This window comes from Marinobacter suaedae (assembly GCF_030519635.1).
GTDB lineage: Bacteria > Pseudomonadota > Gammaproteobacteria > Pseudomonadales > Oleiphilaceae > Marinobacter > Marinobacter suaedae.
The window spans coordinates 1,503,633-1,560,429 of the sequence record NZ_JAUMIS010000001.1; the positions used below are offsets into that span (position 1 = coordinate 1,503,633).

Sequence of the window (56,797 nt, forward strand, 5' to 3'; positions counted from 1 at the left end):
GAACAGGACGGATCCCTGCTGGTGTTTCTCCCCGGTGCCGGCGAAATCCGACGGGTGGAACAACAACTCCGGGGTCGGTTACCTGAGGGCGTCTTACTGGCACCTCTGTACGGTAACCTGAAAGCCGAAGAACAGGATCAGGCCATCGCACCGGCTTCCCCCGGCACCCGGAAAGTGGTGCTGGCTACGGCGATTGCCGAGACCAGCCTGACCATTGACGGCGTTCGGGTGGTGATCGATGCCGGCCAGCAGCGTCGTGCGGTGTTTGATCCCAACAGTGGCATGACCCGGCTGGTGACCGGGCGGGTATCCAGGGCATCGGCGGAGCAGCGCAAGGGGCGGGCTGGCCGGATAGAGCCGGGTGTGTGTTACCGGCTGTGGAGCGAATCCGAGCACTTCGGACTGGCGGACTTCACGCCCCCGGAAATCCAGCAAGCGGATCTGGCCCCATTGGTGCTGGAACTGGCCCAGTGGGGTGCCCGTTCGCCCGACCAGATGACCTGGATTGATGCGCCGCCCCCGGCCCACTGGCACCAGGCGGTGGAACTGTTGCAGTGGCTGGACTTGCTGGACGCAGACGGGGCGATCACCGACCACGGCAAGACGGCCAGAGGACTGGGTATTCATCCTCGTCTGGCCCATATGGTGATACATGGCGGCCGACTGGGTCTTGGTACCCTGGCGACCGAATTGGCGGCCTTGCTGGAAGAGAGGGATCTCGCGGGGCCGGGAGCCGGTGCCGATCTCCACCTGAGAGTCCGTCTGCTTCGCGGCGAGCAGGGGCATACACGGTCAGATCCAGCCCGATTGAAGGCGGTTCGTCAAGCGGCCAGGCGACTGGCCGGGAAAGCCTCTGTCGATTCCTCCGACAACCATCGTGATGTCTCGGACACCGACATCGGTCGGCTTCTTGCCCTCGCCTATCCGGACCGAATCGGTCGCCGGCGTTCCGGCTCCGCGCCCCGCTATCAGCTAAGCAATGGCCGGGGTGCTGTGTTGCCAGAGGACGATCCCCTGGCCCGGGAAGAGTGGCTGGTGGCCGCGGATCTGGATGGACAGGCCCGGGAAGCGAGGATCTATCTGGCGGCACCCGTCCAGCTCGTGGATGTTGAGCGGGATCTGGCATCTCATATCCAGGAAGGGGAAGACGCCGGCTGGGACGAACAACGCGGTACCGTGGTGGCACGTTATGTTCGCCGGCTTGGCAAATTGATCCTGTCTGAAAAAATGCTGACCAGGCTCGATCCGGAACAGGTCCAGCAGGGGCTGCTGGATGCCGTGCGTCGCAAGGGGCTGGCCAGCCTGCCCTGGACCCCGGAGGCCCGGCAGTGGGTAGCCCGCGTTCGGTTGTTGAGCCAGTGTTATCCGGACCAATGGCCAGATACCAGCGATCGGGCATTACTGGATACCCTTGAGGACTGGTTGGGCCCATATCTGGCCGGTATGCAGAAGTGGTCGGATGTAGGGAAGCTGAACCTCTCGCAGGCTTTAACCGGTGTGCTGGCTTATCCCCAACAGCAAGCGCTTCAGGAACTGGCCCCGCCAGCGTTGACCATTCCCACCGGCCAGAAAGTGACCCTGGACTACACCCCCGACCATGGCCCGGTCCTGGCTGCCAAACTGCAGGCACTGTTTGGCTGGACCGAGACGCCCAGGGTAGCCGGTGGTCAGGTACCGGTGGTCATCCATCTGCTGTCACCCGCGCAGCGTCCCCTTGCGGTGACCTCCGATCTCGCCAGCTTCTGGCGCAATGCCTACCCGGAGGTGCGCAAGGACATGCGGGGCCGCTACCCCAAACATCCGTGGCCAGAAGACCCGTTTACCGCGCCAGCCCAGCAGGGAACCAAGAAACGCCCTGCTCGCTGACCCGCCCGGTGATCAGCCTTTCCGGCACGGTTTCAAAGTAGACGTTGCGAACCCGAATGTGTTCGCCCTTGGGGCCGCGGATTTCATCCGGCGATAATTCCTCAAGGGTGACCGACTCGCGGGTATCCGGGCTGTCTTTAAAGGTATCGGCCAGAACCCAGCAGGGTATGCCCACATCTCTGGCCGCCAGTGTTAACAGATAGGTACCGCTTTTGTTCACGAAGTGGTGGTCGGCCAGCCAGGTATCGCAACCGACCACCGCCAGGCTGGCCTCGGGCACAAACAGGCCCAGCTGGGCGTCGGTAATCAGTGTCACCTCCACTCCCAGCTGATCGAGTTCCTTTGCCAGGGTAAAGCCCTCGTTTCCCGGGCTGCTCTGGGTACAGATCACCGAAAACGGGCGCTGACAGGCCACGAGTTGGCGGAATAACGCCAGAACCTGGGAGCTGCGACTGTGGGTCAGGACCGTGGCTTCTGCCGGAACCAGGTCGGCGCCGTGGCGGGCCACCTGCTCGGTGGCTTCAGCCAGCTCGGACAGGACCCTGGTCACCACCGACGCGGCATGGGCGGAGACGTTACCGGCATCCGGCCAGAGACCGAACCGGCTTCGACAGCGGGTTATGGCGTTGGCCATGGGCACCATGCTGGGTCGCGCGTTCTGCAAGTCGTCCAGTGCCGTTTCCAGCTCTCGGGCCGAGACATTATTCCGTTCCAGCCAGCGCCCCAGCCCTTCCAGTCCCTTCATTGCCAACTGTGAAGCGCCGGAGGTCTGATCGCTGCGGAGGGTGTCGATCAGTTCGTTCGGGTAGTGTCTGGGCCGGTTCACGGGCCGCTCCTTGTAAGGTCAGCGGATACCTGAAGCCTAGCAGTGGTCGGGCGGCTTGATGCAGGGCCTCGGTGGTGATTGAAAACGCTTGCCAGATTCCCGGTTCCGGATAAAATCCGCGCTAACTTTGGCTGATGTGTGCGTCTCCATGCGGCTCGTTTCATTTGACGTTTTCCGAACCCTGGGTTTTCCCGACACGACCGTGCTCAAGCCAGAGCACTTCCTTCGTCACAAATCTTTGCTGCAGGACGCCGACTGGGTTCTGTTTCCGGAATACTGGCAACTCAATGCCCTGGTGCATGGTCTCAAGTGCCGGGTCTTTCCAAGTATTGCCAGCTATCGAATCGGTCACGACAAGGTCGAAATGACCCGCGCATTCCAGTGTGTTGCGCCCGAGCACACGCCCTTCACCCTGATAGAGGCCAATGGGCCCCGGGAACGGGAGATGATCTGGGACACCATGTCGTTGCCGTTTGTTGCCAAGCTCCCCAAGGCCAGTATGGGCGAGGGTGTGTGGCTGATCGAATCCCGGCAGGACTGGCAACGTTACTGTGAGAGCACCCAGGTACTCTATGTCCAGGAATACCTGCCCATCGACCGGGATGCCCGGGTCGTGGTGATTGGAGACCAGGTCCTGACAGCCTACTGGCGGGTCCAGTCCGACCAGGGGTTCTATAACAACCTCTCCCGGGGTGGGCGTATTGATGACACCCCGGTGCCGGAGGTGATGACAGCCCTGGCGCTGCGGCTGGCGCGCATGCTGGAAGTGGATCACGCCGGCTTTGATATCGCGCTGGTTGCCGGTTATCCCTACGTACTGGAGTTCAATCGCTTGTTTGGCAACCAGGGGCTGGCGCAAGGCCGGGACCTGCAGCAGGCCATCCTCAGTTATCTCCAGCAGAAGCATGAGCCCCGCGACCCGGATGGACCCACGGACCCGGGCAGGTTCTTGCCCACGGCGGTCTGACTGGTTTTGTGATCAGCGGCGAGCCTGAAGGTTGAGCATCAGGGTCAGAGGCAGGGCCAGCAGGCCATACCCCAGTATCACCAGCACCGCGTGCCGGGCATCGCCGGTTGCATCGGCCAGCAGCCCGCCGGCCATGGGGACCGAGAAGGCCACGGTGTAGCCCACCAGAAAATTGCCCGCGGAAAGGCGGCCGGTTTCGCCGGCCCTGGCCACCAGGGGTGGCAGAGCGATCAGAAGAATCAGCAGGAGGCCGGCAATGAAACTGGCCAGGGTGACGCAGGTAATAAAAGTCCAGCCTTCCAGCAGCAGGCTGCCGGCGGTTCCCAGGATGCACAGAAACGCGCAGGTAATGATGATTCCTTTCTGGCCCACCCAGCGCCGGGCCATTTTCAGCATGACCAGGGAGGCGGCCACCTGGGCGGCGTTGTACCAGAACAGGGCATCGGGGAGCAGGTCCAGCCTGTTCTGCTGGGCCAGAAGGTTGCTCATGTAGGCGTTCAACCCGAAAAACACCGAGCCGGACATACCCAGTACCAGGCCGATCTGCAGGGTCAGCGGGTTGCGCCAGTCGGGCAGCCAATTGCCCCGTGTAATCGGGCCGGTGGTGCCCCGGCGTGGCAGATACAAGGCCCCGGCCACGAGTAGCGCCGGCAACGACCAGGCCAGTAGTGTGGCGCGCCAGCTCTGATCGAACAGTGGCATCAGCACCGGCAGGGTCAGGCCTGCGCCTATAAACTCGCCCATCAGCATGCCGTTCATGTAGATGGCGGTGCCCAGGGCCAGGTGATGGGCCTCAAGCCAGCGAGGTAACAGGGCCGGTAACGCCGGCTGCATCATGGCCACACCCAGTCCCATGAATGCGCTGGCCACCATCAGACTGCTGGCGTCCGGTGCCAGCGCCCGGGCGGACGAGCCCAGTGCCATAACGGCCATGGCCAGTGCCAGAGTGCTGCGGGGGCCCAGCCGGCTGATGGCCAGGGAGCCGGGCATGGCACCTACGGCGAGCATCAGGATGGGCAGGGTGGTCAGGGCGCCGGTCAGCGCCTGGGACAGCGCCAGTTCGTCACTGATGAACGGCGCCAGGGGGGGCGCAACGAGAATCGGTACACGGAGGTAGAGTCCGGCCAGCCAAAGCAGAACCGCCACCGGCAGCAGGCGCGCTGGCGGTGGCGGTGTGTGTGCGGCTGTTAGGTCAGCCACCAGAGACGAAATCAGTCTTCGCCGGTATCTGGCAGGTAGGCACCGTCTTCGTCATGCACTTCGCGGCCGGTGACCGGCGGGTTGAAGGCACAGATAAGGCGCATGTCTTCGGTGCCGCCGCGCAGGGTATGCTGGTCGTGCTTGTCCAGAGCGTACAGGGTCCCATCGGTGATTTCATGGGTCTCACCCGTGGCTTTATCGGTGATAGAGCCGTTACCGGCAACGCAGTACACCGCTTCCAGGTGGTGCTTGTACCACAGGTTCAGTTCAGCACCGGCCGGGATGATGGTTTCGTGAAAAGAGAACCCCATGCCGTCCTTTTTCAGCAGCATGCGGCGGCTGGTCCAGCCTGGGCCTGTCACTTCGCGCTCGGTACCGATGATGTCTTGAACTCGTACAATTTTCATAGGCGTTCCCCGGTTATGGTTGGAAAAGCTCTTTAGTATAAACATCTCTCTCAGGGGCGATTCAACCGCCAATCGTCGTAGGTGACCATGCTTTGCTCCACAGCGGCGATGAAATTCTGTTGCTGACGCTCGTCCATCGACTGTTGTTTCCGGCATTTGTCGAAGGCTAGCTGGATGGCCCGCCGGGACGACTTGTCCAGGCTTTCAAGCCAGTGGTGATCCGCCGGTTCCAGATCCAGCAGGTCTCGCCCGGCGTGGTTGCGATGGCTGATGTGCCACCAGTGATCAACCGCACGCCCAAGGATCACGTAACCAAACTGGCTGTCCTGGACCGGTCCGAAGGTGGCCGTCTTGAAACCGTCCTTAAGCACGCCGATGTTCAGGGCCGGCAGCATCAGCCGGTCGCCGTAAAAGTAAGTGCCCGCTGCCCCGATAAGTCCGCCCACCAGAGCACCGGCCCCCAGCGAATGCCCCAGGGTGATGGCATCGATACTTGCGCCGCTGACTGCGCCGGCACCGAAGCCGGCCGTTGCCAGGTAACGCCTGCTTACGGCCCAGGTGCTGCGGCTGTCCTCGGAGAACAGGTCGTGCTCATTGTGCCAGGCCAGCTCCGCTTCCTGTCGCTGGATGCGCTGATGGTGATAGAGGTGCTCGATGTCCATGCGCAGGGTCTGTTCACGCTGGCGTTGGTGGCGATACCAGCGCTCCCGCAATTGTCCGGCCAGCTGTTCGTCGCTCATTCCCGAGGCCTGGGCCGAGGTAAGGGTCCGTTTTTCCCGATAGGCCATCATTTCTTTGAGCGCCCTGGCGACGAGGCCTGCGGACTGACTCCGGCATTTGCGCCGATGTTCGGACAAAAACCCGGTCGCTTCTTCCAGCGGCTGTTCCCAGGCCGGCTCGAGCTGGCCAAAGGCGCGTAATAGACTCAAATGCTGTTCGAACGGTGCGCGCACGGCATCGAACTTGCGGACAACCTGAAAAAACTGGCCCAGTGCGGACTGCCAGGTATCGCTGTAATCCTCGCTGCCAATGCTGTTGATCAGCGCCAGGCTTGGCCGGCCCGTCCAGCGCAGGATGGTCATCTCCGCTTCGTGCTCGGCACTGTAGGGTACCGATCCATCGACCACATAAATGATTCCGGCACCATCGATCAGCGGCGTCAGTAACTCGCATTCGTCGGTAAAGCGCCCATCGCCCTGGTGCTGGGTGACGAACGCTTTGACCGTTTCTGCCCGGTCCGAGGCCGACACACTGTGGGCTTCCAGCCATTCCAGCACCCGACGGGGGCGCTGAAAGCCGGGCGTGTCTACCAGAACGTACAGCGTGCGGCCGTCGACGGTCATCGGATAGGACTGGCGCTTGCGGGTGGTGCCGGGCTCCATGGCAATGGCGATGGCATCGTTCTGAGACAGCGTGGCGACCACGCTGGACTTACCTTTGTTCGGGTGGCCGACCACGGCAAACACGGGCGGCTGGCTCATCGCGTGCCCTCCTGTTCAATGAAGGCATCCCGGGGCGTGCCCGGCAGGATGCTCACTCCGACCGCCTCTCCATCGGCCCGATGGGCAAACCGCAACCATTGCCTGAGCTGGTTATCATCGGGTGGCTGGTTCGGGTTGGGGGCGAGGGGAACCAGATGGACCGATGTGTGTTGCGGCCAGCTGTCGAGGGCGGTTTCCAGAAAATCCTGCAGCTCGCCGGTGGGTGGTTCCCAGCAGCGGGTCACCACCAGCACCGTGGCACCAGGCTGGTCTGCCAGCCGTTCGCCGATCCCGGCAATGGCGTCGTGATCCTCGGCCAGGCTCGCCCGGCCGCCGGCTCTGAAGATTCGGGTGTCTGGCCCGGTCAGCGATTGCGGCAGTTCGGGATCACCGGCCCCGGCCCAGGCCAGCAGCAGGGAACTGTCCGGCAACGGTGACAGGCCGGTAGGGGTCTGGGTGTCCGGCATGTCTGCGGCGTCGTTGTGTTCGTTGCCGGTATCGATGGTGGGGGTTTCCATACGGTACAGGAGCGCATTCATACCGGGGTGGGCCGCAAGCAGCCGTCGCGCCTTGCTTCGGATGATTTGCCCGGACAAAAGGCTCAGCAATAGCCTCGGCAGCAGAACCCAGAATCCCCAGAGTGCCACCACGAAGGGCCACCACTGGCCCCACTGCGCCGGATTCAGCGCACTATCCGGGTTCCCGGCCCGGAAAAACCGGGTGGCTTCCACCAGCGACAGGTCGGGCACTGCCGCCGGCCATAGCCAGCCCCAGGGTGTGGATACCGTCTGCAACATCCGATGGTAGCTGTCGGCCGCGGTATTGAGTGTGGTGCTCCAGCCAAAGGCCAGATCCTGCACCACCACCATCACCAGCAAGGTCAGCAGTCCGGTGACGGCAAAACTGAGCCCGCCCAGATGCGAGGCCCTTGCCATCAGGGCGGGCTGGATCCGGTGTACGGTGTCGCTGGCATTACCCCGGTTCAGGCGCCTGGTCAGCCAGCGCCAGGGTTGCCAGCCCACGATCGACTGAACGGTGGTAAACAGTGCCAGTAGGAGCTGCAGTAAGACAAAGGCCAGAAAGGCGGTAATGTTGATGCGCTGGCCACCATCGTAGAACAGCAGGCCGAGCATGGTCAGAATGCCGAAGACCCCCCCTGCCAGAATGAAACCCGCATTGGTCCGGCGCCAGAGTCGCAGGGTCTTGTCGGCAGAAGCAGGGGATGCCCCCGGGCCACTCAGCCGCGCCATGTGGTCCAGCCAGCGGCGGGCGTCCGGGGTGTGCCCCTCTTGCTCACAGGTCAGGGCAAATTTACGATCCCGCCGGTGCAGGAATGCGGGTGGCTGGTTGTGATCCCGTTGGCTGAGGGCATCGAACTCCAGTAGCAGGCGCAATGGTGCGTCGGTCATGCAGTATCCCGGCAGTGAAATCGGTACGTCATCCTTTGATGTTAGAATATCGGCTATTGCACTGCCGAATAAGCACCCATCCCGAACCCAACACAGAGTGTGACATGCCCCACCACCTGATGAATCTGCGCCATGTGCCTGATGACGAGGCGGATGAAATCCGCGCCCTGTTCGAAGAGCACGAGGTGAACTACTACGAAACGCCTCCCAGCTTCTGGGGCATCAGTATGGGGGGCTTCTGGGTGCACGATGACGATGAGGCGGAGCGCGCCCGCCAGCTGCTTGATGAGTATCAGCGTCAGCGCCTCCAGCGCCAGCGGCAAGCCTATGAACGAGGCCTCGCTACAGGTGAGGTTGGTGGCGTCTGGAACCTGTTCCGCCGGCATCCGGTGCGGGCTCTGGCGGCCATCTTGGCGATTGCTGTTATTGCCGGCATCAGTCTGCTGCCGTTTATCCGCATAGGCTAGTCAGGTTCTGATCAGCTGTCCGGCATCTCCTCCTGAATACCTCCCAGGAACTACCGGATCAGTCTGACTTAAGCGAACGCGGCCAGATCAGACGGCAGCCCTCCAGCCACCACCTTGAACCACGAGCACCACCGGTCGGCCTGAGTGTCCGGCTTTCCATACATTGTCTGTTTTTCCGGACAACCCGGTTTGAATGCGCTTGGATAGCGATCTGGCCGTTTTTTAGGTGCATCGGTTGTCCGGGATTCCGGATTTTTGTACGGGGACAATCTCTTTTTTGATAATAAAGCTCAATAAATCAATGAAATAGGATTTTGGCACAGGATACGCATGGCAGATCGGCAGAGCCTGGCTGTTCACCTGGCCTGTTCGCGTACAACAACAAGTAAGGAACGACCATGAAACGTATAATGCTCTGCGCCGCCATCGGCGCCAGTGTGGCGACCCTCACCGCCTGCAACGATAACGACAATCCCCCGTTGAACTCCGTACCTGGCTTTGTGCAGGGTGAGATACAGCAAACCAGTTACGATGGTGTGACCGACGACCTGCTGACCGCGGGCCTGGGCGCCAGTGGCCTGGCCGGGGCAGCGCCTGCGTTCGACGATCCGCTTAATCCCACCCCGGCCGAACTCCGTCGGCTGGCGATTTACAACAACTACCGGGCCCTGGTAGATACATCAGCGGGCGGTGGTTATGGCACTTTCTTTGGTCCGCAGGTCGGCGCCGAGGATGATGGCCTGATTGCCGGTGACGAATTCATCGCCTACATGACCCTACCCGGTACCGACGTACCTTTCACCGTTATGGCCCAGGTGCCCGACAGCTTTGATCCCGAGCGGCCCTGTATGGTCACCGCGCCTTCCTCCGGCTCCCGGGGCATTTACGGCGCCATTGGTACCGCCGGTGAGTGGGGTTTGAAGAAAGGCTGTGCCGTGGTCTACACCGACAAGGGCACCGGCACCGGTTCCCACAACCTGGAGACCAACACCGCGCAACGCATTGATGGCACCCTGACCGATGCCGACGAGGCGGTCCAGTTCCGCGCCGACCTGACCGACGAACAGCGGGCCGAATTCAACAGCAACTGGCCTGATCGCTTTGCCTGGAAACACGCGCACTCCAAAGCCAACCCGGAGGCAGACTGGGGCCAGCATGTTCTGCAATCGATCGAGTTCGGCTTCTACGTGCTGAATGAGAAGTTTGGGGACCCGGTGGGCACGGTTGCCGTTCGGCCAACCATCACGCCGGAAAATACCCTGGTCATCGCCTCCAGCATTTCCAACGGCGGTGGTTCGTCGGTGCGCGCCGCAGAGCAGGACACCGACGGGCTCATTGACGGCGTTGCTGTTTCCGAACCGAATGTGAACCCGAAAGTGGATCGCAGCTTCACCATCGTCCAAGGTGACGGTCCGGTGATTACCGAACACAGCCGCAGCCTGCTGGATTACACCACTGCGCTGGCGGTGTATCAGGGTTGTGCCAACCAGGCATCGGTCAATGCTACGGCGCCTCTCAATTTCTTAAACGACGCGACTGTTGGAGCAAGCATCTGTGCTGCCCTGGCGGACAAGAATCTGTTGGCTGTTGAGCCCGGGGCTACCCTCGAGGAACAGGCCACGGATGCCCTGCGCATTCTGAACGAAGAGTTCGGCATCCAGCCGGAGCAGAATCCGCTGGCGCCGGTCCATTTCTTCTCGCGGATTCCGCAAAGCATCTCCATGACTTACGCCAACGCCTACGGCCGCGCTGGTGTTGAAGACCGGGTCTGCAGCCTGAGTCTGGCGGCTACCGACGGGGAAAACCTGGATGCGGTGACACAGCTTTCGGCAACGGCTGAAGCGGCGCTGTTCGCAACCAGCAACGGCATTCCGCCGACGGGCGGAGTGAACATCGTCTACGATGACGCTGTGGGGCAGCCCACGAATCTGGAATTCAGTACATCTCCGGGGGCGGCTGGAGAGGATTATGGCCTGGAGGCCCTGCTTTGCCTGCGCAGTCTTGCTCAGGGTACCGATGCGGTGACCGGCGCAGCTCTGGAGGGCGAGCAGGCCGAACTGGCAGCAGCCATTGCCGAGGGAATTGAGGAAGTTCGTGCTTCGGGGAATCTGCAGGGCAAGCCAACGGTGTTCGTCACCGGTCGGGCCGACGCCATCCTGCCCATCAACCATACCTCCCGTCCCTACTTTGGTCTGAACCAGACGGTGGAAGGCGAGAACAGCAACCTGCGGTACTACGAGGTGCTCAACGCCCACCACCTGGATATCCTGAACGGTCCTCAATTTGGGCCGGGACTGGCTGATAGCTATGTGCCGCTGCACCACTATTACTTCCAGGCCCTGGATCTGGTGTGGGCCAACCTGACCGAAAACCAGCCGCTGCCGCCTAGCCAGGTGGTCCGGACAGTACCCCGTGGCGATGTTGCCAATCCGCTGTCCAGCGACAATCTGCCGGACATTGCCGCTGAGCCGGCTCCGGAAGATCGCATCCTTTTCGAGGAAAATCAGGTGGTTATCCCGGACTGAGTGTCAGTTCACACGCCCCGGCTTTGTCGGGGCGTTGTGTTTGCCCATTCCCTAACGTTCTTATACTCTGTATTTCGTGTCCGGAAAACCGGACAGGCGAGCGATTCCTATGAAGCATTCTCAAGCAGTTGCTGGTACGGGATACATGACAAAGCTGTTCAATGACAAAAACAAAAGCGGGCTGACCCGGGATCTTATCGAAGCACTGTTTCCCATGTTCGAGGAAGCCAGTGCAGGCGCTATTGCCGTTGACCAGGACGGTTGCATCACCTGGATCAATCACAGCTACGGCCGTTTGCTGGGGCTGACCGATCTTGAAGGTGCCCTGGGTAAACCGGTCCGTCAGGTTATACCACATACCCGAATGCCCGAAGTGGTCAGCAGCGGCAAGCCGTTGTTGCTGGACATCATGGAGCATGACCATCAGCAGCTGGTGGTCACGCGGGTTCCCTTCTTTGACGATACAGGCACGGTACAGGGTGCGGTCGCCTTTGTTCTCTACGACGATCTTCAACCGCTAACGCCGCTGGTGGCCAAGTACCGCCGTCTGCATCAGGACCTGGCAGCAGCACGCAAGGCGCTGGCCAAGAAAGCCCGGGGCACTCGTTACAGCCTGGGGGATTTCGTCGGCGCCAGCCCTCCCGCGCTGGAGGTCAAGCGTCGGGCCCGACTGGCAGCCGGGCGTGATATGCCTGTGTTGTTGCTGGGCGAAACTGGCACCGGGAAGGAAGTACTGGCCCAGGCGATTCATTCGGTTTCCGCGAGGGCCGACAAGCCTTTTGTCGGTGTCAACGTCGCCGCCATTCCGGACAACCTGCTGGAAGCAGAGTTCTTCGGGGTTGCCCCGGGAGCCTATACCGGCGCGGATCGGCGTAACCGGGAGGGGAAGTTCCAGCTGGCCAACGGCGGTACCCTGTTCCTGGACGAGGTGGGCGATATGCCGCTGCCCCTTCAGGCCAAACTTTTGCGCGCGCTGCAGGAGGGGGAAGTCGAGCCTCTCGGTTCCAACAAGGTGGATCAGGTGGATGTCCGGGTAATCGCGGCGACCAGTCGCAATCTGGAGGCGATGATTGAAGACGGCGGTTTCCGATCCGATCTGTACTACCGCCTGAACGTGCTGGAAATACCGATTCCACCCCTGCGGGAGCGTCTGGCAGATCTCGGCGTACTGTGTGAGGCCATTCTGGGCGAAATCTGTGAAAGTCTCGGCATGCACGCCGAGATTACCGATGCCGGGGTGTCGGCCCTGGGCAGTTACGATTGGCCGGGCAATATCCGGGAGCTGCGGAATGTGCTGGAGCGAGCCCTGACCATGAGTGAGGAAGGGGGGCTGCTGGATGCTGATGCCGTGTTCAAGGTATTGCCCAAGGGGCGAAGACGATCCCATTCTTCTCTCGCCCCGCAGCCCATACGGCCTCTGGCCAGGACCCTCGCGGACGCCGAGGCCCAGGCCATAGAGGAGGCCCTCGTGGCCAGCCGGGGCAATCGCACCCGAGCGGCGAAGCTGCTGGGCATTTCCCGATCCGTTCTTTACGAGAAACTGGCTAAGATGTCCTGATTTGTGGACAGATGTCCGGAAAAGCGGACAGCTTAATTAGACGGATGTCTTAAGCTGTCCGGAGATCCAGACAATTTAGCCTCGGTAAGCCGGCCCGAAAAAACAATAAGCTATTGAAAATTAGAGTAAAAACTTTATTGGCATAGTGTCTGCTTTTATCACGCTGCAGGACGTCAGAATAACGCAGACAATAAGACTGACGCCTTTCAGTTGGACCCCCTCCCTTTGGATAAGTCCGTCTTCATTGTCTGCGTTACCTGACTATACTCAGACTCGGTTCGCCGGTTTGTGCGGCGTACCAGACACAATAACAATGTTAGGAGACTTGCCAATGAAACTTCTGAAGGCCCTCACCGGTGTGGCCGGTGCGATCGCCCTGACCACGGGTTCCGCCTTCGCAGATGATCTGCGTTGGAAAATGCCTGTCGCTTTCGCCACCAATCTGCCAGGCCTGGGTTCCCCTGCCGCATGGGTTGCGGACAACCTGACGACGGCTTCTGATGGCAGCATCCAGGTCCGGGTCTACGAGCCGGGTAAGCTGGTTCCCCCGTTCGACATCCTGCAATCCGTGTCCGACGGCAAGGTATCTGCCGGCTACACCTGGATCGGTTACGACCAGGGTAAAGTGCCTGCGGTGCCGCTGTTTGCTGCCGTACCTTTCGGCATGAAGCCATGGGCCTACATCGGCTGGTACTACTTCGGTGGTGGCCACGAGCTGCTGCAGGAAACCTACGCCAACAAGGGCTTCAAGGTGCATGCGCAGTTGTGCGGCATCATCGGGCCTGAGACCGCCGGCTGGTACGCCAACAAGATCGAGAGCCTGGATGATTACAAGGGCATGAAGATCCGCTTCGCGGGCCTTGGCGGCAAGGTTCTGGAGAAGCTGGGCGCGTCTGTCACTATGATGCCGGGCGGCGAGCTGTACCAGGCGCTGGAGAAGGGCACCATCGATGCCACTGAATTCTCCATGCCGGCCATTGACCAGATTCTTGGTTTTGATCAGATCGTTAAATACAACCTGTTCCCGGGCTGGCACCAGCAGTTCACGGCTCAGTACATGCTGATCAACAAGGACGAGTGGGACGGTGCATCCGATGCCCAGAAAGCCCTGGTTGAGGCGTCCTGTACAGCAGCGACCACCCGCGGCCTGGCCGAAGGTGAGTACAAGAACGGTGCCGTTCTGGCCGGCTTCCAGGACAAAGGTGTCCAGGCTGACCAGATTCCCCGCGAAGTACTGGAAGAGTTGAAGGCCGTGACCCAGGAGGTTCTGAAAGAAGAAGCCTCCAAGGATGAGGACTTCAAGCGTGTCTACGAGAGCCAGCAAGCGTTCATGGAGTCCTACAAAGTGTGGGATGAGCGCGCCTACCTGCCGGCCGATCTGTAAGAACGGCCTGAGCCACCAAAAAGTACCGGTCCACTGGCCGGTACTTTTTTCCGGTGGATGGCCTCTCCGGCCATCCATTTTCAAAGTAATTGCCTTCCAAGTGAGGTGATCACCTATGACGGTGTCTGATCAGGGCCCGCAGCCTAACCGGCGTGTGTCCGTAAGTGGTGCAGACGAGCTGATTCACCACCACACTGAATTGCCCACCACCCGCATCAGTCAGTGGATCGATTCTGTTCTGACGGCCATTGGCAAAACCGCCTCCTGGCTTTGGCTGGTAGTGACGGGCGTCATTATCTGGGCGGTGGTTGGCCGCTATGTGTTTGGCCAGGGATCGGTCCTTCTGGAAGAGGTCCAGTGGCACCTGGCGGGCGCAGGCTGGCTTCTTGGCCTGGCCTACACCCTGGTGGTGGACGACCACGTACGGGTCGATGTCATTCACGAACGTCTGTCGCTGCGAACCCAGGGCTGGATTGAATTCTTTGGATTACTGCTTCTGCTGCTGCCGTTTCTTGCGCTGGCGGTGTACGAGATGTTCCCCTACGCCATCCGTTCATGGGAGATCGGTGAGACCAGTCAGGCCCCGGCCGGTCTGTCCAATCGCTGGGTGCTCAAGTCGGTTCTTGCCCTTTCCTTTGCACTGATTTTGATCGCCGCGGTATCTCGCCTGTTAAAGGTAACCGCCCTGTTGTTTGGCTTCCCCCGCCCGATCCGGGTTGATGCCGGGAATAAAAAGAAAGAGGACGCCAGCTGATGGAGCTTGAAACCCTATTTGTAATTGGCATGTTCCTGACTTTCGGGGTCCTGTTGATGACCGGGTACCCCGTGGCCTGGGTACTTGCCGGAACGGCTGTGATCTGGACTGTGGTCGGAGTCGTGGCTGTCGAAAACTTTGGCGCCAACCTGTGGTTCGATTATCCCTCGTCCATGGGACTGGTGCCCGAACGGATATGGGGCATTGTCGAGAGTGAGACGCTTGTGGCCCTGCCCATGTTCATCTTCATGGGCATCATGCTGGACCAGTCCGGCGTTGCCGAGCGCCTGATGAACAGCATGGTGAAGCTGTTCGGTAATGTCCGGGGCGGCTTTGCCGTCACGGTAATCGTGATTGGCGTGCTGCTGGCGGCTACCACCGGCATCATTGGTGCCTCGGTGGTTCTGCTGGGGATGCTCTCCCTGCCGGTCATGATGGAGAATAAATACGACAAGGGCTTTGCCGTGGGCACCGCCTGTGCCACCGGGACCCTGGGTATCCTGATTCCACCCTCGATCATGCTGGTGTTGATGGCCGATCGCCTGGCGGTGCCGGAGGCGTCGGTTGGTGATCTGTTCATGGGTGCCTTCCTGCCCGGCTTGTTGCTTGGCGCCATGTATGTGGGTTACGCCATGCTGCGACCATTGTTCCAGCCAAATATCGCTCCGGTCCCCGAGGGGCTGGAAAAGGTCAGCTGGGGCGTGGTCTGGGAAGTAGCCAAGGCAGTACTGCCGACAGCGGCGCTGATTCTGGGGGTGCTGGGGTCCATCTTCGCCGGCATTGCCACGCCCACCGAGGCATCTGGTGTCGGTGCCCTGGGTGCGCTGCTGCTGGCCCTGATGGCGGGACGTCTGAATCTGAAGGTGCTGAATTCCTCCATGCAGCAGACCACCCGCACAGCGGCGTTTATCTTCGCCATCTTTCTGGGCGCCACCGCGTTTTCGGTGGTCCTGCGGGGGCTGGGCGGTGACGCGGTTATCGAAGATGCCCTGCTGAGTCTGCCCTTCGGGCCTTACGGTATTGTCCTGACCATCCTGTTTGCCGTTTTCCTGCTGGGCTTCTTCCTGGACTGGGTGGAAATAACCCTCATCATCCTGCCACTGGTGGCACCGGTGGTGCAGCAACTGGGCTTCGACCTGGTGTGGTTCACCATCCTGTTTGCCATGTGTCTGCAGACGTCCTTCCTGACCCCGCCGGTCGGCTTTGCCCTGTTCTACATCAAGGGTGTGGCGCCGCCGGAGATCAAGGTGACCGACATTTATCGCGGCGTGGTGCCGTTCATCATCATTCAGCTGGTAGCCCTGGCCATCGTGTTCCTGGTTCCGGAAATTGCGACCTGGCTGCCCAGCGTGGCTTATGACTGAGGAGACCTGAAGCATGCGTCTTGAAAACCGGATTGCACTGATTACCGGTGCCGGACGAGGCATCGGCCGGGCCATCGCGGAACAATACGGCCGGGAGGGTGCCAAAGTCGCGGTGGCCGACCTGACCCTCGAAGGAGCGAAGGAAGCCGCTGAAGCCATCGAGAAAGCGGGCGGCACCGCCATCGCGCTGGCGATGGACGTTACCAACGAACAGGCCGTCGATGAGGGCGTTGCTGCCATTGTCGAACGCTGGGGTGGGCTGGATATTGCCCTCGCCAACGCAGGTATCCAGCACATCGATGCGGTGCACAAGCTGGCCTTCGCCGACTGGAGCAAAGTGATGAGTGTGCACCTGGACGGGGCCTTCCTGGTGACCCGGGCGGCCCTCAAGCAGATGTACGAAAGTGGCGGTGGCACCATGTTGTACATGGGGTCCGTGCACTCCCTCGAAGCGTCACCGCTGAAGGCGCCTTATGTGGCCGCCAAACACGGCATGCTGGGCTTGTGCCGGGCGGTAGCCAAAGAGGGCGCCGAGCACGGCGTACGCAGCAACATCATCTGTCCGGGCTTTGTTCGCACCCCGCTGGTGGACAAGCAGATTCCGGAGCAGGCCAAAGAACTGGGCATCTCCGAACAGGATGTGATCAGCAAGGTGATGCTGAAAAACACCGTCGATGGTGAGTTCACCACCCTTGAGGATGTGGCGGAAGTCGCGGTCCATCTGGCGGCCTTCCCGTCTGCCGCCTTGACCGGTCAGTCTATCGTGGTCAGCCACGGCTGGCACATGCAGTAATTGTCAGGAGCGTCAGATGAGTAACACAGAACAGTCACCGGTGGTCTGGTCTCCGTCGGAAGACACCCTTCGGAACTCCCGCATGGGCCAGTTCAAAACCTGGCTGGAAGCGCAGGGCTATGGCCCTTTTGAGGACTATCACGCGCTGCATCAGTGGTCGATTGATCAGCTGGACACCTTCTGGGCCAAGGTCTGGGACTATTGCGGCCTGGTCTGCGATACCCCGGCCCAACAAGTGCTGGGCAGCCGGGACATGCCGGGAGCCGAATGGTTCCCGGGCATGACACTGAATTTCGCGGCCAATTTGCTGCGACTGGCGGACGGTGAACACGCCGATCGGGAAGCCATTGTCGCCTACTGTGAAACCCGGCCCGTGCTGCGCCGGACTTACGGCGAACTGAAAGCGGACGTTGGCGCGTTCGAAGCCTTCCTCAGAAGCAAGGGCATCGTGGCCGGAGATCGGGTGGCCGGTGTGGTTACCAACGGCTATGAAGCCATGGTTGGCATGCTGGCGGCCACCAGCCTGGGGGCCATCTGGAGCTCGGCTTCGCCCGATTTCGGTTCCGGGGCGATCCTCGACCGCTTTGGCCAGATCGAGCCTTCGGCGCTCATTGCGGTGAATGGCTATGGCTACGGCGGCAAGGTGTTTGCGCGCCAGGAAGAGTTTGCCGGGCTGGTCGCCGGACTGCCGTCCCTGAAATGCGTTATCAGTGTGCAGCAGTTACCGGGTGAGGCGCCCATCGCCGGTGATCTGGTGACTACCTGGGAAGAGGCCATTGCCTTCGGCGCTGGTCAGGCGCCCAGCTTTACGCCACAGAAACCGGATCACCCGGTTTACATCCTGTACTCCTCGGGTACCACCGGTAAGCCCAAGTGCATCGTGCACGGTAACGCCGGCCTGCTGGTCAATCACGCTAAAGAGCTGATGCTGCACGGCGATGTGGGGCCGGAAGACCGCTTCCTGTACTTCACTACCTGCGGCTGGATGATGTGGAACTGGCAAGCGTCTGCGCTGATGACCGGCGCTGCGGTTATCACTGTGGATGGTTCGCCCGGTTACCCGACCCTGAACAGCCTGTGGGAAACCGTGGCCACTGAAAAGGTCACCCATTACGGTACCAGCGCTCGCTTTATTGCCGGATGTCGTAAGGCGGAACTGAGGCCGGCCAAAGATCTGGATCTGAGTGCCCTGCGGGTGCTCTTCTCCACCGGTTCACCGCTGTTGCCCGAGGATTACGACTGGGTGTACGAAGACGGCGCACCGGGTGTTCTGCTTGGCTCCATAGCCGGTGGCACCGATATCTGTGGTTGCTTTGTCGGAGCTACCCCGCTGCTCCCGGTGCGCCGGGGTGAAATCCAGTGTCGCTTCCTCGGTGTCGACGCCGTGGCTTACGGGGATGACGGGCAGCCGGTCAGCGAAGGCCGGGGTGAGCTGGTGTGCCGGCAGCCCTTGCCGTCCATGCCGGTGTCGTTTTGGGATGATGCGGACGGTGCCCGTTATCGCTCCGCCTATTTCGAAACCTTCCCCGGCGTTTGGGCCCACGGCGATTTCATTGAGTTCACCGAGCACGGCGGCGCCATTATCTATGGCCGTTCCGACGCCACCCTGAACCCGGGTGGTGTGCGCATCGGTACGGCGGAAATCTACCGCCAGGTGGAAACGGTGGCCGAAGTGAAGGACAGCCTGGTAGTAGGACGCCAGATCGATGGCGATGTGGAAGTGGTTCTTCTGGTGGTACCGGCCCAGGGCCAGGCCTTAACCGAGGGCCTTGAGAAAACTCTGAAAACCCGCATCCGTGAAGGAGCCAGTCCACGCCACGTGCCCCGACACATCGTCGAGGTGCCGGATATTCCGTACACCCGCAGTGGTAAGAAAGTGGAACTGGCCGTCGCCCGTCTAATCAACGGGTCCGCCAAGGCGGATAACCGCGATGCGCTGGCCAATCCCGAAGCGCTGGACCAGATTCGTGAACGCTTCCGGCAGGCTGAGTTGCTGCCCGCCTGATCCTGCCGGACGGGGCCTCCACGGGCCCCGTCCGTGCTCCGGCGCCTCGTGGTCGGACATCCCTCCCGTTAACCATCGGAATGTATGAAAGTTTCGTAAATTAGCAGTGCATCGGCGTCTGTTTATCGCTTTTTGAGCTTGGATACTCCGTTTTTATACTAAGATCGTAACGCTGATTTCCGAAAAAATGTTATCTTAAGAGACTTATCAAAAGTTTCTGATCAGTCATTGCTCGTGTCTCGCGTTCACAAGACGCATGACTGTGCCGTGACCGTCCTGAACCCACCCATTTGCCTGAGGACGAAAATGACATCATCCAAAGCCAAGATCGTCTATACCCTGACTGACGAGGCACCTGCTCTCGCCACCCGGTCACTGCTTCCCATCCTGGAAACCTATGCCAAGCCGGCTGGTATTGAATTTGAAACCAGTGATATCTCCCTTGCGGCGCGTATCCTGGCGAACTTCCCGGACTACCTTGAGGAAGACCAGCGGGTTCCGGATGCCCTGGCTGAATTGGGCGAGTACACCAAGGACCCGGATGCGAACATCATCAAGCTGCCGAACATTTCTGCTTCGATCCCGCAGCTGCGTGCGGCCATCAACGAGCTGAACGAGCAGGGTTACAAGGTTCCGGAATACAAGGAACACCCTGAGACTGAGGAAGAAGAGCAGATCAAGGCCCGTTACGCCAAAGTGCTAGGTAGTGCGGTCAACCCGGTGCTGCGTGAAGGTAACTCCGATCGTCGTGCGCCTACCGCGGTGAAGGCGTTTGCCCGCAAATATCCCCACTCCATGGGTGAGTGGAGCCCGGCTTCCCGCACTCACGTTGCCCACATGCGTGGCGGCGACTTCTACTCCAGCGAGCAGTCCTTGACCCTGGACCGGGCCACCGATGCCAAGATCGTGTTTGAAAACACCAAGGGTGAGCAAACCATCATGAAGGACAGCCTGCCGCTGCAGGAAGGCGAAGTCCTCGATGCCATGTTCATGAGCAAGAAAGCCCTGTGCAAATTCTTCGAGGACGTGATCGCCGACTGCGAAAAGACCGGCGTCATGTTCTCCCTGCACGTGAAGGCGACCATGATGAAAATCTCTCACCCGATCGTGTTCGGACACGCGGTGAAGATTTACTACAAGGACCTCTTTGACAAGTACGGTGACCTGTTCGACGAGTTGGGTGTGAACCCGAACAACGGTCTGTCCAGCGTGGTCGAGAAGATCAAGGAGCTGCCGGAATCCAAGCAGGAAGAAATCCAGGAAGAGCTGCACAAGTGCTACGAGCACCGCCCGGAAATCGCCATGGTCGATTCCGTCAAGGGCATCACCAACCTGCACGTACCGAGCGACGTGATTGTTGATGCCTCCATGCCTGCGATGATCCGTAATTCCGGCAAGATGTGGGCCCGTGATGGCAAGCTGAAGGACACCAAGGCGGTTATGCCGGAGTCCACCTACGCCACCATCTACCAGGAAGTGATCAACTTCTGTAAGACCCATGGTGCGTTTGATCCCACCACGATGGGTACGGTACCGAACGTTGGTCTGATGGCGCAGAAGGCTGAAGAGTACGGTTCCCACGACAAGACCTTCGAAATGCAGGAAGACGGCATCATGCGCATCGTTGATGCCGACGGCCGCGTTCTGACCGAGCACAAGGTTGAAGAAGGTGACATCTGGCGTGCCTGTCAGACCAAGGATCTGCCGATCCGAGACTGGGTGAAGCTGGCGGTGAACCGTGGTCGCTCCTCCGGTATGCCGGTTCTGTTCTGGCTGGACGACGAGCGTCCCCACGATGCCCAGCTGATCCAGAAGGTCGAGAAGTACCTGGCCGAGATGGACACCGAAGGTGTGGAAATCCTGATCAAGAGCCCGGTTCGCGCCATCCGCTGGACCATGGAGCGCCTGATCCGTGGCCTGGATACCATTTCGGTCACCGGTAACGTACTACGCGACTACCTCACCGACCTGTTCCCGATCCTGGAGCTGGGCACCAGCGCCAAGATGCTGTCCATTGTTCCGTTGCTGAACGGTGGTGGCCTGTACGAAACCGGCGCCGGCGGTTCCGCGCCCAAGCACGTACAGCAGCTGATTCAGGAAAATCACCTGCGCTGGGATTCCCTCGGGGAGTTCCTGGCCATTGCCGTGTCGCTGGATGAGCTGGGTGAAAAGCAGTCCAACGACCGCGCCCGTCTGTTGGGTCAGACTCTGGACAAGGCCACTGAGCGCCTGCTGGAAAACAACCAATCGCCCTCTCGCGTAACCGGTGAGCTGGACAACCGTGGCAGCCACTTCCACCTGGCCCGTTACTGGGCTGAGGAACTGAGCAAGCAGGACGACGATCCGCAGCTGAAGGAATTCTTCAGCAAGCTGTCCGCACAGCTCGAAGAGAACAAGGACAAGATCCTTGAGGAAATGACCGTGATCCAGGGCCATCCGGCCGATATCGGTGGTTACTACCACGCACCGAAGGACATGGTCTGCGAGGTGATGCAGCCGAGCGAAACCCTGAACAAGATCCTTTCCGATGCCCGCGCGTCGGTGAGCTGATCTCCGGTCCTGCGGTAAGCAGGATGGTCAGGAACAAGGAAAACCGGGGAGTCCGCAGGGGCTCTCCGGTTTTTTTATGGGGTTTTGCGCTTGTGGCCCCGGTGCCGGCGAATTTCGCCTGCCTGCTTGAGCTGGTGCATGGTGACCGGCGGGCCAATGAGTTCGAACAACACGGTGGAAGCAATAACCAGGGGGACCAGGTAGGTGAGTTCAGGAATGCGATCTGAGGCGACCAGTGCCAGCCCCATGGCCACCCCCGCCTGGGGCAGCAGGCACGCGCCGGAATGAAAGCGGACCCTCGGGTCTGAGCCGGCCAGCACCCCACCCGCAAAGCCACCCGCCACGCGTCCGATGATTCGCACGATGATATACGCCATGCCAATGCCGCCCACGGTTGGCAGCACAGACCAATCCAGCCGGAAGCCGGCAAGAAAGAAAAACATGGCAAGGAAGGGCTCGATGATGCCCTCGATCGAGCGAAACGGGCGTACATGGTGGCTGGCCACATTCGCCACTGTGACCCCCAGTGTCATGCAGGTCAGCAGGTAGGACACTTCCAGGGCGCCGGCCAGGCCGGCGGCAAGAAATACGAAACCCGCGGATTCCAGCAACATGGGCTCGCCGGGTTTGAGTCGGCCGGTTAACCACCCCATGGGCAGACCCAGAATGGCACCCAGAATAATCGCGCCCGCCACTTCGTACAATCCGTGCAGCGCCGTTCCGGTCACGTCTGCGCCGTTGCCGGAAACCAGCATGGCGAACACCAGCAATACGCTGAACAGCAGTGCCCCCCAGGCATCATCAATGGCCACCACCTGGGTGACCAGGCGAGTGAGCGGCCCCCTGGCCCGGGTTTGTCGAACCACATCCAGGGTTGCTGCGGGATCGGTGGCGGTGGCAATGGCGGCCAGGATCAGTGCGGCCAGAAGCTCACCGGTGACGGCCCAGATCGCGACAAAGATCAGCCCCGCGGTGACCAGCGTGACCGCGAGGCTGACAATAATGGCTTCCCGGCCCTGCTTCAGATCCCGGACCGACATCCGTTCGCCGAGCAGGAAGCCCACCATGGCCAGGGTGAGTTCGGTCACCAGAGGGAAGTTGTCGCTGATCGACGCTGGCACCAGATCCAGCACTTCCGGGCCGGCCAGCGCGCCGACCAGGATCAGCAGCGTGACCCTGGGAACATGCAGTCGCTGGCCGAGGGTGTGGGCGCCCAGAGCCAGCAACATGATGCCCCCGATCAGGAGCAGGTCCTGGGTGTGTTCCACGGTTTACTCCTGCTGCAACGGGACGAAGGCTGCGTTCAGGAGTGCGCCCAGATCCTGTGGTGACAATTCAATTTCCAGTCCCCGGCGCCCTGCACTGACAAAGATGGTCTCGAAGCTTTCGGCCGACTGATCGATAAACGTTTTCAGGGGGCGTTTCTGGCCGAGAGGGCTTACCCCACCGAGTATATAGCCGGTGCTTCGTTCTACCGCCTTTGGATCCGCCATGGTGGCTTTTTTTCCCGACGTCGCCTTCGCTATCTGTTTCAAGCTGAGTTGGGCCTTTACCGGCACGATGCCAACGGCCATCGACTTTCCGTCAACCAGAACCACCAGGGTTTTGAATACACGGGCAGGCTCCACGTTCATCTTTTGGGCGGCTTCAAGGCCATAACTCTGGCTGTCGGGATCATGTTCGTATTCATGCACCCTGAAGGCCACACCTGCCTTCTTGAGCGCGTTGATGCCGGGGGTCATGGTGAGTTCCTTGTCCTTTTTGTTCTTGAATGCCTAAAACTTAACACAGTCCGCAGCCACAGCAGACCGTTTCGCTAGTCTCTGGTACCGAAAGGTGTGTCTGTTCATAATGGCTACCTATGGTCGTCAGGTGTTGGACTGGCTGACAGCCACAGTACCTGCCTGTGGCCAATGACCCTCACGGGCTCAGTGACGACACTGGGCCCAACGTATGCTTGAAGAAGGTTTATCGGATGAATCGAATTGCTCGCCATGTCCTGCACAGCAGCCGGATACCCAAGGACCTGTCCTCCGTCACCGTTCGTGATGTGGCGGGTGAAAAGCCGGAAGCCGTAGGTGTCAGCAGTGAAACGGCGGAAGCAATCTGGCACAGCGTGGAATGCCTCTACCGCACCGGCGTCCATCCCGGCATGCAGCTGTCCCTGCGCCACAAAGGCGAGCAAATCCTTCATCGGGCCATCGGGCACGCCCATGGCAATGGCCCCCATGACCCGGCCAACGGACCCACGGTACCGATGACTACCGAGACACCGGTCTGCTTCTTTTCTGCCTCCAAGGCGGTGACGGCTCTACTGATGCACATATTGGCCGAACAGGGTCTGGTGAACCTGATGGACCCGGTGTCTTACTACTGCCCGGAGTTCGCCCAGAACGGCAAGCGCACCATTACCCTGCATCAGGTGTTATCCCATCGCGGCGGTATTCCCGCCCTGCGCACGGATACCCCCATTGACGTGTTGTGGGATCGCGATGAAGTCTGGCGCCTGCTGTGTGAAGCCCGGCCGGTGGAAGTGGACGGTGCCAAGGTGGCCTACCACGCCATCACGGGCGGGTTCGTGCTGCAACGAGTGCTGGAGAAAGTTACTGGCCAGAGCATTGAGCACTTCCTGGATGTCCACCTGCGCCAGCCGATGGGTATGAGATGGTTTACCTACGGCATTGAACCTGAGCACCTGAACGATCTGGCTTCCAACTACGCCACCGGGCCGACGCCGCGATTTCCGGTGTCCTGGGTCATTCGGCGCGCACTGGGCGCGGATATCAATACGGTGGAGAGGGTGTCCAATGATCCCCGTTTTCAGGAGGCGGTGATTCCGGCTGGCAATCTGTGTGGTACTGCCGAGGAGATGGGGCGTTTCTTCCAGATGATGCTCAACGGCGGGGTTTGGAACGGTAAACGAATCTGCAGTGAAGCCACCGTACATCGGGCCGTTCAGCAATATGGGTCGCTGCAGATCGACCGGACCATGATGATCCCGATGAGATTCAGCGCGGGCCTGATGCTCGGGGGTAATCCGGTGGGGTTGTGGGGGCCCCAGAGCCGCTATGCCTTTGGCCATATCGGGCTGATCAACAAACTCTGCTGGGCCGATCCGGCGCGGGATATATCCGTGTCCCTGGTGAATACCGGCATATCCATTGTGGGTCACCACCTGCCGGCACTGGCCAGGTTTGTTTACACTGTTTGCAATCAGTTTCCCATTATTCCAGAGGCGCAGCGGCCGCTCGCCATGACGGCCAGTTAAACCGATCTCAGCTGTGCCTCGAGTATGCCCAGCACTGACGACGCCACATCCCGGAAGTCCGTCAGTGTCTGGGTCCTCTGAATCACGTCCTCACGGTTTTCATCCAGGTATTCCAGTTTCGGAACCACCCGTCGGATTCCTTCGGTGATCATCTCGTAGGGGTAGTGATGATCCTGAACACTGAGCTTGTTCATTTCCGCCACTTCCTGATGAAAGATGCTGATGATGTCATACACCATGTCCTTGTGGCGGATGCTGCCAGCTTCCCAGTAGGCATCGTCCAGCAGTTCAAGCAGGGAGAGGTATTCGCGCAGGGTGTGGGCAACAGACGTCTGGGTCATGGTGGTTCCGGGCCGCCGATAAGTGTTTGTTAATTGGAACTATAGCAGTGGATCTGGCGTTAAATGAACAATGACCTGTGACACGCCTCTCGATAAAAATGAAACTACATTCATTTTTATTGCGCTTTGTCCGTCAGGTGTGCAGAATTCGACCATGGTCAATGGACAACCACGACTCATTGGATGAGAGGCCATATGGACAAGCCTGTTGAGAACTGCAGTGCCTATTCGGACCGCCCGGTAATGCTGGACCATCACGACAGCGTTCGGGATCACGTTCAACAGAAGGTCTGCTCCGAAGTCGAGCACCTGGAGCGTCGCATCGAGACGCTTCGTCTGAACCGGGCGCCCCACGCCGAGATCATGATTTCCGCCTTCCAGCGGATGATTAATCGTAAGAAAGGGTTTCTGGAAACCGCGTTACTGACAGACCGGCCCCTGTGGTGATCGGCCCGTTCGTGGGTCAGGATCGCAAGCCTGTGGGCGCCGATGAGTACTTGAAGGTCGGTGATTCCAGATTGGTGCAATAATCCGGATTGGTTATTGTCTCATCAGGACTTTCCGGATTGGCGAGCCTGGGTGCCTCCCCGCTCGATGTATAGATTCTTACCTCGGGCACCGAGTAGTCCATTTCGAACTTCAGGCAGGAGATGTCCTCAGGCTGGCCGGCAAAGCTGAATTTGGCGCCCTCTTTGGTTCCGCTGGGCTTGTCAGGATCCTCTGGAACTTCACTGGTTCCAATCCGGGTGCCGTCAATGATGACGGTGTCAGCTTGTAAGCCGGTGTAGGTTCGCGAAAAGCTCATTTCCCGCTCGCCCTCAATCACCACCGTACCTTCAGTGACAATCCGGGCTTCATCATTGTAGCCGGCGGTTGCGAAATCCCTGCCCAGGAACTCGGTGCCCAGCGCTGCACTCGGGCGGGTGCTGTTTTCCGGAAAGGTTCCGGCAGCGACCCAGACCAGAGTTCGAATGACGTTGCCGGTGGTGTCGGGGGTGTGAACCCACTTGACCGTAGGGTATACCCAGAAATAGTCAGTCAGTTCCGCCCCTGCCTCAGCAGCGCCCTGATCCGTGAACTGGACTGAGACGCCGTTGGTGGTGGTGTCGTAGATTCCGACTTCTTGGGCGTCAATCTTTTCACTGATGTACTGCCTGGCCTCAGTAAAGCTTGTAACCTCGTCCTCACCGATAACTCTGCGCATCAGATCCAGGGGATTCCTGACCGTTGTGATGGTCGACTTATCTTCCGACAGCCCAAGGTTCAGAAAAACCGACAGTTCCTCACGGAGGTTTTCGGCCACCCGTTGAGCATCCGAGAAATCTGGATCGGCCGGGTCGGCTTCGACGGCTTGATAAAGGTCGTTGAAAAGGGTGGTGTCCATCGCCTCTGTCAGGGTGAACGAGGAAAAACCGAGACTGACATTGATGGCTGGATTGAAGGATGAAGATCCGGACGATTCGAGTCCGCAGCCCGCAAGGCTGAGTGTTCCGGCGGCAACCGCCACGAAAATGCAGGAATGTCTCATTTCGAAAAGCCTTGAGGTGCGCTACCAGGGTTTTAGGACTAAAGTACTAATTTAGTGGGATGTTGTTCCCAGGATCGAATGCTGACAATAAATCATAAAACAGGCATCTGCCCTCGCGGAGATCACATTTTGCGGCACCGGTGTTCGCCAGCACTCACAGCAGTTATCCGCACGCTACTGCTTTTGTTTTTCCTGTCGGCCTTGCTGTCCCCAGTGCAGGCAAGCCAGACTCCTTGCCGTGATGGAATGCTGATTCTCGGCAGCGGAACCAGCAGCGTCCAGGACCTCGGTGGTTGTCTCTGGTACCTCGAAGATCCGGACCAGAGCATGGCCTTCTTTGATATCAAGGATCGCGGGCTCCGGGCTTTTAACCTGCACGATGGCGGCACGCTGAATTTCGGCTATACCGATTCCGCTTACTGGGTTCGCCTGGACATGCGGCCAGTGGGCACCGCCGCAGGGAGCAACTGGATTCTGGAGCTGGCGTTGCCGCTGGTGGACGATGTCCGCCTGTTTCTGGTGCGGGATGGTGAACTGCTACAGCAGGCCCGGGCCGGATACCGGGATAACTGGTCCGAGCGAGATTTGGCCGTCCCCAACCCAACCTTCCGTCTGGATCTGGATCCGGGGGTGGTCACCTCCGTGTATCTCCGAATCACCAATACCAACACCTTTCGACTTCCGCTGAGTCTCTGGCATCCGGACAGCTACATCGAGAAGATCTCCATCGACGAAGCCTTCCGGGGTGTTCTGCTGGGGGCGATTTTCGCCATCCTGGCCTACAACCTGTTTGTTGCCGTGTCGGTCCGTGAGCGCAGTATCATCTACTACGTACTGTACCTGGTATCGGCCGGTATTTTCATCGTCACCGAACAGGTTCACGGAATCCAGTTGCTGGAGAGCCGTCCCGCCCTGTTGAGCAAGGAATACCTGCATTTCCAGATTATTGCGATCTGGCTCTGGGGATCCCTGATGGCACGTCACCTGCTGGAAACGAAGGAGCGTTCCCCTCACCTAGACTCGGTTATCAAGGTCAGTTTGTGGGTCGTGGCCGTCACTTTTGTACTGTGTTTCTTCATGCCGTATCAGGTGGCGATGGAATGGAGTGTGATCGGCTCCATCCTGATCAGCCTGACCATGATCGTGGTGAGTTACGTTTCCTGGCGCTATTACAATCCGGCGGCGAAATCCTACTTCTTTGCCTGGACCATGGCGCTGATTGGCTTCGGTGTTTATGCGTTGACGGTGATGGGGGTTTTGCCCCTGAACCCGCTTACCAACTATTCCCTGCAAATCGGCGTGGTTGCCCAGGTGATCCTGTTTTCTTTTGCCCTCGCCGACCAGATCAAGCAGGTTCAGGGCGAAGCCCTGGACTGGAGTCGCCGGGCGCTCTCTAACCTCAAGCGCTACCAGTCGCTGTTTGATAACGCCATTGAAGGCGTGTTCCAGATGTCCCCGGACCGCCGCCTGCTGACAGCGAATCCCGCCATGGCCGACTTGATGGGGTATGCCAGCAACGAGGAATTGCTTGAGCGCAATCCGGATGTACTGGAAAGCTGTATTGCCGATGACGAGCTAAGGCGCCGGGTCATTGAACTGCTGGAAAGCACGGGTGCTGCCAAAGGTATTGAGGCCCGGTATCTGAACCGCGATGGCGAGGAGCGATGGGCCAACCTGTCACTGCACACGGTCTACGATTCCGATGGTGAGCCGCTGTATCTGGAAGGCACCTGCATTGACCTGACTGAAACCCACCAGCGCCGGCGGATCGAGCGCGAACGGGAACAGGAGCGGTTGGAGAAGGATCTTGCCCGCAACTCGGCGCAGGCCAAAAGTCAGTTTCTCGCCAACATGAGCCATGAAATCCGCACCCCTCTTGCTGCCATCATCGGTTATGGCGAAACCCTGTTGGATCCCCGGCTGAGTGAATCGGAGAAGAAGACCAGTGCGGAAACCGTAGTAAGCAGCGGTCGACATCTGCTGGATCTGGTGAACGACATTCTTGACCATTCCAAGATCGACGCCAACAAGCTCAGTGTGGATATAGTTTCCGTGCACCTGCCCGAGTTGCTGGACGAAATCCGCGCCTTTTTTGCGCCGCGGGCCAAGGAGAAAGGGCTCGATTTCTCGATTATTTGCGAGTACCCACTGCCCGAGAAAATCCGTACCGACCCCACACGATTGCGCCAGATCATCATTAATCTATGCGGAAATGCGCTGAAATTTACGGAAAAGGGTTCCATCTCCCTGATTGTGCGTTGCGATGGGCCGGGCGAGCGGTTGATCGCTACGATCGTTGATACCGGCATTGGTATGAAGCCAGAGCAATTCGAGCGATTGTTCGATCCTTTCGCCCAGGGCAGTGCGTCCATCTCCCGTCAGTATGGTGGAACCGGTCTTGGGCTGAGTATTTCCCGTCGTCTGGCGGAACTGCTTGGCGGCACCATCACGGTCAGCAGTACCTACGGTGAGGGCAGTGAGTTTGAGGTGTCGATTTGCACCGGTTCCCTGGCGGATGTGCACTTCCTGCGGGATGCTTCTGAGCTCAGCCAGCGTCGGCGTAATCTGCCGATGGTGATGGCGCCGAAGCTGTCCGGCCGCATCCTGTGCGCTGAAGACAACGAGGTGAATCGGCGCCTTGTGTCGCTGCTGGTGGCCCGAACCGGGGCTGAGCTGGTGCATGTGGGCAATGGCGCGGAAGCGCTGGAACTGGCGTTGCGGCAAGAGTTCGATCTGATTTTGATGGATATTCAGATGCCGGTCATGAACGGTCGCGATGCCACAGCCGCGCTGCGGGAAGCGGGTAACAATACCCCGGTCATCGCCCTGACCGCCAACGTGATGGCCGAGGATATCGCGGATTACAAGCTTGCCGGCTGCAACGAGCATCTGGCCAAACCGATCGACAAACAGCGTTTCTACGAGGTACTGGCGCGTTATCTCCATGTGCATGCTGACACGGTGGAACCTCTGGAACCGAAGTTCAAGGGTCAGGTACTGGTGGCCGAGGACAACGAACAGAATCGCCAGTTGATGGAGCGCTTGCTCAAACGTCAGGGCCTTGGTGTGACCACTGTGTCGAGTGGAGAGGAAGCCGTGCGTCGTGCCTTGTCCGACTCAGTTCAACTGATTCTGATGGACCGTCACATGCCCGACATGGATGGTGTAGCGGCCACCCGCTTGCTGCGTCAGGCGGGTTTCCGCCGGCCGATTGTGGCGTTTACCGCCGGTGACCGGAAGGAAATTGATGCGCTTATCGAAGCGGGGTGTGAGGCGGCGCTGAACAAACCCGTTGAGCAGGGCCATTTGCTGGCTCTTCTGGAGCGCTATTTGCCACCGGCAAAAAGTCAGCACGGGCGGGTGTCGGAAGATCAAGACATCAAGCACCTGGTCCGGAAGTTCCGGCGGAGCCTGGCGGGGCATCGGGATCAGATGGAGCAGGCCTTTGCCACCGGAGATGCCCTGGCTCTTCGGTCCCTGGTCCATCAGATCAAGGGCACCGCCGGTGCCATGGGATATCCCCGGATGACCCGCCAGGCCGGCATGATCGAGGGCCTGCTGAAGGCTGAGTCTCCGGACTGGCAGCGCGTACGAACAGAGCTGGATAGCCTGGTGGAGTTGATTGATCAGGCCCGTGCGGCCTCTGAATCCTCGATTAGGGATTAACCGAGAAAGTAAGGTTGGAGAGAAGTCATGACTGACAACCCGTACCACAAGGAGCGTCATTCCCTGAGCATGATGTATGGGACTTACGCCGATGTATTGTTTGTACTCTTCCCGTTCCTGGTCATTCTCATGCAGCGGCTGTGGGATGGCCGACTCTACGAAACCCTGTTACGACCGGATTTGAGTATTGCTGCCGCCATTCTCGCGGGCCTTGCCATCGGCAAGTTTGTTCTTGGCCTGGTCAGTAACCGGGAGCTGGGGCCCTACAAGGAGCGGATTGTCTTTTTTATTGCCTTGACCCTGTTCACGGTTCTGGGGCCCGCAATGATCCTGATCCTGAGTATACTTGGCAGCGTGGAAGTGCCGGGCTTCGTCGCGTTTATCCAGCCCGTTCTGTTGATTCTGGCCATTGCCTTGTATTCCACGGCGGTGGGAATCAGCAACATCCTGATCAGGGGCGATGCTGAGGCGTCTTCCGAGACCAGGACGGTCCAGGATGTACCACCGGCCACCCGGGCACGACCGGAGCCCCTGGATTTACCCCGTCGGACGGGCAACGAAGCACTGTAACCGGAGTAATACAATGACTGTATTTGGACCTTTGGCAGGAGGCAGTCGATGAGTGAGATCAGAGTACTGGTGGTTGAGGACGAACCGATTATGCAGGAGCGTCTGATCGACATGCTGTACCAGGCCGGTGCAACCCAGGTCGTCGGCTGCGCGAACGCGGCGTCAGCCCGCGCCGCCTTCGCCGATCAGGAGTTTCAGATTATTCTTCTGGATCTGGGATTGCCGGATGGCGATGGCCATGAATTGATGCAGGAGTTCAAGACGATTCGCGATGAGCAGTACGTGGTTCTGGTGACGGCGGACGACTCCATCGACAGCATTCAGCGGGCAATCGGCGCCGGTGCCAACGGCTACGTGGTCAAGCCCTACTCTCAGGAAAAAGTGTTTGATGTGGTGAACAATTACGTGATGGTTCACGGCGCGGAGGTTCAAGCCCTGCAGGGCCTGAGCCGGCAACACTGACCGGACAGGCCCGCAGTTTTCCTCTCAGGCTACCTGTCGGGCTATCCAGGAATTGTAACGGGCAGCGAGTGCGCGAACGTAGCGCGCCTCGGCGCCATCCAGATTGCCCAGAACGCCTTTGAAAATCCAGCCCCGCTCATACACACCCAGGACACGCTGTTCGTCGTCCAGATTGACCCGTTGGTTCAGTTTTCGGCAAATGGCATCCAGTAGCGGCAGTTTTTCCGGCCGCTTGAGCGGGCCAGTTCCACTCTTGGGTGCGGTCTTGGTAGCGGGCCGTGTTGAATGTCTTCTCATGACGTTTTCTCCCTACTATTGTTTTGCGGCTGCAAAAAACACAAACCCCCGGTGCCAAAAGGCGACCGGGGGTTAGCAGAGAAGCGGCCCCGGTCGCTCAGAAGGCTCCCGGGACTGACCGAAAGCCGTTATGAATCGTTTACCATCAGCTGAACAGACTGCGCTCGCAGGCAGACTGCAGTGGTATTGAGTCGGGCTTTCAAAATCATCTGGTCATGTATCCCTTGGGTTTGGTTGTAGCTCAGTGTATCGGGTTATGGACGCTTTGCAATAGGGTGCCGGCTTCGGCAAACCCGTACAGACGTACCAAGGGCTCAGAGCCATAATTCGCATCGTCACGTGTTTTTACGTTGTGCAATCCTAGGTTCCCGCCGCGCTGGGAACCCAATGGATCTCTCCTTTTTTTGACGCAGCCTTTTGGCTGCGTTTTTTTTGCCCGCAGAAAAGTCAGGGACTCCCGACTCCAGGAGAGATTAACCGCAACGTGAATTGGGGAGGGGACGCTGGCGGGATCAGCTCGCACTCGTCGATGAACCGAGCAGCTGAATTTGCTGCCAGGTCTTGTGCAGGATCAGCGCATCGTTGGCGGCTCTGTGCACGGGGAGGCCCAGATCTGCGATCACACCCTGGCGCACCGTTGACCATTCGCGGACCTGAGCCGGGTTGAGCAGTGAGGAGATCGACTCCAGCTGAAAAGCCGGTTGTACCCGTGCGGCTTTGAACAGTCGGTGCAGCCAGAAACTGTCGAACGTCCAGGCATCACAGAACACCTGGGACGGCAGCATGCCGTTGAGCTGATGAGCAACCTCGCGCACGGCGATTCCTTCGGCATCAAGCAGCGTGCGGGATATGCCATGAATGCCTTCTGCGCTCTCGGACCAGTCCTTCCACAGAACATGGGGGGTGATGAGCCAGCTATGGAGTGTGCCGTCCGGCATGCAGATTCCGACCTCGATGGGGTAGCTCGCGATCAGGTCGAGGCTGGAGGCCTCGAAATCGATGAATGCCGGGCAGGTGCTATTAATCATTGGCTCAGTGTAGTTGATGCATTATTTTTTGGACGAGTTTACCGGTACTGGACCGGTTAGGCGAACCATGTCGGGTCCGGCGCTGTTACAATCTGTCCTTTGAATGTAAAGGCTTGATGACAACCCTGTGTTTCAGGGGGGTGGCAGTAAGCCACTGAAGTTCAACTGTTACCATATGGGGTTACCGAATGACCGATTCTGTGGTCGTTATCTATTCCGGAGGCATGGACTCCTTCACATTGCTGCACCGGGCTCGCGCCCGGGGTTACCAGGTCTATGCCCTGTCGTTCAATTACGGTCAGCGTCATGTACGTGAGCTGGAGTGTGCCCGGTCGGTGTGCGAAGCCCTGGCAATTCCCCATAAGGTCATTGATATTCGTGCCATGGGCGAGGTCATGTCCGGATCGGCACTGACTTATGACCGCGATGTGCCGGAAGGGCACTACGAAGAAGAGAGCATGAAGTCGACGGTGGTTCCCAACCGCAACATGATTTTGCTCTCCCTGGCCACCGGTTACGCAGTGACAGTGGGGGCCAGCGCCGTCTGGTATGGCGCCCATGGGGGGGACCATGCCATTTATCCGGACTGTCGTCCGGAGTTTGTCGAGAAAATGGACGCGGTATGCCGTATTGCCAACTACCAGCCGGTGGCTATTGAGGCGCCCTTCCTGCGGATGGACAAGGGCGGAATTCTTGCCGAGGGCTTGAAGCTGGGATTGGACTACGGCCAGACCTGGACCTGCTATAACGGCCGGGATAAAGCCTGTGGTGTTTGCGGTTCCTGTGTTGAGCGGCTGGAAGCCTTCTCCGTTAATGGCGTGAAAGACCCGCTGACCTATGAGGTGCAGGTCTGATGTACCGGGTAAAAGAGGCGTTCTACACCCTGCAGGGCGAAGGTGCCCAGGCAGGCCGGGCGGCGGTTTTCTGTCGTTTCAGCAAGTGCAATCTCTGGACCGGAAGGGAAAAGGATCGTGCTGGTGCGGTGTGTAACTTCTGCGATACGGATTTCATCGGCACAGACGGCCAGAATGGTGGACGGTTTGACACGCCCGAGGCACTGGCTGCCCACATTCGGAAACTCTGGCCGGACGCTCCGGGGCGTCCTTATGTTGTGTGTACTGGCGGCGAGCCTCTTCTGCAGCTGGATGAGCCGCTGATCGAGGCGTTCCATAAAGAAGGCTTCGAGATCGGGGTGGAAACCAATGGCACACTGCCCGCTCCGGAAGGCATCGACTGGCTGTGCGTAAGTCCCAAGGCCGATGCTCCGGTGGTGATCAACACCTGTGACGAGCTGAAACTGGTGTATCCCCAGCCGCTGGCCATGCCGGAGCGGTTCCAGCACGTCCAGGCCAGCCATTACTTTCTGTCCCCCATGGCCTCACCGGCCATGCCTGAGCAGGGGGCGGACCCGGTCAAGCAAAGCAGCACCCGCAAAGCGACAGAGTACTGCCTGGCCCATCCCCAGTGGCGCCTGACCCTTCAGATGCACAAGATCCTTGGCATCGACTGATCACAGCGCTGCCGCCACCGGATGCTGTGGTTCCCGAAGTCGGGGCTTTCTCGATTCATTACGATGTTGGCTGGGGCTGATACCGGTCCAGCGCTTGAAGGCCCGGGTGAAGTTGGCGGCATCGGCGTAGCCCAGGGTCTCGGCAATCTGGCCGAGGTTCAGCCCGGTTTTCTCAAGCAGATCGCAGGCCTGTTTCAGTCTTACCTGATCCACCAGTGCCTGGAAGCTTACGCTCTCCTCCTGCAGGCGCCGCTTGAGCGTTCGCTCGGACACGAACAGCGTGGCGGCAACCCTGGCCAGTTTGGGCGGGAAGGGGTGACTGGTTTCAATGACCCTGCGCACCCGGCAGGCGAAACCCGCATCCTCGGTTAACTGTTTCAGAGCGACTTCGCACTGGGAGCGGGAGTCGGCAGCCAACTGGTCGTCGCTGAACCGAATCGGTAAATCGAGCTGGGACACGGGGATGATCAGCGCATCGTCACTGGCTCCATAGATCACCGGCACGGGAATCTGCTGGCGGAAGCGGTGGATGTAGCCGGGCTCCGGGCCTCTTCGCTCCATGCGACAGCCTTTCACGAGTGTGCCCGTCAGCTGGCTGCCCATGTAGACGCAGCCATAGAGCATGGCATCCAGGATGAAGCCTTGCAGCGGACCCAGATCCCGGGCGCAGTGGACGCGGTAGATGGCGTTGTCGCCTTTGATCAGCCGGCTTACCTCCAGCTGAGGTGCCCGAAGGGTGAGAAAGCGGGTCATCAGGTCCAGTGCTTCGGCCAGGGTCTGGCTGCTCATGACGGCCGTACCCAGGGTACCGTGCAGGGGCAGCCTCAGTTCCCTGGCGAGCATAATACCCAGACCGGGTTCGCCGCTTTCGATAATGGCCCGGGTAACAAACTCGCTGGCCTGGGACTGGCTTACCCGAAGGTCCATGGAGTTCAGCCGGTGTGGGTTCAGACCTACGCGATGTAAAAGCTCCTGCTCGTCGACGCCCAGGGTACCCAGTAATTCGGCCAGTAGGTGCAGGTAGATAGCCGGCATCCCAAGATCCGGGGCCGTTGCTGTTGAGGTTTGCATGGTGTGTCCTCGTCCGTGAAGTTCTCTTCCAGGGTATTGCTCAACCTTTCCGATTATGGGGTATTCGTACATCTGTACCATGGCTCTGATGACGGCCATGGAAGTCTTGTCAGGCCAACTGGCCCGACAATCCGTGCGATAAGTCTCTGTTTCAGCGTATGGTTGTGCGTTTAATGGAGCCCGATGTCGGTGATGACCGGGTTATGGTCTGAGGTTCGCCACGGAATGGCCGTTTTGGGATCGAGGTCACTCTGGTACCCGATGACGGGAGGTTCATCGGCGTTAATCATCCAGACCCGCGCGTCGAGAATTCTTGCTTGCAGCCCGGGGGAGGCTAGGGCGTAATCCAGAGTGCCTCTGGCGCCCTTGAACCGGAATGTGTAGTAGGGGCAATGCTGCGCCGAGCAGGGATGCCGATCGTGCACCGTGCTGGTGTAGCCAAGAGCGTAGAAACGCTGCAGCGGCGTTTCTCTGGCGTAGGCGTTCAGGTCACCGGTCACCAGGCTTCCGACGGTGTCATCATCCCGCTGTGTGGCCAGCCAGTCCAGCACTGCTTCGGCTTCGCGGGTTCGTCGGCTGGCGAAGCAGCCCTGGCCATCCTTCTGGTCCTGATCGGCTCCCCGGGCGCCCCCACAGCCTTTGGATTTGAAGTGCACGGAAACCACCCGTACGCCTGCACCACCACTGAGGGGGCGGAATACCTGGGCAATGGGTGGTCGTCCCTGATTGTGGAACGGTCCTGTCGTCAGCCGCCGGGGGTTGCCAGCTGGCTGGACGCGATCGGCCCGGTACAGCAACGCTGTCCGGATGGCATCGGAGCCATCAGCGCCGGGCGTTTCCACAACGCGCCAGGCCGGTCCTAACGCGCTGGCCAGTTCCCTGGCCGAGCTGTTCGCGCCGTAGCCGTCGTTCTCCAGCTCGGCGAGCGAGAGAATGTCCGGGTCCGGTTGGGTCAGCGCGTTGACCAAGCGACGTTGTTGTTCCTCAAAGTCCTTGTTTGAGCGGGCGCCTCGGGAAGCAGGAAATCCATCGCCCTTGCCGTTGCCGTTAAACAGATTGCCCAGATTCATGGTCATTACACGGATGTGAGGCGACCGTAGGCGTTCGGGGGCGGGTGTTCTCGGGTTCGTTTTCTGGAAGTCGGGAGCGCTGTCCGGCTGTAGCCGCCATTCCCCGAACCGAAAATCCAGCACACCGGACAACCCCGCTACCTGATCGCCCGCCCGGATCGTCTGTGTGGTCGATAACCCGCCTGGCGGCCAGGGAATCGGTCGGGGATGCTCGGTTGCCCGACCATCGTCGAGAACCAGGCGCTGGGCGTTGCCTTTGGTGGCAGCGTCCGGGGTGGAAACTTCCGTGGAGATGATCCCGTCAGCGGCGGCCAGAGCAAGGGTGCCGTAACGAGCGAGCTGGTAGTTATCGACCACCACCAGCGGGGTATCGAACCTGATGTGCATGTTCTCCAGCGCTTCCGGTGGCGTGCTCCAGGGGTGCGTTACCGTGATGGCTTCCGGCAGGTATTCCTTGCCGCAGTTGCTCAGCTGCTTTACCCCCACCAGTTCGGTGAGTCCGTGGTATTCCTTAACGGAGGCGGTAATTCTCAGTCGGTCGCCTGCTCTGCCACCTTTACGCCGGGTGTAAACGAAGATGGCTTCAGAGGTCCCGGGGTCTCCATCGGTTTGATGGTCCGCCTGCTGAAGGTAAAAGCCTCGCCAGCCACCGGTCATCCGCGAGTCCAGGGTGAGTATCCCTTCCACCGTGACCGTTTGGCCTGCCAGGGGCGAGCTGGGGCCTGAGCCCTGAATCTCGGAAATGGGCGTGGCCGGTGCGCCACACTCACTGGCGACCGACCCGATGGGGATAAGGAGGAGCAGAGCCGCAGAAAGTGTTCGTCGGAACACGGGAGGCAGGCTCAAACCGGTGTTCTAGCTAAGGCCGGCAACGGCCTTGAGTGCACGCTCGCGCCGGCTGCCAAAGCCGAGTTGGTCCGGGTTAACCAGTTCCAGCTGCTGCACCAGGGGGTCGGGGTGTTGGCTGTCCAGCGTAATGCCCAATGCGGACAGTGTATACGCCGCCAGCGCTGCGCGGGTGCGGATGTGCAGGTGCCCGTGTTCCATGCCGAAATCCCGGGCAATGATCTGCTGCTGGGCTTCGCTGAGGCGCTGGTCAGGAACCAGGTCCATGGTGACCTCTCGATTCCAGTCCTCGTCTTGCTGGCTGCTCTGTTTGGCCCGCTGACGCAGGGCTTCCGGTGGCCGTACGAAGCGGTGGAGAGCGAAGTCCCGGAACTCCCGGTTGGCGTGACACCAGGCCCGCACATGCCAGCTGTTTCCGGTGCAAACGACGGTATGGGGTTCGAGGAAGCTTTCTACCGGTTCCGGCCGGCTGAGGGACAGATAGCTGGCCTTCAGCTGGCGGCCATGACGGGTGGCATAAATGACTGCCCGCATGGTTTCAGGCTCAATCACCCGGCCCGGCACTTGCAGTATGGTACTTTCCGGGAGGGTGATATTCAGCGATTCAAAGGTGCTGCTCAGGGTTTGCTGACGCGCCAGCAGGTCAAAGTATTCATTGACGGTGCCATGAGTGACCACCGGCCGGAACTGGTCAGACGGAACGTAGCCTTTGAGGTGGCGGTCGTACTCCAGATTATCCGGTGCCAGTTCTCGCAGGTAGGTGTTGATGTCCTTGGAGGCCTGCTGGCGGCCGATGCCAAAGCTATGACAGATATGGTTCGTGGTTAGACGACCTTCCCACAGGGCAATGGTTTCAATCAGTCGATAGCGAAGCAGCAAATCCCAGCGGATGGGCCAGTCCGTCTTTTTCATAACCAGGCGCTCAAGGGTTGAGAATGGATATCTGTTTTCATGTTACCCGCTATAACAAAACCGGTGTGTTACGTGACCTTAATGTAAAACAGTGTTAAATGCACTGGTGGCGGTCGCTGCAGGCCGATTTGTAAGAATTGCCGAGGTATCTCGGGAACTGCTTAGTAGGTAGTCAGGTACAGATATGAATTACAATATTGTCCTTAAATCAGTATCTTAAAGCCACCTTTTCCTCACCGTCCCCGCGGTATGCCCGGAGTCTTCGGTTATGACCCGAATGGTCGCCTCCCTGTCTGCCCTGATCATCAGCATCGTCCTGCTGGTCAGTGGCAATGCCTTTCTGATGACGCTCTTGGGTATTCGCCTTAGCTTTGAGCAGGTCTCTCCGGACGTGATCGGCTGGATTCTGGTCTGTTACTCGATCGGCTTTGTACTCGGCACCCTGTACGTTCACACCATCATTGAACGGGTAGGCCATATCCGGGCGTTTGCCGCCTTTGCTGCGGTCGCAGCGGTGGTCGCGCTCCTGTACCCCATGGTTATCTATGAGCCTGTGTGGGGACTGTTCCGGGCTCTGTCCGGGTTCAGTGTTGCAGGTGTTCTGGTGGTGATCGAAAGCTGGTTTTCCAGCCGGGCAACCAATGAAAACCGCGGCGCTCTGTTTGCGGTGTACCAGATTGTCTTTTATCTCTCGGCGGCCGGTGGCCAGTTGCTGGTAAATGTCAGCGATCCTGCCAACTTCATGCCCTTCTCGCTGGCCGCTATTCTGCTCACGTTGGCTCTGGTGCCCCTGGCCCTCACCCGAATGGAGGCGCCCATCATCGAGCAGGTACACCGTATTTCGATATTCACCCTCGCGCGGGAGTCCTTCTCCGGCGTGGCTGGGGCGTTGATTTGCGGGGTACTGGTGGGCGGTTTCTATGCGCTTGGTCCGGTGTACGCCACACTGACCGGACTGGATGTGGCCAAGACCTCCAGCTTCATGGCCAGCGCCATTGTGGCAGCCATGATCGTTGCCTGGCCGCTGGGTCGGCTTTGTGACCATTTCGATCGTCGTCGGGTCATGTTCTGGGTGGCGATGACGGCCGCTGGCTCTGCCGGGGTGGTGGCCTACTTCGGGGCGGCCAATTTCTGGCTGCTCACCTTTGCGGTTGGGCTGATGATCGGGCTGTCGGCTGCTCTCTACCCCATTGCCGTTGCCATCACGAACGACCGCATGGAAAGCAACCGGATCGTCGCTGCCAGCGCCACCCTATTGCTGAGTTATGGCGTGGGCAGCGTGATTGGCCCTGTGGTGATGGCAGAGCTGATCAACGTACTGGGGCCGGCTGGCCTGTTTATGGGCAATGCCGGGTTCCTGTTCTTGCTGTGTGTGATCACCAGCTATCGGATCAGTCATACCGAAGACGTGCCGGTGGAAGCGCAGGAGCACTATGTGCCGGCCATGCCGGAAACATCGCCGGTGCTCACCGAGATGGATCCGCGGAACACCGAATTTCACGAATCCCATGAGGTCGAGGAGCTTAAACTGCAGGAGCAACGGCAGGAGAGCCCTTAGCGCGACAGGCGGGATTGTTCGTTGTTGAACTTGTCTTTATCGGAATGATTAGCATACTATTATTGGCCTTCCGATATGGTGAGCATGTGGGTGCTTTTAAGGCCCCATGCGGTGTTCGGCGGACCCCATGTCTGCCTTAATGATGGAGTTTACGCCATGAAAGACCAATTCCCCTTTGCTGTGGCCCGGGTAACCCGCCGCTGGCGCAAGATGCTCGATGAGCGCCTTAAGGACCTCGGCGTGACCCAGGCCCGATGGAGCACCATGGTGTACCTGTCCAAGGGCGGTGAAGGACTGACCCAGCGAGAGTTGGCGTCCCTGATGGCGATTGAAAATCCCACCCTCGTTCGGCTGCTGGACAGCCTGGAACAGCAGGATCTGATTGAGCGTCGCCCTTGCCCGAACGATCGCCGTGCCCGCCGCCTTTATCTCACCAAGGCTGGTCGAGATTTTATGGATGAACTGTCCGAACGCGCTGAAAAGCTTCGGGAAGACATGCTGGAAGGCATCAGCGACGAGGACATCGAGTGCACTGTCAGGGTGTTTCACAAGATCCTGGAAAACGCTGAAAAGCAGAAATAAGCCTTGAGCGAGCAAACCGTTGATGGCCTCATAGCCCGCTACGGTTCCCGCTGGCGCTGGCTGGCGGTAGCGACAGTCATGTTGGGCACCATGGCTTCGGTGCTCAGCGCCACCGTGGTGAACGTGGCCCTGCACGACATCATGCTGGAGTTTGGTATCCGTCAGGGCCAGGTGCACTGGCTGGCTACCGGTTTCATTGCGGCCATGACCACCACCATGCTTGCCTCCGCCTGGTTGCTGGATCACCTGGGGATCCGGAAAACCCTCGCCAGCGCCATGTTCCTGTTTGCCGTCATTTCCGTGGCCGGCGGCTTCGCCGTGTCACCGGATCAGCTGATTGCTGCCCGTGTGGCGCAGGGCGCGATGGCCGGCCTGATGCAGCCCATGGGCATGTACCTGGTGTTCCGGATTTTTCCCCGGGATCAGCGGGGGCGCGCCATGGGCATTTATGGCATGGGGGTGATCCTTGCGCCGGCGCTTGGCCCGGTGCTGGGTGGTTTCCTCGTCGATCAGCTGAGCTGGCGCTTTGTGATGTTTGCGCCTGCGCCAGTCACCCTGCTGGGTGTGTTCATGGCCTGGCGTTTTCTTCCGTTGCCCGAGGGGCGCCCCGAATCCTACCGGTTCGATCTGACTGGTCTTGCACTGCTGGGCACAACCCTTGGGGTGACTCTGGATACCCTCAACCGCCTGCAGGATCTGGCCGGCCAGGAGTGGAGAGTGGTGGCCGGGGCGCTGGTCTCCGCGACATTGCTGGTCTGCTTTGTGGCCCATGAGCGCCGCACGCCTCACCCCCTGGCTCGTCTGACCTTGCTGAAACAACCGGTATTCCTGTGTGCCAATCTTGGTGCGCTGGCGTTGGGGCTGGCCCTGTTCGGCTCTACCTATCTGATCCCCCTGTTTGTGCAGACGGCGCTGGGCTTCTCGGCCACGGAAGCCGGCTTGCTGATGCTGCCGGCCGGGGTGGTGCTTGGCATCACGTTTCCAATCGCTGGCCGACTGGCCGACAGGCAGAGCGCCCGTCGGCTGGTCATCATCGGTATCGGCCTGTTTGCCAGCTCGGCGGTTCTGTTTGCCTTGTCGGATCTGGAGCTGGCGTTCTTCTGGCTGGCCTTCTGGGCCGTTCTCGGGCGGGTCGGCATTGGTTTCATGTTGCCGGCACTGTCTACCGGAGCCCTGAATCCCCTGCCTCCTGAGCAACTGGGTGCCGGTTCCAGCACCATCAACTTTACCCGTCAGCTGGGCGGTGCCCTGGGGGTCAATATGGTGGCCCTCACCATTGAATTCGGGGAGCACAGCGGTGGTGTGCCGACGTTGACGGCGTTCCACTCGGCCTGGTGGTTGGTGGCCATCTTTGTCGCCCTGGCGGTGATTCCGGTGTGGAAGATGCGGGACTAGTTGCGTGCCGGTTACGCAGTGGTTAAAATTTGCCCTCCTTCAGGGGAGTAGCCTCCGCATAATGCTTCAGTACATGGCGGACGGCAGTCAACACACTTGGGGCTCAATCTCCATGGCTGTCGTGTCCCACCGACAATTCGGTGGAATTGGCAAGACCTGAGGCAGGACATCTCCGAGGGGCGGAAGATGTGCTGCCTCATGTCTGTTATCCGCCCCGGAGCACAATATGGAAGCCTTTCTCGCATCGACGGCTGCAGTAGCCATCGCCGAAATCGGTGACAAGACCCAGTTATTATCCCTGTTTCTCGTCGTACGTTATGGCAAGCGCCTGCCCATCATCCTTGGCATACTGCTGGCCACGGTCCTGAACCATGCGTTATCGGCATGGCTGGGCGCCTGGATTGCCGGATGGATTCCGGAGGCCTGGCTGCCCTGGATACTGGCGATCAGCTTCATTGCCATTGCGGGATGGTTGCTGATTCCCGACAAGGACGACAGCGACGATTCCCGGTTTCTCGGGCTCGGCGCCTTTGCTGCCACCACCGTCATGTTCTTCCTGGCGGAGATTGGCGACAAGACCCAGATCGCGACGGTCGTACTGGCGGCGCGTTTTACGGAAACCGTCTGGGTCATTATTGGAACCACCGTGGGTATGCTGGTAGCGAATATCCCGGTTATTATGGCGGGCCGCTGGCTGATGGAGCGGCTGCCACTGACGACGGCACGTATCGGTGCGAGCCTGCTGTTTGTCGTCCTGGCGGTCGTCACGGTGGCCGCCACGGTAATGAACTCATGAGCCCGGAGACGGTCTCTGAAGACAGATAACCTGTTGAATGTGGAAAAGAATTGTATGTTGTTCAGAGTGTTGACCCTGACCGTGCTGGCCCTGGCAGCTCCTGCGGCCTATGCGACAGCCAGTGCGCCGTTGGCTGATAAGGCCGAGGGTACCGGTGAGAGTGCGGATGACCGCGCCCCCAGGGTGCCGACGTTTGAGTTGAACGGTGACCTGGCGGGTCGGCTGGATGTATTCACAACCCGGTACGAAGACACCTTCGCTAACATCGGAATCCGCAACGCACTGGGTTACCTGGAACTGGTCAAGGCCAATCCGGACGTGGATCCCTGGTTGCCGGGTGAAGGTACCACCATCACTTTGCCACGTCAGTATGTGCTACCGGAAACCCGCCGTGAGGGCATTGTGATTAACCTGGCCGAATACCGGTTGTATTACTTCACCGACAATGGGGTCCAGGTGTATCCAGTTGGCGTGGGCACGGCAGAAAACCCCTCGCCGCTGACCAGCGCAGAGGTCACCATGCGCCTGGAATCTCCGGCCTGGTACCCCCCGGCCAGCATCCGGGCCGAATACGAGCGCAGTGGTGAATACCTGCCCAAGATGATTCCACCGGGGCCGGATAATCCTCTGGGCACTCATGCGCTGCTGCTCAGTGAAAAGGGTTACCTGATTCACGGCACCAATAAAAAGTTTGGAGTGGGAACCGCCGTCAGCCATGGCTGTTTCCGGATGTACAACGAGGACATTTCCCGTTTCGTTTATCAGGTAGACAAAGGCACCCCGGTGCAGGTCATCCACGACCCGGTAAAGATCGGTCTGTCTGGCGGAGAGGTGTGGCTGGAAGTGCACCGCCCGGAAGAAGGGTACCCTCAGCAGGAGCGGGATCGACTCTGGCGCCAGGTGTCTGAAGAAGTGGAAGCCTTCCGCCTCCGGCATCCGGGCGTGGAGGTCAAGCGCCGCGCCATCGAGCTGGCGGTGGAACAGGCGGATGGCATTCCGACCATGATTGGCGAGCAGGTGGCCACCGTGGCCGACGAGCGCAAGAAAAAGCCCCGGACCCCGGGCGATCCCCGGGAAACGCTATACTTCTGACGGGCAGGCCGGTGATCGGGGGACCCTATCTCAACAGGGAGGTGTGTATGAGTTCGACCATTCTGATTACCGGCGCAAGCTCTGGTCTGGGCGAGGGCATGGCCCGCGAATTCGCCGCCAGGGGCAACAATCTGGCCCTGTGTGCCCGCCGCACAGAGCGCCTGGACGCTCTGAAAACCGAGCTAGTGGCCTCCCACCCCGATCTTACGGTGAGTGTTCGTGCACTGGATGTGGACAATCACTCACAAGTTTTCGACGTTTTTCGCGCGTTCCGGGACGACTTCGGCACCATCGACCGGATCATCGTCAATGCCGGTGTCGGCATGGGCCGGCCACTGGGGACGGGCCAGTTCGATGCCAATCGCCAGACGGCGGAAACCAACTTTGTCTCTGCCCTTGCGCAGATGGAAGCGGCCATGGAGATCTTCCGGGCCCAGAACCATGGCCACCTGGTGACCGTGTCCTCGGTGTCTGCAGTGCGTGGTATGCCCTCCAATATCACCACCTACGGTGCGACCAAAGCGGGTCTTGCGGCACTATCGGAAGGCTTGCGTGTCGAACTGACGAGGACGAAATCTCCGATCCGGGTGACTACACTGTATCCAGGCTACATCAATACTGCGATTAACGAGAAGGTGAAAAACAAGCCCTTCGCCGTGGATGTCCGGACCGGCTGTAAGGCAATGGTTAACGCCATTGAGTCCGGAAAAAAGGAAAGCTACGTACCGCGATGGCCCTGGACGCCCATTGGGTTTCTGCTGAAACGGTTACCGGTGCCGGTACTGGCAAAAATGTTCTGATCGTTCCCCGAGACGGGGAGGCCGCATGCAGAGTCACCGACCCGCCTGGAAAACCTGCCCGCCCATGCTTCGCCTGTGGGTGTTCGTCGTTTGCTCCCCCTGCCTCATATGGCTGGCTGCCCTCGCCCAGCCACTCTCCGCCCAGTCCGAAACCAGCAACACGGTGTTGGTCCTCTCCATCGAGGGCGCGATCGGCCCGGCCACCATGGATTATGTCACCCGGGGAATTCGTCGAGCCGAAAGCGGTGAAGCTGATCTGGTGGTGCTGGAAATCGATACGCCAGGGGGGCTGATGGATTCCATGCGGGACATCATCAAAGTGATTCTCGCGTCCGATGTTCCAGTGGTCAGTTACGTGTCGCCGGCTGGCGCCCGGGCGGCCAGCGCGGGTACGTACATCCTGTATGCCAGCCACATTGCCGCCATGGCTCCGGCGACCAACCTTGGCTCTGCCACGCCGGTGCAAATGGGTGGGCTTCCTGGCGCCGATCCACAGCCGTCCGAACCGCCCGATACCAGTGATGAATCCCAGGACGGCAGTAAGGGGGAGGAAGGCAAACGGCGGGGTGGCACGGCCATGGAGCGCAAGGTGCTGGAGGATGCCGTCAGTTACATACGGGGACTGGCAAAGCGCCACGGCCGCAATGCCGATTGGGCCGAAGAAGCAGTCCGGGAAGGGGTTAACCTCAGTGCTGGTGCGGCGCTGGAGCGGAATGTGATCGATGTAGTGGCGGATAACCTCAGCGAACTCCTGGAACAGATTGATGGCCGCACGGTGCGAATGGCCACCGGTGAGCGGACCCTGGGCACCGCCGGCCTTATGGTGGTGCGGGCACAGCCAGACTGGCGAACCCGGCTGTTGTCGGTGATTACCGACCCGAACGTTGCCTATTTTCTGATGATCATCGGTTTCTACGGCATTGTGTTTGAATTGGCCAATCCGGGCGCGGTGGTGCCGGGTGTGATCGGTGCAATCTGCCTGATCCTGGCGCTCTTTGCCTTTCAGGTGTTGTCCGTCAATTACGCCGGGCTGGCGCTGATTCTGCTGGGGCTGGCATTCATGGTCGGGGAGGCGTTTGTCCCCAGCTTCGGGATTCTGGGGATCGGCGGCATTGTTGCCTTTGTCACCGGCTCGGTCATTTTGATGGACGGCTCGCATCGGGACATCTCCTTGCCCACCATTGGCGGCACGGCGATTGTCGCTGCCGGGTTTATGTTGTGGACGGTGACCAAGTTCATTCGCCTGCGGCGACATCATCCTGTCAGCGGTGGTGAGCAACTGGCCCACGAAAGCGGCGTGGCGCTGGATGAATTTGTCCGCGAGCACCAGCATTTCCGGGGGCACGTCCGATTGAGTGGCGAGCGCTGGAATGCCGTGAGCCAGGAGCCGGTTCGGACGGGTGACCCTGTTCGGGTAACCAGAGTGGATGGACTGACGGTGTCGGTTGAGGTGGAGCAGGAGAGCGCCTGAGCCGGAAAAGGTCGAATGGAACCAAGGAGGACCTATGTTTGGTGAACTGATTCCGTACATCGCGCCCACAGTGGTGCTGCTGCTGGTTCTGGCGTCGGCGATCAAGATCCTGCCGGAATACGAGCGTGGCGTGGTGTTCTTCCTCGGTCGCTTTCAGGGCGTGAAAGGGCCAGGCCTGGTCATCGTGATCCCCGGAATTCAACAGATGGTTCGGGTGGATCTGCGGGTCATCGTGCTGGATGTCCCCAGCCAGGATGTGATTTCCCGGGACAACGTCACCGTGCGGGTGAACGCGGTCCTGTACTTCCGGGTCGTGGATCCGGAACGGGCCATTATCCGGGTGGAAGACTACCATTCCGCCACCAGCCAGCTGGCGCAGACCACACTGCGCTCGGTTCTGGGCAAACATGATCTTGATGAGATGCTGTCCGAGCGGGACAAGCTCAATTCCGATATCCAGGACATCATCGACGCCCAGACGGAAGAATGGGGTATCAAGGTGGCGAATGTGGAGATCAAACATGTGGATCTGAACGAGTCCATGATCCGCGCCATTGCCCGTCAGGCCGAGGCCGAGCGGGAGCGTCGGGCCAAGGTGATCCATGCGGAGGGCGAGCTTCAGGCCTCGAAAAAACTGGTGGAAGCGGCGGAGGTGATGTCCGCCAATCATGGATCCATGCAGCTCCGCTACTTGCAGACGCTGGCGGATATGAGCAACAGCAACGCCTCGACCATTGTCTTTCCGTTGCCGTTGGAACTGGTGAAGGGTTTTATTGAGCCCAAGACCAGTAAAGATGGCACCGATCCCGATCTGGAGACGAAGGGGTAACAAACGGGCAAAAAAAAGGCCGGATTAACCGGCCTTTTAGACGTCAGCAGAGGCTGAGTCTTACTTCATGCTGGACTGCTCAAGCATGCGCTTGGCGCGCTCGTTTGCTTCGTTAGCAGCGCGCTCAGCAGCCTTGGCAGCAGCCAGTGCTTCTTCAGCAGTCTGCTGGGCAGTGCGAGCAGAGGAAGCAGCGCTGTTAGCGGTGCTCAGAGCATTTTCGGCAGTCTGCTCGGCAGAATTCGCGGTTGCAGTTGCTTCGTCAACGGCAGCCTGGTTAGAGGCACAGCCTGCAGTCATAGCAGTGGCCAGAGCAAACCCGGCGATCGTCAGTTTACGCATTATGATTCCCCTTATTGGTCGAGTTATTTCCTGTGCTCCGGAAATCAGTATAGATGACTTCCTGTCAATCGCGCCCCAAGGGCGTTGACAACCGGATCGTTACTCAGTGTAAAACACTCAGAGCCAAAATGTTAACAAAGGGTACGTAAATTTTTCGACCATGTGACAACAACTTAATGCTGCTGTCACGGAAAGTTCACGGAACAATTCGAATTGGGGTGCCGTCCGCGACCAGTTGCCAGATTTCATCCATTTCTTCGTTGGTCACGGCAATACAGCCATCGGTCCAGTCCAGTCCGCGGTAGGCAAATGCCATGTCGCCGACTTCGTTGGGTAGTCCGTGGATCATGATGCTGCCGCCGGGATCCTGTCCCCAGGCCCTCGCCTGTTCCCTGTCCTGTTCGTTCGGGTAGGAGATGTGAATCGATTTGTAGAAATCACTGCTGGCGTTGCGCCAGTCCAGAACGTAATCACCCTCCGGAGTGCGTTCGTCACCCTCATAGAGCTTGTGGCCCTCGGGGTTATCGCCCAGGGATACGCGATAGCTCTTCACCACCCGCTCACCATCCATCAGGTAGAGCCGGCGCTCACCTTTTCGCACCAGCACCTGACTGATGTCCAGAGACTCAGCCTGAGACGAGGCCGGCATTGGCATGTGGGTGTCGGCCTTGGCCAACAGCTCAGTTGCCGACACCGCGGCTGGAGAAATCAGGGTGGCTGCCAGTAGACAGGCGCTTAAAAAAAATCGGGAAAACATGTTTAGTGAACTTACCAATGGTTAATCTTTGCACAGGCGCATTTATAACATAGGCCGCCAGGCCAATGTTGAGAGCTTTTGTTAACTTTTGGCGTGATCTTTTTTCTGATGTTTCGTGCCTGGCCCCTCCATCTTGAGGCCTACCTTGGTGACCCGATCGGATTCGGTTGCTCTCGCCACCAGCGTCACCGGCCCCAGCAAAACGGTATCGCCCACTACCGGGTGGCCTCTGGTGCGTTTGGCGAAGCACTCCGCCAGTGACAGCTCGGGTGGCAAGTCGTCGAATTCGATGCCGTAAACCTGCTCCACATCCCCCAGCAGCGCATCGCCATTGAGCACAAAGTCCCCGAAAAAGGCCCGTTCGGCCAGATATTCGGGCGCGTGCCGACCACTCAGGGCCTTGCCCAGTTCGGGCAGGACACCGGGGGTGGCAAACATGGCCAGCACATCACCGCTGACCACCTGCAGGTCCACGTTTGGCTGCAGGCAGACCTGATTCCGGAATACGCCAGCCACGGCGGTTTTTTCCGGAAGGTGAAGTTGGCCCAGTGGCCGGGGGGTCTCCCAGGGTTTGCCCCGTAAGGGGAACAGCATGAGCTCATGGCCACCGGCCGCCGGCACATCCAGTGGCAATCGCCGGTACGGGTCTTCGCCGGAGGGCACCTCCAGTTTAAGCTTTCTGGCCAGAGGTGCCATGGTGGTGCCCTGCACCACCAGCGAGACCAGGACGATAAAGAACGCGATGTGGAATATCAGTTGGGACTCCGGCAACCCGGCCATTACCGGGAACAGTGCCAGTACGATGGGAACCGCACCCCGCAGACCGACCCAGCCAATAAATCCCAGCTCCCGGCGGTTGAAGCCAAATGGCAGCAAAGTGAGTGTAACGGCCAGCGGACGAATAATCAGAATCAGTGCCAGGGCCATGATCAGGCCACCACCGGCCAGCGGCCACAACTCGGAGGGCGATACCAGCAGGCCCAGCATCAGGAACAGGCACAGTTGGGCCAGCCAGGCCAGGCCGTCGTGTACCTGAAGGATCATCGGCATCATCCGGACCTCGCGATTGCCGATCACCACACCGGCCAGATAAATCGCCAGGAAGCCACTGCCGCCCAGGGCGTTGGTTCCGGCAAATACGGCAATGCCGGCGGCGGCGACCAGCAGTGGATACAGGGAGGGCGTCAGCCGGATTCGGTTGGTCAGTTCGGCGATCAGGCGTCCTCCCAGCACGCCCGCGATGCCCCCAATGCCCATCTGTTTGGCCAGCATCGTCGCCGCTTCACCGCCGGCGCTGGCGTCCTCGTTACCGATCAGGGTGACCAGCAGCAGCGTCAGAAAGATGGCCATAGGATCGTTACTGCCGGATTCGATCTCCAGTGTGGCACTGACCCGTTCGTTGAGGTGTAGGCCCCGGCCCTGCAACAGGGAGAAGACCGCGGCAGCGTCCGTAGAGGAAATGATGGCGCCGATCAGCAGTGATAGCAGCCAGGGAAGGTCAAACACCCAGTGGGCAACCACGGCAGCGCCCCCGGCGGTCAGGAATACCCCGAGTGTGGCCAGCATCAGGGCTGGTCGCAGTCCTACCCGGAAGGTCTCGGCACGGGTCCTCATGCCGCCATCCAGCAGTATGACCCCCAGCGCCAGGTTGGCCATCAGGAATGCCAGAGGAAAGTTGTCGAATTCAATGCCACCGGGGCCGTCCTGGCCCATCATCATGCCGACAACCAGGAATATCAGCAGCACCGGCATGCCAACCCGGCTGGACAGCGGGCTGAGCAGAATGCTGATCACCAGCATCAGGGCACCCATCAGGGTAAGGGTGGGGTCCATCACAACTCCAGACTCTGTGCTTGCCTAACCGTGTGCCAGCACTCTATATTTTTTGCGCGGCCCATTGCATACGCGGGTGTAGTTCAATGGTAGAACGGCAGCTTCCCAAGCTGCATACGAGGGTTCGATTCCCTTCACCCGCTCCACTCTACACGACTCTTACCTGTCGATGAGCCAAAACACTACTATATATCAGAGTTCTATGATTTTTTTGCTGGGCAGGCACTCTCCGGCTTCCGAGGAAACCGGAGAGGTTGATCGGCGAACTTGTGTTCTCTTACTCCTGGCCTAGTTGATTGTCTTCGAGACGGCCGGAGATGGCGGGCTGAGCAGTCCACCGGTGTCTTCCGTCTGCACGGTGAAATACCAGGTGCCCGTTGACAGACCTTCGATGGTTGCCGAGGTCTCATAGCCGGGGATAACCACCGACTGGTCCAGTGCTGTCTCGCTTGTCCCGTATTTGACCAGGTATGAGTTGATCTCGCTCAGGGCGAGAGAGGTGCCGTCGGAACGGGTGGAAGGTGCCGTCCAGCTGATGATGGCTGTTCCGGTGGTGGGTACCGGCTCGGTTGTTGTGCCGCCATCGTCAACGACCGGAAAGCTTTGCGAGTCATTGATAGACGTGCCGGCCTCGTACTCCTCAAGATTGGTAAAGCCATCGTTGTCGAGATCCGTGCTGGCATCGGCGGAGTCGAGGGGATCCAGCCCGGAGGCATACTCGAAGCCATCGGGCATGCCATCGGCGTCGGAATCCGGATTGTTTTCCCGGGTTCCGATCAGGAATTCATCCGCTGCAGAGATCAGATCGCCATCCGGGTCATTATTGCTGTCGTTCGGATCACCGGGATTCAGGCCGTTGGCGATTTCCCAGTTGTCGTAGAGGCCATCACCGTCTTCGTCCAGGGGCGGATAAAGCTGATTGAACGCCAGGTTTTCGCTGCCATCCAGGTAACCGACGCGATAACCGAGGGAGTAGGCCTCCTGAGTGGTTTCCCCGTCGCCAAAGCCGGATTCGGACCAACTATACAGGTAATCGGTGCCGATCACCTGTTGGGCCATGCCAGGTCCTTCCCAGGCAACGCTGAAATGGTCCGGTCCGCCGCCCTGTTTGAAGAGAACCTCAAAATAATAGGGCTGCCCTTCCGTCAGCCTCTGGATACCGGACGCCTGGGAGCTGTATTTGCTGTAGTCCCCTTGGGAGGTTTTACCGGGCACGGTTGCGATGATCCCGGCCTGCCCTGGTTGGTCCGACGGGCTCAGCAATAACTGTGCGGCGTCGTCAGCGCTGATGAAGAACCGATAGTCTCCGGTCGCTGGTGCCATAATAAAACCCCGCACCCAGGCCCCATAGTTGTTGCCACGATTGCTCATTTCGAGCGAGGTCAGGCTTTCCACCCGGTCCGGGTTGTCGGGAAACGCCGGCGTTTCGGTCAGGTTGGAAATGTCAGAGCCGCTGATGTTGTCAAAGTAACGAAACTGGACAAAACCCGGGTCGCTGGTGGTGGGGACCGCAGCGGGCGGCGGGAGGTCCCCCGGGCCGGGAGTTTGTGTGGCACAACCTGCAAAGAATGAGGCGACGACAGCCAGAAGTATCGCGGTGCTGGCTTTAACCATGACAGCGTCCTCTGTGGGTGCTTTGAAGACAGGAACCTTACTAGTCACGGTTAAAGATGGCAGATAATGCCGATATGCACAGGGAGCGCCTAGTTCATGTGTTTATATACGAGTTCTTTTTATTCTTTTAGGTTGTCTGGTTTTGGCCAGGCTTGGAGCCTGGCCACCCTGACCCTAGTGCAGTTTCAGCCTCGGGTGCATGGCCCGGCTGATTTTATCCATCAGCCAGATGACGCCTGTCCGTACGAAGCCGTGTAGCGCCACCTGATGCATGCGGTAGAGCGACACGTAAAACAACCGTGCCACCTTGCCTTCTATATACATGCTCCGCCCCGACAGGTTGCCCATCAGGTTGCCCACAGTGGTATAGCGACTGAAATTGATCAGCGAGCCGTGATCGTTGTAGACAAACGGCACGGGCTCTTTTCCCTGCAGGCGGCGAGTCAGTGTCTTGAACAGGGTATCGGCCTGTTGATGGGCGGCCTGGGCCCGGGGCGGTACCGGACGGTCGGCGTCTGGCTGCGGGCAGGCCGCGCAATCGCCGAGGGCGAAAATATCGGTGTCCTGTGTGGTTTGCAGGGTCTGCTCGACCAACAGCTGGTTGCTCTTGTTGGTTTCCAACCCGTTGAGATTGGCCAGAAACGCGGGTGCCTTGATGCCTGCGGCCCAGATGGTCATTTCCGAAGCCAGTTCGGAGCCATCCTGCATGATGATCCGGTTGGCCTTGACCTCGCTTACGGGCTGCCCGCTGTGTACCTGTACCTGCTGGCGCTCCAGTTCCCGGGTTGCCGCTGCAGACAATCTGGCCGGCAGCGCGGGCAGGATCCGGTCAGCGGCCTCGACGATGTTGATAGACACATCCGAGGGAGTCAGGTGGTTCATGCCGTAGACTGGCAGTTCCCGGGACGCCAGTCGAAGCTCCGCCGCCAGTTCCACACCGGTGGCACCGGCACCGATGATGCTGATATTCAGGGTATGGGGCCGATCGAGCTGCGCTTCGTGGTTTTTCCTGAGGAAGGCGTTGAGCATCAGGTTATGAAATCGCCGGGCCTGCTTCAGGCTGTCCAGGAACAGGCAATGGTCCTGCGCCCCCGGCGTACCGAAATCATTGGCAGTGCTGCCCACGGCAATCACCAGGGTGTCGTACTGGAGGTGTCGTTCCGGCACCACTTCCTCACCGTCCTGGTCATGGAAGGGGGCAATCACCACTTCCTTCTTTCGGCGATCCAGGCCACACATTCGGCCCAGCTGGAACTCGTAGTGGTGCTTGCGGGCGTGGGCCCGGTAGTTGATCTCGTTGGCGTTGGCGTCCAGGGAGCCGGAGGCGACTTCGTGCAGCAGGGGCTTCCAGACGTGGGTCAGGCCGGCGTCTAACAGCGTGATGCGCGCCTTGCGTTTCTTGCCCAGTTTGTTGCCCAGCCGGGTGACCAGTTCCAATCCGCCTGCGCCGCCACCCACCACCACGATGTGCTGAAGGTTATCCATAGTGTCCGATCCAGAAGTGAAAAGAGGCAAACGCTCTGGGACCAAAACGCTTGGCTGTTATCACTCGGCATTGTCGGGAAAGGGTGGGTGTGGGCTGAGGGGGCTATAGTAGCCTGCCGATGCAAGTGGGCACAATTGGCGACCGGTGCCGCTTCTGCCGGACCGGGTTCAGTGCCGGGCCCGGTAGGCGTCCAGTATGGCTGACACGTCGCTGGCCAGTTCTGTCAGTTCTTCCGGACTCAGGCCTCGTTCGGCCATGGAACGGAGGCCCACGATCTGAGCCTGGATCAGGCGGGCCAGGCGCTCGCAATCGGTATGGTCGGCCAGCTCGCCCGCCATTTTGGCCTGTTCCAGCGCTTCAGCCAGTGCCTTGCGGACGTCCGCCAGAATCTGCTCGGCCTGCCCGGCCAGTTCCGGGTGGGTCCGGCTCGATTCCAGCAGGGTCTTGATGATCATGCAGGCCCGTGCCGGTTTGTCGGCGGATGCTGATGCGGTTCCTGCCATTGCGCGCAGATAGGTCTGCAGGCCATCGACGATGGACTCCGAGCTCTCCAGATACCCCATCAGCTCTTGCCGCCCCTGATCCGCGTAGGTGGCCAGGGCCTCGGCAAACAATCCGTCCTTGCTGCCAAAGGCGGCGTAAATGCTGCCGGGACGAAGATCCAGGGCCTGCTCGATCTGTTTCATGGAGCTGCCGTGGTAACCGCGATCCCAGAACAGCGAGATGGCTTTATTCAGCAATGTTGGTCTGTCATACCGGGCTTGTCGGGCCATATCCGTGATCATCAGATTATTTGTTGAATGCTCACTCAATTATAACTTGAATGATCGCTCAAAAATAGTTAGGGTTCGCGTTGTTGAGCGATCATTCAAGAAAGGAGAGCGACATGACAGACTTTACCCTGCACGATATCGATTCCGCGCCAGAGCAATCCAAACCGCTGCTGGATAAATCTCAGAAGGCGTTCGGGATGATTCCCAATCTGCACGCGGTTATGGCTGAGGCCCCGGGTCTTCTCGATGGCTATCAGAAACTGCATGAACTGGTTCTGGGCAGCAGCTTTGACAACGACGAGACCACCGTCGTGTGGCAGACCATCAACGTGGAGCATGCCTGCCATTACTGTGTCCCCGCGCATACCGGCATTGCCAAGAGCATGAAGGTCTCGGACGAGATCACAAACGCCCTGCGGGACGAAACACCACTGCCCAGCGACAAGCTGGAAGCCCTGCGCACCTTCACCCTGGCGGTCGTTCGAAAGCGTGGTGAAGTCAACGGCGAAGATCTGGACGCTTTCTACGGTGCCGGTTACAGCCAGCGGCAGGTGCTGGAAATCATTCTGGTGCTGTCCCAGAAGGTGATGAGCAACTACGTCAATCACATCGCCGAGACACCGGTGGATGAGCCGTTCAAGCCCTTCGCATGGCAGAAAGCGAAGTAATAGCCCGGCAATCGGGTGCTTAAACCGGCGCCTCGGTCGGGGCGCCGCCTTCCAGGCCGGGCGGCTTTCGCCCGGTCAATCCATCTCCCTCCCCCTGCACTGACAGAACTCGTTGAACGACCGGACCATCTATCCGGATCAGGAACCGGTTGGCGGTTGGGCCGGGATTCCCGTGCCATACTGCTTTGAGGTCAGATGGGTGTATCGAATGTGAGGAGGCGGTGATGAATGACTTTACACTGCACGATCTGAATTCCGCGCCGGAAGAATCCAAACCCCTGCTGGAACAATCCTGCCGGGTGTTCGGCATGATTCCGGGCCTGCACGCGGTGATGGCCGAGGCGCCGGGTGTACTGAACGCCTACCAGACTCTGCATGAGCTGGTGATGGTCAGCAGTTTCGATAACGACGAGCGCACCGTGGTCTGGCAATCCATCAATGTGGAACACGCCTGTCATTATTGTGTGCCGGCCCATACGGGTATCGCCAGGAGTATGCAGGTGTCCGAGGGGCTGATTGAAGCGCTGCGCAACGAGAGCCCGTTGCCCACCCCGAAACTGGAAACGTTGCGAGCCTTTACCCTGGCGGTGGTGCGCAAGCGTGGGAAAGTCAGCCGTGAGGATCTGGATGCCTTTTACAAGGCCGGCTACGGCAACCGGCAGGTGATGGAAGTAATCCTTATCTTGTCTCAGAAAGTGATGAGTAACTACATCAATCACATCGCCGAGACCCCCATCGACGAGCCTTTCCGACCCTTTGAATGGAAGAAGGAATGATTCGTATGGAAGGAAACATCCGTTCAGGAGGGACCACCAGACTATGAAAATCGCGGTGTACTGCGGCTCCCGCACGGGCAATCACGCCCGGTTTGCCGAAAAGGCCGCCGAGTTGGGCGCCTTCTTTGGGCACAATGGTATTGATCTGGTCTTCGGTGGCGGTCACGTAGGGCTGATGGGCATTGTCGCTGACTCGGTGCTGGCAAATGGCGGCAAGGTTTACGGGGTTATTCCCGAACACCTCCGGAACCAGGAACTTGCGCACAGCAGTCTTACCGAACTGTTTGTTGTCCGGGACATGCATGAGCGCAAGGCCAAGATGGCGGAACTGGCCGATGGCTTTGTTGCCCTGCCCGGGGGCATCGGCACGCTGGAAGAAATCTTCGAAGCCTGGACCTGGGGCCAGCTTGGCCTGCACAAGAAACCCTGCGCCTTCTACAACGTGGACGGCTTTTACGATCATCTGCTGGACATGGCGGGCACCATGGCCGCAGCCGGTTTTTTAAGGCAGGAATACATCGACATGCTGGTGCTCACGGACACACCGGAGCAGTTGCTGACGGCTTTCCGCAACTACACGGCACCCCACGACAAATGGGGCTGATCTGACCATCACGCCCAGAGGAGGGGCCTTATTGCGTGCTGGAGCTGGTTGAAGGCGTCGGAGAATTTGTCTGGGGTCCCTTGACCATTCTGTTGCTGGTGGGAACCGGCCTCTACCTCACCGTTCGCCTTCGCTTTATTCAGCTTTTTCGCCTCTGGCTGTCCCTGCGCATTGTCAGTGGCCGGGATGCCGAAACCTCCCGGGCGGGTGAACTCAGCCACTTCAGTGCATTGACCGTCGCCCTATCCGCCGCCATTGGCAATGGCAACATTGCCGGTGTCGCCACCGCCATCGCCCTGGGCGGCCCCGGTGCCATTTTCTGGATGTGGGTGACCGCAGTCGTCGGCATGGCAACGGTGTTCGCCAGCACCACCCTGGCGCTGGTCTATCGCACCTATGACCCGAAAACGGGCTATGCCGGCGGCCCCATGTACTACATCGAGCGTGGCCTTGGCCCGCGCTGGAAGCCAATGGCCCGGTTTTTTGCCTTCTGCGCAATACTGGCGGCCTTTGGCACCGGCAACATGGTGGAGGCCAACTCGGTGGCCGATACCCTGGAGTTCTCGCTTCGAGACGTTTTGGCGTATGCACCGGACGAGGCCAACGTCCTAGGTGTCAAGCTGGGCATCGGCGTGGTGTACGCCGTCCTGATCTGGCTGGTGATCGTCGGCGGTATTCGCCGCATTGGCAAGGTGGTGTCCCGACTGGTGCCTCTGATGTTCGTGGTCTACGTGGGCAGTGCCCTAGTGGTGTTGGGCATTCATGTGGATCGCATTCCCGGTGCCCTGGCCTTGATACTCGGTGACGCCTTCACCGGAACGGCGGCCACTGGCGGCTTCGCTGGCGCGGCAGTGATGACCACGATCCAGTTCGGGGTGGCAAGGGGGGTGTTCAGTAACGAGGCGGGACTGGGCACCACCCCCATGGCCATGGCCGCGACCCGTTCCGACGAACCGGTGCGGGCCGGGCTGGTAGCCATGAACGGGCCGCTGTTCGACACGCTGGTAGTGTGCACGATTACTGCCCTGGTGATTATTACCACGGGCGTATGGACCACTGGCGTCAGTGGCTCCGAACTCACTACCATGGCGTTCAATGCAGCGGTACCGGATCTGGGCAAGCTCGCCGTCACGCTCTCGTTGCTGTTCTTCTCGTTTTCCAGTGTGGTGGGCTGGAGCGTCTACGGCGAACGGGGTACCGGATACCTGTTCGGGTCGGAACGAATTACCCTTTACCGAAACCTGTTCTGCTGTCTGCTGCCGGTCGGGGCTGTGATGGATCTGGAGTTGATCTGGGGCC

50 protein-coding genes and 1 tRNA gene (2 of these 51 only partly in view) are annotated in these 56,797 nt (G+C 59.6%); 31 read left to right on the forward strand and 20 right to left on the reverse strand.

Translation table 11 applies throughout. The features are described 5' to 3' along the window. Positions 1 to 1,866 carry the 3' portion of an ATP-dependent helicase HrpB gene (hrpB, locus tag QVZ43_RS06845; protein WP_302909337.1) on the forward strand. The gene continues 624 nt to the left of window position 1, outside the view, so only the last 1,866 of its 2,490 coding nucleotides appear in the window; its start codon lies beyond the left edge, outside the window; the stop codon is at positions 1,864 to 1,866. Here the strand turns inward: hrpB and QVZ43_RS06850 are convergent. Further along, a complete protein-coding gene (locus QVZ43_RS06850) occupies positions 1,820 to 2,692 on the reverse strand; it encodes an eIF2B alpha/beta/delta subunit family protein (protein WP_302909338.1) in 873 nt (290 codons plus the stop codon). The two genes, hrpB and QVZ43_RS06850, sit on opposite strands and share 47 nt — an antisense overlap. Before the next feature lie 148 nt (positions 2,693 to 2,840). Here QVZ43_RS06850 and QVZ43_RS06855 point away from each other — a divergent pair, with 148 nt between their 5' ends. Further along, complete coding sequence (locus tag QVZ43_RS06855) at positions 2,841 to 3,659, forward strand: ATP-grasp domain-containing protein (RefSeq protein ID WP_302909339.1); 819 nt, start codon at positions 2,841 to 2,843, stop codon at positions 3,657 to 3,659. Between the two features lie 12 nt (positions 3,660 to 3,671). On the opposite strand, the gene QVZ43_RS06860 is transcribed toward QVZ43_RS06855, so the two are convergent. Genes QVZ43_RS06860 through QVZ43_RS06875 form a run of 4 tightly spaced genes read right to left on the reverse strand, consistent with a single transcriptional unit; the run spans position 3,672 to position 8,156 of the window. Continuing rightward, positions 3,672 to 4,859: an MFS transporter gene (locus QVZ43_RS06860; protein WP_302909340.1), complete on the reverse strand. Its 1,188-nt coding sequence runs from the start codon at positions 4,857 to 4,859 to the stop codon at positions 3,672 to 3,674. Between the two features lie 11 nt (positions 4,860 to 4,870). After that, the gene (locus QVZ43_RS06865) at positions 4,871 to 5,266 is read right to left on the reverse strand and encodes an ectoine synthase (RefSeq protein WP_206644867.1); all 396 of its coding nucleotides are present in this window, start codon (positions 5,264 to 5,266) and stop codon (positions 4,871 to 4,873) included. A 50-nt stretch (positions 5,267 to 5,316) separates the two neighbouring features. Then, complete coding sequence (locus tag QVZ43_RS06870; protein ID WP_302909341.1) at positions 5,317 to 6,747, reverse strand: GTPase/DUF3482 domain-containing protein; 1,431 nt, start codon at positions 6,745 to 6,747, stop codon at positions 5,317 to 5,319. Then, complete coding sequence (locus tag QVZ43_RS06875) at positions 6,744 to 8,156, reverse strand: DUF2868 domain-containing protein (protein ID WP_302909342.1); 1,413 nt, start codon at positions 8,154 to 8,156, stop codon at positions 6,744 to 6,746. Before QVZ43_RS06875 ends, QVZ43_RS06870 begins: the two co-directional genes overlap by 4 nt. A 104-nt stretch (positions 8,157 to 8,260) precedes the next feature. Between QVZ43_RS06875 and QVZ43_RS06880 the strand changes: the two genes are divergently transcribed. The 9 genes from QVZ43_RS06880 to QVZ43_RS06920 all read left to right on the forward strand — a co-directional run bounded on the left by QVZ43_RS06880 (position 8,261) and on the right by QVZ43_RS06920 (position 21,556). After that, positions 8,261 to 8,623 (forward strand): DUF6164 family protein, encoded by a 363-nt coding sequence (locus tag QVZ43_RS06880; RefSeq protein ID WP_302909343.1) that lies wholly within the window; start codon positions 8,261 to 8,263, stop codon positions 8,621 to 8,623. Positions 8,624 to 9,021: 398 nt separating this feature from the next. Next, positions 9,022 to 11,148 (forward strand): 3-hydroxybutyrate oligomer hydrolase family protein, encoded by a 2,127-nt coding sequence (locus QVZ43_RS06885; RefSeq protein ID WP_302909344.1) that lies wholly within the window; start codon positions 9,022 to 9,024, stop codon positions 11,146 to 11,148. A 145-nt stretch (positions 11,149 to 11,293) separates the two neighbouring features. Then, a complete protein-coding gene (locus QVZ43_RS06890) occupies positions 11,294 to 12,706 on the forward strand; it encodes a sigma-54 interaction domain-containing protein (RefSeq protein ID WP_302909345.1) in 1,413 nt (470 codons plus the stop codon). Positions 12,707 to 13,037: 331 nt separating this feature from the next. Continuing rightward, the gene (locus QVZ43_RS06895) at positions 13,038 to 14,090 is read left to right on the forward strand and encodes a TRAP transporter substrate-binding protein (RefSeq protein ID WP_302909346.1); all 1,053 of its coding nucleotides are present in this window, start codon (positions 13,038 to 13,040) and stop codon (positions 14,088 to 14,090) included. A 115-nt stretch (positions 14,091 to 14,205) separates the two neighbouring features. Continuing rightward, the gene (locus QVZ43_RS06900; RefSeq protein ID WP_302909347.1) at positions 14,206 to 14,844 is read left to right on the forward strand and encodes a TRAP transporter small permease subunit; all 639 of its coding nucleotides are present in this window, start codon (positions 14,206 to 14,208) and stop codon (positions 14,842 to 14,844) included. Then, positions 14,844 to 16,208, forward strand: coding sequence for a TRAP transporter large permease (locus tag QVZ43_RS06905; RefSeq protein WP_302909348.1), 1,365 nt, complete (start codon positions 14,844 to 14,846; stop codon positions 16,206 to 16,208). Before QVZ43_RS06900 ends, QVZ43_RS06905 begins: the two co-directional genes overlap by 1 nt. Positions 16,209 to 16,221: 13 nt before the next feature. Then, positions 16,222 to 17,001: a 3-hydroxybutyrate dehydrogenase gene (locus QVZ43_RS06910; RefSeq protein WP_302909349.1), complete on the forward strand. Its 780-nt coding sequence runs from the start codon at positions 16,222 to 16,224 to the stop codon at positions 16,999 to 17,001. A 16-nt stretch (positions 17,002 to 17,017) separates the two neighbouring features. Further along, positions 17,018 to 19,006, forward strand: coding sequence for an acetoacetate--CoA ligase (locus QVZ43_RS06915; RefSeq protein WP_302909350.1), 1,989 nt, complete (start codon positions 17,018 to 17,020; stop codon positions 19,004 to 19,006). Positions 19,007 to 19,312: 306 nt separating this feature from the next. Next, entirely contained in the window at positions 19,313 to 21,556 is a 2,244-nt protein-coding gene (locus tag QVZ43_RS06920; protein ID WP_223795140.1) for an NADP-dependent isocitrate dehydrogenase, read from the forward strand. Positions 21,557 to 21,630: 74 nt separating this feature from the next. On the opposite strand, the gene QVZ43_RS06925 is transcribed toward QVZ43_RS06920, so the two are convergent. Both QVZ43_RS06925 and ybaK read right to left on the reverse strand, forming a co-directional pair. Further along, a complete protein-coding gene (locus QVZ43_RS06925) occupies positions 21,631 to 22,824 on the reverse strand; it encodes a cation:proton antiporter (protein ID WP_302909351.1) in 1,194 nt (397 codons plus the stop codon). A 3-nt stretch (positions 22,825 to 22,827) separates the two neighbouring features. After that, the gene (gene ybaK / locus QVZ43_RS06930; RefSeq protein ID WP_302909352.1) at positions 22,828 to 23,298 is read right to left on the reverse strand and encodes a Cys-tRNA(Pro) deacylase; all 471 of its coding nucleotides are present in this window, start codon (positions 23,296 to 23,298) and stop codon (positions 22,828 to 22,830) included. A gap of 233 nt (positions 23,299 to 23,531) precedes the next feature. Here ybaK and QVZ43_RS06935 point away from each other — a divergent pair, with 233 nt between their 5' ends. Beyond that, complete coding sequence (locus QVZ43_RS06935) at positions 23,532 to 24,824, forward strand: serine hydrolase domain-containing protein (protein ID WP_302909353.1); 1,293 nt, start codon at positions 23,532 to 23,534, stop codon at positions 24,822 to 24,824. Here QVZ43_RS06935 and QVZ43_RS06940 read toward each other — a convergent pair. Continuing rightward, positions 24,821 to 25,165 (reverse strand): hypothetical protein, encoded by a 345-nt coding sequence (locus QVZ43_RS06940; RefSeq protein ID WP_223795144.1) that lies wholly within the window; start codon positions 25,163 to 25,165, stop codon positions 24,821 to 24,823. The two genes, QVZ43_RS06935 and QVZ43_RS06940, sit on opposite strands and share 4 nt — an antisense overlap. Before the next feature lie 195 nt (positions 25,166 to 25,360). On the opposite strand from QVZ43_RS06940, the gene QVZ43_RS06945 reads away from it, so the two are divergent. Continuing rightward, the gene (locus QVZ43_RS06945) at positions 25,361 to 25,612 is read left to right on the forward strand and encodes a hypothetical protein (RefSeq protein ID WP_302909354.1); all 252 of its coding nucleotides are present in this window, start codon (positions 25,361 to 25,363) and stop codon (positions 25,610 to 25,612) included. Positions 25,613 to 25,628: 16 nt separating this feature from the next. Here QVZ43_RS06945 and QVZ43_RS06950 read toward each other — a convergent pair whose 3' ends face one another. Continuing rightward, positions 25,629 to 26,693, reverse strand: coding sequence for a hypothetical protein (locus QVZ43_RS06950; protein WP_302909355.1), 1,065 nt, complete (start codon positions 26,691 to 26,693; stop codon positions 25,629 to 25,631). 78 nt (positions 26,694 to 26,771) lie between these two features. Here QVZ43_RS06950 and QVZ43_RS06955 point away from each other — a divergent pair, with 78 nt between their 5' ends. From QVZ43_RS06955 to QVZ43_RS06965, 3 genes are read left to right on the forward strand one after another with little or no spacing between them, the layout of a single operon-like run. Then, positions 26,772 to 30,359 carry a response regulator gene (locus QVZ43_RS06955; RefSeq protein ID WP_302909356.1) on the forward strand — a complete coding sequence of 1,196 codons (3,588 nt, stop codon included), beginning with the start codon at positions 26,772 to 26,774 and terminating at the stop codon, positions 30,357 to 30,359. A 27-nt stretch (positions 30,360 to 30,386) separates the two neighbouring features. Next, positions 30,387 to 30,929, forward strand: coding sequence for a hypothetical protein (locus tag QVZ43_RS06960; RefSeq protein WP_302909357.1), 543 nt, complete (start codon positions 30,387 to 30,389; stop codon positions 30,927 to 30,929). Positions 30,930 to 30,977: 48 nt separating this feature from the next. Then, positions 30,978 to 31,391 (forward strand): response regulator, encoded by a 414-nt coding sequence (locus QVZ43_RS06965; RefSeq protein WP_223795149.1) that lies wholly within the window; start codon positions 30,978 to 30,980, stop codon positions 31,389 to 31,391. 24 nt (positions 31,392 to 31,415) lie between these two features. On the opposite strand, the gene QVZ43_RS06970 is transcribed toward QVZ43_RS06965, so the two are convergent. Next, positions 31,416 to 31,688 (reverse strand): hypothetical protein, encoded by a 273-nt coding sequence (locus tag QVZ43_RS06970; protein ID WP_223795150.1) that lies wholly within the window; start codon positions 31,686 to 31,688, stop codon positions 31,416 to 31,418. Between the two features lie 512 nt (positions 31,689 to 32,200). Next, a complete protein-coding gene (locus QVZ43_RS06975) occupies positions 32,201 to 32,716 on the reverse strand; it encodes a 3'-5' exonuclease family protein (protein WP_223795151.1) in 516 nt (171 codons plus the stop codon). 188 nt (positions 32,717 to 32,904) lie between these two features. Between QVZ43_RS06975 and queC the strand changes: the two genes are divergently transcribed. Both queC and queE read left to right on the forward strand, forming a co-directional pair. Then, positions 32,905 to 33,570, forward strand: coding sequence for a 7-cyano-7-deazaguanine synthase QueC (queC, locus tag QVZ43_RS06980; RefSeq protein ID WP_223795152.1), 666 nt, complete (start codon positions 32,905 to 32,907; stop codon positions 33,568 to 33,570). Next, on the forward strand, positions 33,570 to 34,226 hold the full coding sequence (gene queE, locus QVZ43_RS06985; protein WP_302909358.1) for a 7-carboxy-7-deazaguanine synthase: 657 nt from the start codon (positions 33,570 to 33,572) through the stop codon (positions 34,224 to 34,226). The genes queC and queE overlap by 1 nt, the downstream gene beginning before the upstream one ends. Here queE and QVZ43_RS06990 read toward each other — a convergent pair whose 3' ends face one another. From QVZ43_RS06990 to QVZ43_RS07000, 3 genes are all read right to left on the reverse strand, one after another. Further along, positions 34,227 to 35,297 carry an AraC family transcriptional regulator gene (locus QVZ43_RS06990; protein ID WP_302909359.1) on the reverse strand — a complete coding sequence of 357 codons (1,071 nt, stop codon included), beginning with the start codon at positions 35,295 to 35,297 and terminating at the stop codon, positions 34,227 to 34,229. Positions 35,298 to 35,467: 170 nt separating this feature from the next. Further along, a complete protein-coding gene (locus tag QVZ43_RS06995) occupies positions 35,468 to 37,213 on the reverse strand; it encodes an ExeM/NucH family extracellular endonuclease (RefSeq protein WP_302909360.1) in 1,746 nt (581 codons plus the stop codon). A gap of 9 nt (positions 37,214 to 37,222) precedes the next feature. Beyond that, positions 37,223 to 38,125 (reverse strand): BrxR family helix-turn-helix transcriptional regulator, encoded by a 903-nt coding sequence (locus QVZ43_RS07000; RefSeq protein ID WP_302909361.1) that lies wholly within the window; start codon positions 38,123 to 38,125, stop codon positions 37,223 to 37,225. Positions 38,126 to 38,393: 268 nt separating this feature from the next. On the opposite strand from QVZ43_RS07000, the gene QVZ43_RS07005 reads away from it, so the two are divergent. The 8 genes from QVZ43_RS07005 to QVZ43_RS07040 all read left to right on the forward strand — a co-directional run bounded on the left by QVZ43_RS07005 (position 38,394) and on the right by QVZ43_RS07040 (position 46,648). Further along, on the forward strand, positions 38,394 to 39,683 hold the full coding sequence (locus QVZ43_RS07005) for an MFS transporter (protein WP_223795157.1): 1,290 nt from the start codon (positions 38,394 to 38,396) through the stop codon (positions 39,681 to 39,683). A gap of 156 nt (positions 39,684 to 39,839) precedes the next feature. Beyond that, entirely contained in the window at positions 39,840 to 40,265 is a 426-nt protein-coding gene (locus QVZ43_RS07010) for a MarR family transcriptional regulator (protein ID WP_302909362.1), read from the forward strand. Positions 40,266 to 40,343: 78 nt separating this feature from the next. Beyond that, complete coding sequence (locus QVZ43_RS07015) at positions 40,344 to 41,660, forward strand: DHA2 family efflux MFS transporter permease subunit (protein ID WP_411722684.1); 1,317 nt, start codon at positions 40,344 to 40,346, stop codon at positions 41,658 to 41,660. Positions 41,661 to 41,886: 226 nt separating this feature from the next. After that, a complete protein-coding gene (locus QVZ43_RS07020; RefSeq protein WP_223795160.1) occupies positions 41,887 to 42,456 on the forward strand; it encodes a TMEM165/GDT1 family protein in 570 nt (189 codons plus the stop codon). Between the two features lie 54 nt (positions 42,457 to 42,510). Then, entirely contained in the window at positions 42,511 to 43,548 is a 1,038-nt protein-coding gene (locus QVZ43_RS07025; protein ID WP_302909363.1) for a L,D-transpeptidase family protein, read from the forward strand. Between the two features lie 47 nt (positions 43,549 to 43,595). After that, positions 43,596 to 44,348 (forward strand): SDR family oxidoreductase, encoded by a 753-nt coding sequence (locus tag QVZ43_RS07030; protein ID WP_302909364.1) that lies wholly within the window; start codon positions 43,596 to 43,598, stop codon positions 44,346 to 44,348. A 25-nt stretch (positions 44,349 to 44,373) separates the two neighbouring features. After that, positions 44,374 to 45,819 carry an NfeD family protein gene (locus QVZ43_RS07035; RefSeq protein WP_302909365.1) on the forward strand — a complete coding sequence of 482 codons (1,446 nt, stop codon included), beginning with the start codon at positions 44,374 to 44,376 and terminating at the stop codon, positions 45,817 to 45,819. A 34-nt stretch (positions 45,820 to 45,853) separates the two neighbouring features. Beyond that, on the forward strand, positions 45,854 to 46,648 hold the full coding sequence (locus tag QVZ43_RS07040) for a slipin family protein (protein ID WP_302909366.1): 795 nt from the start codon (positions 45,854 to 45,856) through the stop codon (positions 46,646 to 46,648). A gap of 60 nt (positions 46,649 to 46,708) precedes the next feature. Here the strand turns inward: QVZ43_RS07040 and QVZ43_RS07045 are convergent, their stop codons facing one another. The 3 genes from QVZ43_RS07045 to QVZ43_RS07055 form a co-directional block, all read right to left on the reverse strand. Further along, positions 46,709 to 46,987: an Lpp/OprI family alanine-zipper lipoprotein gene (locus tag QVZ43_RS07045; protein ID WP_223795165.1), complete on the reverse strand. Its 279-nt coding sequence runs from the start codon at positions 46,985 to 46,987 to the stop codon at positions 46,709 to 46,711. Positions 46,988 to 47,183: 196 nt separating this feature from the next. Then, on the reverse strand, positions 47,184 to 47,744 hold the full coding sequence (locus QVZ43_RS07050; protein ID WP_223795166.1) for a L,D-transpeptidase family protein: 561 nt from the start codon (positions 47,742 to 47,744) through the stop codon (positions 47,184 to 47,186). An 81-nt stretch (positions 47,745 to 47,825) separates the two neighbouring features. Continuing rightward, entirely contained in the window at positions 47,826 to 49,577 is a 1,752-nt protein-coding gene (locus tag QVZ43_RS07055) for a potassium/proton antiporter (RefSeq protein ID WP_223795167.1), read from the reverse strand. Positions 49,578 to 49,649: 72 nt separating this feature from the next. Between QVZ43_RS07055 and QVZ43_RS07060 the strand changes: the two genes are divergently transcribed. Continuing rightward, positions 49,650 to 49,723: transfer RNA gene (locus tag QVZ43_RS07060), tRNA-Gly, on the forward strand. A gap of 142 nt (positions 49,724 to 49,865) precedes the next feature. Here QVZ43_RS07060 and QVZ43_RS07065 read toward each other — a convergent pair. The 3 genes from QVZ43_RS07065 to QVZ43_RS07075 form a co-directional block, all read right to left on the reverse strand. Continuing rightward, positions 49,866 to 51,191 carry a fibronectin type III domain-containing protein gene (locus QVZ43_RS07065; protein ID WP_302909367.1) on the reverse strand — a complete coding sequence of 442 codons (1,326 nt, stop codon included), beginning with the start codon at positions 51,189 to 51,191 and terminating at the stop codon, positions 49,866 to 49,868. Between the two features lie 174 nt (positions 51,192 to 51,365). Next, positions 51,366 to 52,676 (reverse strand): NAD(P)/FAD-dependent oxidoreductase, encoded by a 1,311-nt coding sequence (locus QVZ43_RS07070; RefSeq protein WP_302909368.1) that lies wholly within the window; start codon positions 52,674 to 52,676, stop codon positions 51,366 to 51,368. A gap of 168 nt (positions 52,677 to 52,844) precedes the next feature. Beyond that, positions 52,845 to 53,450, reverse strand: a complete 606-nt coding sequence (locus QVZ43_RS07075; RefSeq protein WP_302909369.1) for a TetR/AcrR family transcriptional regulator — start codon at positions 53,448 to 53,450, stop codon at positions 52,845 to 52,847. Positions 53,451 to 53,563: 113 nt separating this feature from the next. Here QVZ43_RS07075 and QVZ43_RS07080 point away from each other — a divergent pair, with 113 nt between their 5' ends. The 4 genes from QVZ43_RS07080 to QVZ43_RS07095 all read left to right on the forward strand — a co-directional run. Then, complete coding sequence (locus QVZ43_RS07080; protein WP_223795171.1) at positions 53,564 to 54,118, forward strand: carboxymuconolactone decarboxylase family protein; 555 nt, start codon at positions 53,564 to 53,566, stop codon at positions 54,116 to 54,118. A gap of 224 nt (positions 54,119 to 54,342) precedes the next feature. After that, positions 54,343 to 54,894, forward strand: a complete 552-nt coding sequence (locus QVZ43_RS07085) for a carboxymuconolactone decarboxylase family protein (protein ID WP_223795172.1) — start codon at positions 54,343 to 54,345, stop codon at positions 54,892 to 54,894. 43 nt (positions 54,895 to 54,937) lie between these two features. Beyond that, positions 54,938 to 55,498, forward strand: a complete 561-nt coding sequence (locus QVZ43_RS07090; protein WP_302909370.1) for an LOG family protein — start codon at positions 54,938 to 54,940, stop codon at positions 55,496 to 55,498. 35 nt (positions 55,499 to 55,533) lie between these two features. Further along, positions 55,534 to 56,797: the 5' portion of an alanine/glycine:cation symporter family protein gene (locus QVZ43_RS07095; protein WP_223795174.1), read on the forward strand. Its footprint extends 128 nt past the window's final position; only the first 1,264 of its 1,392 coding nucleotides appear in the window; its start codon is at positions 55,534 to 55,536; its stop codon lies off the right edge, out of view.

Bases quoted from the DNA above. Each gene is read 5' to 3' on its own strand.
- QVZ43_RS06855 (WP_302909339.1), top strand. From the start codon at position 2,841: ATGCGGCTCGTTTCATTTGACGTTTTCCGAACCCTGGGTTTTCCCGAC.
- QVZ43_RS06865 (WP_206644867.1), bottom strand. From the start codon at position 5,266: ATGAAAATTGTACGAGTTCAAGACATCATCGGTACCGAGCGCGAAGTG.
- QVZ43_RS06870 (WP_302909341.1), bottom strand. From the start codon at position 6,747: ATGAGCCAGCCGCCCGTGTTTGCCGTGGTCGGCCACCCGAACAAAGGT.
- QVZ43_RS06875 (WP_302909342.1), bottom strand. From the start codon at position 8,156: ATGACCGACGCACCATTGCGCCTGCTACTGGAGTTCGATGCCCTCAGC.
- QVZ43_RS06880 (WP_302909343.1), top strand. From the start codon at position 8,261: ATGCCCCACCACCTGATGAATCTGCGCCATGTGCCTGATGACGAGGCG.
- QVZ43_RS06885 (WP_302909344.1), top strand. From the start codon at position 9,022: ATGAAACGTATAATGCTCTGCGCCGCCATCGGCGCCAGTGTGGCGACC.
- QVZ43_RS06890 (WP_302909345.1), top strand. From the start codon at position 11,294: ATGACAAAGCTGTTCAATGACAAAAACAAAAGCGGGCTGACCCGGGAT.
- QVZ43_RS06895 (WP_302909346.1), top strand. From the start codon at position 13,038: ATGAAACTTCTGAAGGCCCTCACCGGTGTGGCCGGTGCGATCGCCCTG.
- QVZ43_RS06900 (WP_302909347.1), top strand. From the start codon at position 14,206: ATGACGGTGTCTGATCAGGGCCCGCAGCCTAACCGGCGTGTGTCCGTA.
- QVZ43_RS06905 (WP_302909348.1), top strand. From the start codon at position 14,844: ATGGAGCTTGAAACCCTATTTGTAATTGGCATGTTCCTGACTTTCGGG.
- QVZ43_RS06910 (WP_302909349.1), top strand. From the start codon at position 16,222: ATGCGTCTTGAAAACCGGATTGCACTGATTACCGGTGCCGGACGAGGC.
- QVZ43_RS06915 (WP_302909350.1), top strand. From the start codon at position 17,018: ATGAGTAACACAGAACAGTCACCGGTGGTCTGGTCTCCGTCGGAAGAC.
- QVZ43_RS06920 (WP_223795140.1), top strand. From the start codon at position 19,313: ATGACATCATCCAAAGCCAAGATCGTCTATACCCTGACTGACGAGGCA.
- ybaK (WP_302909352.1), bottom strand. From the start codon at position 23,298: ATGACCCCCGGCATCAACGCGCTCAAGAAGGCAGGTGTGGCCTTCAGG.
- QVZ43_RS06935 (WP_302909353.1), top strand. From the start codon at position 23,532: ATGAATCGAATTGCTCGCCATGTCCTGCACAGCAGCCGGATACCCAAG.
- QVZ43_RS06940 (WP_223795144.1), bottom strand. From the start codon at position 25,165: ATGACCCAGACGTCTGTTGCCCACACCCTGCGCGAATACCTCTCCCTG.
- QVZ43_RS06945 (WP_302909354.1), top strand. From the start codon at position 25,361: ATGGACAAGCCTGTTGAGAACTGCAGTGCCTATTCGGACCGCCCGGTA.
- QVZ43_RS06950 (WP_302909355.1), bottom strand. From the start codon at position 26,693: ATGAGACATTCCTGCATTTTCGTGGCGGTTGCCGCCGGAACACTCAGC.
- QVZ43_RS06955 (WP_302909356.1), top strand. From the start codon at position 26,772: ATGCTGACAATAAATCATAAAACAGGCATCTGCCCTCGCGGAGATCAC.
- QVZ43_RS06960 (WP_302909357.1), top strand. From the start codon at position 30,387: ATGACTGACAACCCGTACCACAAGGAGCGTCATTCCCTGAGCATGATG.
- QVZ43_RS06965 (WP_223795149.1), top strand. From the start codon at position 30,978: ATGAGTGAGATCAGAGTACTGGTGGTTGAGGACGAACCGATTATGCAG.
- QVZ43_RS06970 (WP_223795150.1), bottom strand. From the start codon at position 31,688: ATGAGAAGACATTCAACACGGCCCGCTACCAAGACCGCACCCAAGAGT.
- QVZ43_RS06975 (WP_223795151.1), bottom strand. From the start codon at position 32,716: ATGATTAATAGCACCTGCCCGGCATTCATCGATTTCGAGGCCTCCAGC.
- queC (WP_223795152.1), top strand. From the start codon at position 32,905: ATGACCGATTCTGTGGTCGTTATCTATTCCGGAGGCATGGACTCCTTC.
- queE (WP_302909358.1), top strand. From the start codon at position 33,570: ATGTACCGGGTAAAAGAGGCGTTCTACACCCTGCAGGGCGAAGGTGCC.
- QVZ43_RS06990 (WP_302909359.1), bottom strand. From the start codon at position 35,297: ATGCAAACCTCAACAGCAACGGCCCCGGATCTTGGGATGCCGGCTATC.
- QVZ43_RS07000 (WP_302909361.1), bottom strand. From the start codon at position 38,125: ATGAAAAAGACGGACTGGCCCATCCGCTGGGATTTGCTGCTTCGCTAT.
- QVZ43_RS07005 (WP_223795157.1), top strand. From the start codon at position 38,394: ATGACCCGAATGGTCGCCTCCCTGTCTGCCCTGATCATCAGCATCGTC.
- QVZ43_RS07010 (WP_302909362.1), top strand. From the start codon at position 39,840: ATGAAAGACCAATTCCCCTTTGCTGTGGCCCGGGTAACCCGCCGCTGG.
- QVZ43_RS07015 (WP_411722684.1), top strand. From the start codon at position 40,344: ATGTTGGGCACCATGGCTTCGGTGCTCAGCGCCACCGTGGTGAACGTG.
- QVZ43_RS07020 (WP_223795160.1), top strand. From the start codon at position 41,887: ATGGAAGCCTTTCTCGCATCGACGGCTGCAGTAGCCATCGCCGAAATC.
- QVZ43_RS07025 (WP_302909363.1), top strand. From the start codon at position 42,511: ATGTTGTTCAGAGTGTTGACCCTGACCGTGCTGGCCCTGGCAGCTCCT.
- QVZ43_RS07030 (WP_302909364.1), top strand. From the start codon at position 43,596: ATGAGTTCGACCATTCTGATTACCGGCGCAAGCTCTGGTCTGGGCGAG.
- QVZ43_RS07035 (WP_302909365.1), top strand. From the start codon at position 44,374: ATGCAGAGTCACCGACCCGCCTGGAAAACCTGCCCGCCCATGCTTCGC.
- QVZ43_RS07040 (WP_302909366.1), top strand. From the start codon at position 45,854: ATGTTTGGTGAACTGATTCCGTACATCGCGCCCACAGTGGTGCTGCTG.
- QVZ43_RS07045 (WP_223795165.1), bottom strand. From the start codon at position 46,987: ATGCGTAAACTGACGATCGCCGGGTTTGCTCTGGCCACTGCTATGACT.
- QVZ43_RS07050 (WP_223795166.1), bottom strand. From the start codon at position 47,744: ATGTTTTCCCGATTTTTTTTAAGCGCCTGTCTACTGGCAGCCACCCTG.
- QVZ43_RS07055 (WP_223795167.1), bottom strand. From the start codon at position 49,577: ATGGACCCCACCCTTACCCTGATGGGTGCCCTGATGCTGGTGATCAGC.
- QVZ43_RS07065 (WP_302909367.1), bottom strand. From the start codon at position 51,191: ATGGTTAAAGCCAGCACCGCGATACTTCTGGCTGTCGTCGCCTCATTC.
- QVZ43_RS07070 (WP_302909368.1), bottom strand. From the start codon at position 52,676: ATGGATAACCTTCAGCACATCGTGGTGGTGGGTGGCGGCGCAGGCGGA.
- QVZ43_RS07075 (WP_302909369.1), bottom strand. From the start codon at position 53,450: ATGGCCCGACAAGCCCGGTATGACAGACCAACATTGCTGAATAAAGCC.
- QVZ43_RS07080 (WP_223795171.1), top strand. From the start codon at position 53,564: ATGACAGACTTTACCCTGCACGATATCGATTCCGCGCCAGAGCAATCC.
- QVZ43_RS07085 (WP_223795172.1), top strand. From the start codon at position 54,343: ATGAATGACTTTACACTGCACGATCTGAATTCCGCGCCGGAAGAATCC.
- QVZ43_RS07090 (WP_302909370.1), top strand. From the start codon at position 54,938: ATGAAAATCGCGGTGTACTGCGGCTCCCGCACGGGCAATCACGCCCGG.